The sequence below is a fragment of the Streptomyces sp. NPDC049837 genome, from assembly GCF_040674455.1.
GTDB lineage: Bacteria > Actinomycetota > Actinomycetes > Streptomycetales > Streptomycetaceae > Streptomyces.
In genome coordinates this window covers 339935-395346 of sequence record NZ_JBFAMP010000004.1, presented here as the reverse complement: position 1 = coordinate 395346, position 55412 = coordinate 339935, and the positions used below count along the sequence as shown (strand labels likewise).

The 55412-nt window shown below is 72.9% G+C and carries 54 protein-coding genes and 1 riboswitch (1 of these 55 cut by a window edge); of the genes, 23 read left to right on the top strand and 31 right to left on the bottom strand.

The window, feature by feature from the left end:
• Positions 1–142: 142 nt before the first annotated feature.
• Positions 143–424, top strand: a complete 282-nt coding sequence (locus tag AB0J57_RS13240; protein ID WP_366128171.1) for a hypothetical protein — start codon at positions 143–145, stop codon at positions 422–424.
• 178 nt (positions 425–602) lie between these two features.
• Here AB0J57_RS13240 and AB0J57_RS13235 read toward each other — a convergent pair whose 3' ends face one another.
• The gene (locus AB0J57_RS13235; protein WP_366128170.1) at positions 603–938 is read right to left on the bottom strand and encodes a YnfA family protein; all 336 of its coding nucleotides are present in this window, start codon (positions 936–938) and stop codon (positions 603–605) included.
• A 221-nt stretch (positions 939–1159) separates the two neighbouring features.
• Here AB0J57_RS13235 and AB0J57_RS13230 point away from each other — a divergent pair, with 221 nt between their 5' ends.
• Together AB0J57_RS13230 and AB0J57_RS13225 are read left to right on the top strand one after the other, a co-directional pair.
• Entirely contained in the window at positions 1160–3103 is a 1944-nt protein-coding gene (locus AB0J57_RS13230) for a protein-arginine deiminase domain-containing protein (RefSeq protein ID WP_366128169.1), read from the top strand.
• Positions 3104–3124: 21 nt separating this feature from the next.
• Positions 3125–3910, top strand: coding sequence for a DUF72 domain-containing protein (locus AB0J57_RS13225; protein WP_366128168.1), 786 nt, complete (start codon positions 3125–3127; stop codon positions 3908–3910).
• Here the strand turns inward: AB0J57_RS13225 and AB0J57_RS13220 are convergent.
• Positions 3888–4421 (bottom strand): flavoprotein, encoded by a 534-nt coding sequence (locus AB0J57_RS13220; protein WP_366128167.1) that lies wholly within the window; start codon positions 4419–4421, stop codon positions 3888–3890. The genes AB0J57_RS13225 and AB0J57_RS13220 overlap by 23 nt on opposite strands.
• Before the next feature lie 176 nt (positions 4422–4597).
• Between AB0J57_RS13220 and AB0J57_RS13215 the strand changes: the two genes are divergently transcribed.
• Entirely contained in the window at positions 4598–5839 is a 1242-nt protein-coding gene (locus AB0J57_RS13215) for a serine/threonine-protein kinase (RefSeq protein ID WP_366128166.1), read from the top strand.
• A gap of 4 nt (positions 5840–5843) precedes the next feature.
• Here the strand turns inward: AB0J57_RS13215 and AB0J57_RS13210 are convergent, their stop codons facing one another.
• Together AB0J57_RS13210 and AB0J57_RS13205 are read right to left on the bottom strand one after the other, a co-directional pair.
• Positions 5844–6581, bottom strand: a complete 738-nt coding sequence (locus tag AB0J57_RS13210) for a DUF899 family protein (protein WP_366128165.1) — start codon at positions 6579–6581, stop codon at positions 5844–5846.
• 10 nt (positions 6582–6591) lie between these two features.
• Positions 6592–7389: a VOC family protein gene (locus AB0J57_RS13205; RefSeq protein ID WP_366128164.1), complete on the bottom strand. Its 798-nt coding sequence runs from the start codon at positions 7387–7389 to the stop codon at positions 6592–6594.
• A gap of 407 nt (positions 7390–7796) precedes the next feature.
• Here AB0J57_RS13205 and AB0J57_RS13200 point away from each other — a divergent pair, with 407 nt between their 5' ends.
• From AB0J57_RS13200 to AB0J57_RS13185, 4 genes are read left to right on the top strand one after another with little or no spacing between them, the layout of a single operon-like run.
• Positions 7797–8285: a hypothetical protein gene (locus AB0J57_RS13200; protein WP_366128163.1), complete on the top strand. Its 489-nt coding sequence runs from the start codon at positions 7797–7799 to the stop codon at positions 8283–8285.
• Between the two features lie 34 nt (positions 8286–8319).
• A complete protein-coding gene (locus tag AB0J57_RS13195; protein WP_366128162.1) occupies positions 8320–8880 on the top strand; it encodes a toxin in 561 nt (186 codons plus the stop codon).
• Positions 8877–10103, top strand: a complete 1227-nt coding sequence (locus tag AB0J57_RS13190) for an MAB_1171c family putative transporter (protein WP_366128161.1) — start codon at positions 8877–8879, stop codon at positions 10101–10103. Before AB0J57_RS13195 ends, AB0J57_RS13190 begins: the two co-directional genes overlap by 4 nt.
• Positions 10100–10675: a hypothetical protein gene (locus tag AB0J57_RS13185; RefSeq protein ID WP_366128160.1), complete on the top strand. Its 576-nt coding sequence runs from the start codon at positions 10100–10102 to the stop codon at positions 10673–10675. The genes AB0J57_RS13190 and AB0J57_RS13185 overlap by 4 nt, the downstream gene beginning before the upstream one ends.
• A gap of 19 nt (positions 10676–10694) precedes the next feature.
• On the opposite strand, the gene AB0J57_RS13180 is transcribed toward AB0J57_RS13185, so the two are convergent.
• A complete protein-coding gene (locus tag AB0J57_RS13180; RefSeq protein WP_366128159.1) occupies positions 10695–11096 on the bottom strand; it encodes an SsgA family sporulation/cell division regulator in 402 nt (133 codons plus the stop codon).
• A 162-nt stretch (positions 11097–11258) separates the two neighbouring features.
• Between AB0J57_RS13180 and AB0J57_RS13175 the strand changes: the two genes are divergently transcribed.
• On the top strand, positions 11259–12449 hold the full coding sequence (locus AB0J57_RS13175) for a D-alanyl-D-alanine carboxypeptidase (protein ID WP_366128158.1): 1191 nt from the start codon (positions 11259–11261) through the stop codon (positions 12447–12449).
• Between the two features lie 23 nt (positions 12450–12472).
• A complete protein-coding gene (locus AB0J57_RS13170) occupies positions 12473–13411 on the top strand; it encodes a nucleoside hydrolase (RefSeq protein ID WP_366128157.1) in 939 nt (312 codons plus the stop codon).
• Here AB0J57_RS13170 and AB0J57_RS13165 read toward each other — a convergent pair whose 3' ends face one another.
• Positions 13412–14578 (bottom strand): DUF418 domain-containing protein, encoded by a 1167-nt coding sequence (locus AB0J57_RS13165; RefSeq protein ID WP_366128156.1) that lies wholly within the window; start codon positions 14576–14578, stop codon positions 13412–13414. It abuts the gene before it with no gap.
• A gap of 644 nt (positions 14579–15222) precedes the next feature.
• Between AB0J57_RS13165 and AB0J57_RS13160 the strand changes: the two genes are divergently transcribed.
• Positions 15223–16443 carry a pyridoxal-phosphate dependent enzyme gene (locus AB0J57_RS13160; protein ID WP_366128155.1) on the top strand — a complete coding sequence of 407 codons (1221 nt, stop codon included), beginning with the start codon at positions 15223–15225 and terminating at the stop codon, positions 16441–16443.
• 3 nt (positions 16444–16446) lie between these two features.
• Here AB0J57_RS13160 and AB0J57_RS13155 read toward each other — a convergent pair whose 3' ends face one another.
• From AB0J57_RS13155 to cobN, 3 genes are read right to left on the bottom strand one after another with little or no spacing between them, the layout of a single operon-like run.
• Positions 16447–17313 (bottom strand): SDR family oxidoreductase, encoded by an 867-nt coding sequence (locus AB0J57_RS13155; RefSeq protein ID WP_366128154.1) that lies wholly within the window; start codon positions 17311–17313, stop codon positions 16447–16449.
• A gap of 13 nt (positions 17314–17326) precedes the next feature.
• A complete protein-coding gene (locus AB0J57_RS13150; protein WP_366128152.1) occupies positions 17327–18019 on the bottom strand; it encodes a GNAT family N-acetyltransferase in 693 nt (230 codons plus the stop codon).
• Positions 18016–21663, bottom strand: coding sequence for a cobaltochelatase subunit CobN (gene cobN / locus AB0J57_RS13145; RefSeq protein WP_366128151.1), 3648 nt, complete (start codon positions 21661–21663; stop codon positions 18016–18018). The genes AB0J57_RS13150 and cobN overlap by 4 nt, the downstream gene beginning before the upstream one ends.
• Before the next feature lie 33 nt (positions 21664–21696).
• Positions 21697–21834: riboswitch (cobalamin riboswitch) on the bottom strand.
• 6 nt (positions 21835–21840) lie between these two features.
• Between cobN and AB0J57_RS13140 the strand changes: the two genes are divergently transcribed.
• From AB0J57_RS13140 to AB0J57_RS13130, 3 genes are read left to right on the top strand one after another with little or no spacing between them, the layout of a single operon-like run.
• The gene (locus AB0J57_RS13140) at positions 21841–23037 is read left to right on the top strand and encodes a cobalamin biosynthesis protein CobG (protein ID WP_366128150.1); all 1197 of its coding nucleotides are present in this window, start codon (positions 21841–21843) and stop codon (positions 23035–23037) included.
• Positions 23034–23681: a precorrin-8X methylmutase gene (locus AB0J57_RS13135; RefSeq protein ID WP_366128149.1), complete on the top strand. Its 648-nt coding sequence runs from the start codon at positions 23034–23036 to the stop codon at positions 23679–23681. Before AB0J57_RS13140 ends, AB0J57_RS13135 begins: the two co-directional genes overlap by 4 nt.
• A complete protein-coding gene (locus AB0J57_RS13130; protein WP_366128148.1) occupies positions 23678–25165 on the top strand; it encodes a precorrin-2 C(20)-methyltransferase in 1488 nt (495 codons plus the stop codon). The genes AB0J57_RS13135 and AB0J57_RS13130 overlap by 4 nt, the downstream gene beginning before the upstream one ends.
• A gap of 55 nt (positions 25166–25220) precedes the next feature.
• Here AB0J57_RS13130 and AB0J57_RS13125 read toward each other — a convergent pair whose 3' ends face one another.
• Positions 25221–25898, bottom strand: coding sequence for a hypothetical protein (locus AB0J57_RS13125; RefSeq protein WP_366128147.1), 678 nt, complete (start codon positions 25896–25898; stop codon positions 25221–25223).
• A 361-nt stretch (positions 25899–26259) separates the two neighbouring features.
• Here AB0J57_RS13125 and AB0J57_RS13120 point away from each other — a divergent pair, with 361 nt between their 5' ends.
• Complete coding sequence (locus AB0J57_RS13120) at positions 26260–28320, top strand: TerD family protein (RefSeq protein ID WP_366128145.1); 2061 nt, start codon at positions 26260–26262, stop codon at positions 28318–28320.
• 174 nt (positions 28321–28494) lie between these two features.
• Entirely contained in the window at positions 28495–29871 is a 1377-nt protein-coding gene (locus AB0J57_RS13115) for a D-glucuronyl C5-epimerase family protein (protein WP_366128144.1), read from the top strand.
• Here the strand turns inward: AB0J57_RS13115 and AB0J57_RS13110 are convergent.
• Positions 29853–30605, bottom strand: coding sequence for a cobalt-precorrin-6A reductase (locus AB0J57_RS13110; protein ID WP_366128143.1), 753 nt, complete (start codon positions 30603–30605; stop codon positions 29853–29855). The genes AB0J57_RS13115 and AB0J57_RS13110 overlap by 19 nt on opposite strands.
• 12 nt (positions 30606–30617) lie before the next feature.
• On the opposite strand from AB0J57_RS13110, the gene AB0J57_RS13105 reads away from it, so the two are divergent.
• A complete protein-coding gene (locus AB0J57_RS13105) occupies positions 30618–31751 on the top strand; it encodes a cobalt-precorrin-5B (C(1))-methyltransferase (protein ID WP_366128142.1) in 1134 nt (377 codons plus the stop codon).
• On the opposite strand, the gene cobM is transcribed toward AB0J57_RS13105, so the two are convergent.
• Positions 31739–32488, bottom strand: coding sequence for a precorrin-4 C(11)-methyltransferase (cobM, locus tag AB0J57_RS13100; RefSeq protein WP_366128140.1), 750 nt, complete (start codon positions 32486–32488; stop codon positions 31739–31741). The genes AB0J57_RS13105 and cobM overlap by 13 nt on opposite strands.
• Positions 32489–32490: 2 nt before the next feature.
• Entirely contained in the window at positions 32491–33744 is a 1254-nt protein-coding gene (gene cbiE / locus AB0J57_RS13095) for a precorrin-6y C5,15-methyltransferase (decarboxylating) subunit CbiE (RefSeq protein WP_366128139.1), read from the bottom strand.
• A gap of 46 nt (positions 33745–33790) precedes the next feature.
• Here cbiE and AB0J57_RS13090 point away from each other — a divergent pair, with 46 nt between their 5' ends.
• Positions 33791–34717: a LysR family transcriptional regulator gene (locus tag AB0J57_RS13090; RefSeq protein ID WP_366128138.1), complete on the top strand. Its 927-nt coding sequence runs from the start codon at positions 33791–33793 to the stop codon at positions 34715–34717.
• A gap of 22 nt (positions 34718–34739) precedes the next feature.
• Here the strand turns inward: AB0J57_RS13090 and AB0J57_RS13085 are convergent, their stop codons facing one another.
• The 5 genes from AB0J57_RS13085 to AB0J57_RS13065 form a co-directional block, all read right to left on the bottom strand.
• Entirely contained in the window at positions 34740–34868 is a 129-nt protein-coding gene (locus AB0J57_RS13085; protein ID WP_366128137.1) for a DUF6126 family protein, read from the bottom strand.
• Positions 34869–35564: 696 nt separating this feature from the next.
• Complete coding sequence (locus AB0J57_RS13080; RefSeq protein WP_366128136.1) at positions 35565–36812, bottom strand: hypothetical protein; 1248 nt, start codon at positions 36810–36812, stop codon at positions 35565–35567.
• Between the two features lie 3 nt (positions 36813–36815).
• On the bottom strand, positions 36816–37514 hold the full coding sequence (locus AB0J57_RS13075; protein WP_366128135.1) for an ATP-binding cassette domain-containing protein: 699 nt from the start codon (positions 37512–37514) through the stop codon (positions 36816–36818).
• A gap of 125 nt (positions 37515–37639) precedes the next feature.
• Positions 37640–38050 (bottom strand): hypothetical protein, encoded by a 411-nt coding sequence (locus AB0J57_RS13070; protein ID WP_366128134.1) that lies wholly within the window; start codon positions 38048–38050, stop codon positions 37640–37642.
• A gap of 447 nt (positions 38051–38497) precedes the next feature.
• Positions 38498–39682, bottom strand: a complete 1185-nt coding sequence (locus AB0J57_RS13065; RefSeq protein ID WP_366128133.1) for an MFS transporter — start codon at positions 39680–39682, stop codon at positions 38498–38500.
• Positions 39683–39884: 202 nt separating this feature from the next.
• On the opposite strand from AB0J57_RS13065, the gene AB0J57_RS13060 reads away from it, so the two are divergent.
• The gene (locus tag AB0J57_RS13060) at positions 39885–40727 is read left to right on the top strand and encodes a helix-turn-helix transcriptional regulator (protein ID WP_366128132.1); all 843 of its coding nucleotides are present in this window, start codon (positions 39885–39887) and stop codon (positions 40725–40727) included.
• A gap of 51 nt (positions 40728–40778) precedes the next feature.
• On the opposite strand, the gene AB0J57_RS13055 is transcribed toward AB0J57_RS13060, so the two are convergent.
• Genes AB0J57_RS13055 through AB0J57_RS13010 form a run of 10 tightly spaced genes read right to left on the bottom strand, consistent with a single transcriptional unit; the run spans position 40779 to position 49548 of the window.
• On the bottom strand, positions 40779–41891 hold the full coding sequence (locus AB0J57_RS13055) for an alcohol dehydrogenase catalytic domain-containing protein (RefSeq protein ID WP_366128131.1): 1113 nt from the start codon (positions 41889–41891) through the stop codon (positions 40779–40781).
• Positions 41888–42700 (bottom strand): phytanoyl-CoA dioxygenase family protein, encoded by an 813-nt coding sequence (locus AB0J57_RS13050; protein WP_366128130.1) that lies wholly within the window; start codon positions 42698–42700, stop codon positions 41888–41890. Before AB0J57_RS13050 ends, AB0J57_RS13055 begins: the two co-directional genes overlap by 4 nt.
• 46 nt (positions 42701–42746) lie before the next feature.
• Positions 42747–43502, bottom strand: a complete 756-nt coding sequence (locus AB0J57_RS13045; protein ID WP_366128129.1) for a glucose 1-dehydrogenase — start codon at positions 43500–43502, stop codon at positions 42747–42749.
• 5 nt (positions 43503–43507) lie between these two features.
• Positions 43508–43936, bottom strand: a complete 429-nt coding sequence (gene panD / locus AB0J57_RS13040; protein ID WP_366128128.1) for an aspartate 1-decarboxylase — start codon at positions 43934–43936, stop codon at positions 43508–43510.
• A gap of 27 nt (positions 43937–43963) precedes the next feature.
• On the bottom strand, positions 43964–44485 hold the full coding sequence (locus AB0J57_RS13035; RefSeq protein WP_366128127.1) for a flavin reductase family protein: 522 nt from the start codon (positions 44483–44485) through the stop codon (positions 43964–43966).
• Positions 44486–44490: 5 nt separating this feature from the next.
• Entirely contained in the window at positions 44491–45711 is a 1221-nt protein-coding gene (locus tag AB0J57_RS13030) for an acyl-CoA dehydrogenase family protein (RefSeq protein WP_366128126.1), read from the bottom strand.
• A 12-nt stretch (positions 45712–45723) separates the two neighbouring features.
• Positions 45724–46896 carry an acyl-CoA dehydrogenase gene (locus AB0J57_RS13025; RefSeq protein ID WP_366128125.1) on the bottom strand — a complete coding sequence of 391 codons (1173 nt, stop codon included), beginning with the start codon at positions 46894–46896 and terminating at the stop codon, positions 45724–45726.
• On the bottom strand, positions 46893–47156 hold the full coding sequence (locus AB0J57_RS13020) for an acyl carrier protein (RefSeq protein ID WP_366128124.1): 264 nt from the start codon (positions 47154–47156) through the stop codon (positions 46893–46895). Before AB0J57_RS13020 ends, AB0J57_RS13025 begins: the two co-directional genes overlap by 4 nt.
• On the bottom strand, positions 47153–48754 hold the full coding sequence (locus AB0J57_RS13015) for an amino acid adenylation domain-containing protein (protein WP_366128123.1): 1602 nt from the start codon (positions 48752–48754) through the stop codon (positions 47153–47155). Before AB0J57_RS13015 ends, AB0J57_RS13020 begins: the two co-directional genes overlap by 4 nt.
• Complete coding sequence (locus AB0J57_RS13010) at positions 48751–49548, bottom strand: alpha/beta hydrolase (RefSeq protein WP_366128122.1); 798 nt, start codon at positions 49546–49548, stop codon at positions 48751–48753. Before AB0J57_RS13010 ends, AB0J57_RS13015 begins: the two co-directional genes overlap by 4 nt.
• 463 nt (positions 49549–50011) lie before the next feature.
• Here AB0J57_RS13010 and AB0J57_RS13005 point away from each other — a divergent pair, with 463 nt between their 5' ends.
• A complete protein-coding gene (locus AB0J57_RS13005; protein ID WP_366128121.1) occupies positions 50012–50962 on the top strand; it encodes a LysR family transcriptional regulator in 951 nt (316 codons plus the stop codon).
• 15 nt (positions 50963–50977) lie between these two features.
• Here the strand turns inward: AB0J57_RS13005 and AB0J57_RS13000 are convergent, their stop codons facing one another.
• The 3 genes from AB0J57_RS13000 to AB0J57_RS12990 all read right to left on the bottom strand — a co-directional run bounded on the left by AB0J57_RS13000 (position 50978) and on the right by AB0J57_RS12990 (position 53375).
• A complete protein-coding gene (locus AB0J57_RS13000; protein ID WP_366128120.1) occupies positions 50978–51820 on the bottom strand; it encodes an ABC transporter permease in 843 nt (280 codons plus the stop codon).
• Positions 51817–52812 (bottom strand): ATP-binding cassette domain-containing protein, encoded by a 996-nt coding sequence (locus tag AB0J57_RS12995; protein WP_366128119.1) that lies wholly within the window; start codon positions 52810–52812, stop codon positions 51817–51819. The genes AB0J57_RS13000 and AB0J57_RS12995 overlap by 4 nt, the downstream gene beginning before the upstream one ends.
• A 152-nt stretch (positions 52813–52964) precedes the next feature.
• Positions 52965–53375, bottom strand: coding sequence for a hypothetical protein (locus AB0J57_RS12990; RefSeq protein ID WP_366128117.1), 411 nt, complete (start codon positions 53373–53375; stop codon positions 52965–52967).
• A gap of 112 nt (positions 53376–53487) precedes the next feature.
• Here AB0J57_RS12990 and AB0J57_RS12985 point away from each other — a divergent pair, with 112 nt between their 5' ends.
• The 3 genes in view from AB0J57_RS12985 to AB0J57_RS12975 are tightly spaced (at most 38 nt apart) and all read left to right on the top strand, a layout consistent with a single transcriptional unit that may run on beyond the window.
• On the top strand, positions 53488–54465 hold the full coding sequence (locus AB0J57_RS12985; RefSeq protein ID WP_366128116.1) for an endonuclease/exonuclease/phosphatase family protein: 978 nt from the start codon (positions 53488–53490) through the stop codon (positions 54463–54465).
• An 18-nt stretch (positions 54466–54483) separates the two neighbouring features.
• Positions 54484–54720, top strand: a complete 237-nt coding sequence (locus tag AB0J57_RS12980; protein WP_366128115.1) for a DUF2630 family protein — start codon at positions 54484–54486, stop codon at positions 54718–54720.
• Positions 54721–54758: 38 nt separating this feature from the next.
• On the top strand, positions 54759–55412 hold the 5' end (the start) of the coding sequence (locus tag AB0J57_RS12975) for an FUSC family protein (protein WP_366128114.1). It continues 1296 nt past the right edge of the window; 654 of the gene's 1950 nt are visible here — the first part of the coding sequence; it begins with the start codon at positions 54759–54761; its stop codon lies beyond the right edge, outside the window.

Genomic DNA, 55412 nt, shown 5'->3' with positions numbered 1-55412 from the left:
TTAGTGGTGCCTAGTTGGCACATCATGGCGCCATCGCGCCACCATTAGGTGCCACAGCGGGCCGGAGCCGTGCCTTAGGGGCGCGTGGCGGCGTTGTCCGGGTACGGCAAACCGACCCGGACAACCGATCGGAAAGAAGCTCATGACCAGGACCCGCCGCGTCACCGCCCGTATCGTCGCCACCACCGCCGCCACCGCCACCCTCGCCCTCGGCGGGGCCGCCACCGCCCAGGCGGCCGCCGCCGACCCCCTGAGCGGCCTCACCGGCAGCCTCGGCGGCGGCCTCCTCGACAGCGCGTCCGGCCCCCTCGGCAGCGTGACCGCCCCGCTCGGCAGCGCCACCCAGCTCGCCTCCGCCGGCGGCCTCTCCGGCGCCACCCAGCTCGCCCAGGGGCTGCTCGGCCCGCTCACCGCGCTGAAGTAGCTGACGTAGTTGACGTAGCCGAACGGCACCTCCGCACCAGCACACACAGCGCGGGGCCGCGACCGGGAAGGATCACCGGTCGCGGCCCCGCACGCATGCAGGGAACACACTCGCGGCCGTCCGTCCGTCCACAGGCTGTGGACGAGAAACGCCCCGGCGCCCAGCCCGCCCGGCGCGCTCAGCCGCCGCGCGGCGCGTACATGATGACCGCCATGCCGACCAGGCAGACGAGCGCGCCGATGACGTCGAACCGGTCGGGCCGGTAGCCGTCGGCGACCATGCCCCAGGCGATGGACCCGGCGACGAACACCCCGCCGTAGGCGGCCAGGACGCGCCCGAAGTTCTCGTCGCTCTGGAAGGTGGCCACCGCCCCGTACAGGCCCAGGGCGATCACCCCCGCCCCGATCCAGATCCAGCCCCGGTGTTCACGGATGCCCTGCCACACCAGCCAGGCCCCTCCGATCTCGAAGAGCGCGGCGACGGCGAACAGGGCGACGGAGCGGGCGACGAGCACGGCGGCGGGGTCCTTCCAGTGGGCTTGCGCATAGGTGTACGGCCATAGGTACGGGACGTTCGGACAGATGCCAGTCCAGCATCCCGTCGCCCGTCCGCCGACCGACGTCCTCCTCGCCGCGCCCACCACACCGAACCCGCCAATCTGGCGCGCCCCAGGCAACGCGCAGCGCTTCCACGCCCTCTTGCGACTCGGCAACCCAATCCCCCACGAAGGGACGCATGGTGGTTACGAGCAACGCGAGACGAGCGGGCCTGGCACTCACGGCGTCAGTCGCCGTACTGGTCCCGGCGGCACCCGCCCTAGCCGCCCCGGCCGCACCGCCCCCCGTCGACCTCCGGGCGGACGTGAACCGTGACGGGCGGGTCGACGTCACCGGTGCGACGGACACCGCCGGGGAGGACTCCTGGACCGCGGCCCGGGGCGCGGTGTTCCTGCCCAACATCGACGACGACACCAAGCGGTGCCCGACCGCCGGCCCCGGCGGCAAGCCGCTGTCCGACGCCAAACTCGCCGCCTGCAACGACGCATCCGACGCCGTCGTCAACGGCAGCGCCGACCTCGCCGACCTGGCCCGCGTCCGCGCCGTACCGATGACGAACCTCCCCGCCACGGCGACCGGCGCCGTGAGCGTCCCGGCCGGCGGCAAGCACACGCGCGTGTTCGTCAAGCGCGCCACCGGCTGGGCCCACGTCACGGGCAAGACCCGCCTGACCGCCGCCGAGCTGCGCGCCGGGGTCGAGTTCGGCGTCGAGAGCACCGACATCGTCCGCGACAGCAAGGTCTGGGACGGGCGCGGCGTCATCCGCCTCACCGTGACCACGCCCGGCAGGCCGGCCGTCACGGACGACATCACCCTCCGCGTCGCGCCGCTGCTGACCCACCACCACCTACAGAAGGCCCAGCAGGTGCTGGTCACCAAGGTGCCCGGCAAGGACGACTTCGCGCGCAGTCAGCAGGCGTTCGTGAACGGCCTGGCCAAGGAGGTGAAGTCGGCCGGCATCGACAAGCCGCTCATCACCTTCGACAAGTACCAGGACATATGGGCGCAGGACTTCGTCGAACCCGGATACGTGAGCATGACCGGCGCCGACGGGCGCCGCCAGGTCATCCGCGTGATGCTGCGCTCGGCGCAGCCCGACCGCGAGGCGGGCCGCGAGCTGTTCGAGAAGATACGCGGCAACGGCGTGGGCGTCGTCCAGGTCTCCGGGGTCCGCGACTCGGAGGAGTGGACCCTCAACTCGATGGGGAACCTGGAGACCATTCCCCCGTACGCGCACGGCGGCAGGTCCTTCCCGGCCGGGCGCATCATCATGGGCGAACGCAAGGACAACGGCTCCAAGCCCGCGCAAGTGATGCGCACGATGCTCGCGTCCCAGGGCTTCCAGGACCCGCTGTTCCTCGACACCTCCTGGCTGCACGTGGGCCATGTGGACGAGTTCGTCCAGTTCCTCCCGGCGCCGGGCACCCCGCGCGGCTGGAAGATCGGCATCGCCGACCCCGAGGCGGGGCTGAAGCTGCTGCGTGACGCGCAGAAGGCCGGGCACGGCAAGACGCGCATGTTCTCCGTGCCGGACACCCAGGAGCGGCTCGCCCCGAAGGAGACCATCGACCAGGCCCTCGCCTCCAAGGAGCTCGTCGCCGACAACACCCTGGCCGCCCAGCGGATCAGGGCCAACCTGGCGGTGCTCCAGCGCGAGACGGGCGTGACGGACGCCGAGGTCGTGCGCGTACCGGCGCTGTACACGCGCGGTACGGAGCAGGTGGGCGAGCGCGGCGACCGCATGCCGCGCCTGTCGCGGCTGGGCGCCGGTGAGGTGCCGAAGGCGGTCAGCGAGTACGGCCAGCAGAAGGAGCTGGCCCGGGACGAGGCCCGGCGCGACGGCCGGGCGGCGGGTCCCGGCACCGTCATGACCAGCGCGTACGTCCCCGGCGCCGTCAACGGCATCCTGCTGGGCGGCGACCGGTACCTGGCCCCGCGCCAGTGGGGGCCGGTGATCGGCGGCAAGGACATCTTCACCACCGCCGTGACCGCCGCCTACACGGGCGCCGGGCTGAAGGTGTCGTACATCGACGACTGGTACACCTACCACCTCGGCATGGGCGAGGTGCACTGCGGCACCAACACCCTGCGGGACGCCTCCGCCGCGTGGTGGAAGCGGTAGACAGCGGGGAGCATGGGTGATGTGCCCATGCATGTCGGAACCTCGGGGTGGCAGTACGCGGACTGGCGCGGCGTGCTCTATCCGGCCGGAGTCCCGCAACGGCTCTGGCTGGAGGAGTACGCCCGCCACTTCGCGACCGTGGAGAACAACAACGCCTTCTACCGGCTGCCCACCACGGAGGTCTTCACCGCCTGGCGCGAGCGGACCCCCGAGGGGTTCGTCATGGCGGTGAAGGCCAGCCGCTACCTGACCCACATCAAGCGGCTGCGCGACCCCGAGGAGCCCGTGGAGCGGCTGATGGGCCGTGCGGAGGGCCTCGGCGACCGGCTGGGGCCCGTCCTGGTCCAACTGCCGCCGAACCTCCGCGAGGACACCGCCCTGCTGGACGCCTGCCTGCGCCGCTTCCCCGGCACGGTCCGGGTGGCCGTCGAGCCGCGCCACCCGTCGTGGTGGGAGGCGGAGCGGGAGCTGCGGACGGTGCTGGAGCGGTACGGCGCCGCCCTGTGCTGGGCGGACCGGGGCTCACGGCCGGTGACCCCGCTGTGGCGCACGGCGCCCTGGGGGTACGTCCGCTTCCACGCCGGTGCCGCCCGGCCGTGGCCGCGCTACGGGCGCCAGGCCCTGGCGTCCTGGGCGGGGCGCATCGCCGCCGCCTGGGCGGACGAGGACGACGTCCACGTGTACTTCAACAACGACCCGGGCGGTGCCGCCGTCCGGGACGCCGCGCTGTTCGGACGGACGGCCGCCGCGCTGGGCAGGACGGTGACGCGTACGCCCGCCCGGCTCAACGGCCCGGCGCCGGAGTGACGTTCAGCAGATCCAGCGCCTGCTCCCAGGGGAAGCCGCCGGCTGCGAGGTGGTCCGGGTCGTGGGTGCCGACGCGGACGCCCATCTCGCGCAGCGCGTCCAGGCTGCGCCGGTAGGCGGGGTGGGCGGCCTGGGCGGTGCTCAGGCAGGGCAGGGCGGCGGTGGGTACGCCGTTGCCGTACGCCTCGCAGAGGATGCCCAGGGCGAGGGTGTCGGATATTCCGGCCGCCCATTTGTTGATCGTGTTGAAGGTGGCCGGGGCGACCGCGATGGCGTCCGGGTCGGGCAGCGGGCGCGGGTCGCCGGGGCGGCGCCAGGCCGAGCGGATGGGGTAGCCGGTCTGCGCTTCGACGGCCGGGGCGTCGATGAAGCCGAGGGCGTGCGGGGTGGCGACGACCCCGACGTCCCACTGACGTTCCTGGGCGGCGGTGATGAGCGTGCCGACGTCGCCTGCGACTCCGGCCGCGCAGACGACGACGTACAGGAAGGGCCTGGGCAGTTGGTGGGGCACGTACGGTCTCCGCTCGGTGAGGATGTGCGTGGTGTACGTCGATGGTGGCGCAGTGCGTTCGCCGCGCGGTAGGTACCCTGAGCCCGTCGCGGAGTCCCCCATCACCGCACCCGCGCGGTGCAGTTGTTCCGCCGGCGTCGGTTGACGGATCGATCGGAATCAGGCAGGTGCACAGGGTGCTGGTGGCGGATCGGTACCGGTTGGAGTCGCCCATCGGCCGCGGCGCGATGGGCGAGGTCTGGCGCGCCACGGACGAGGTGCTGGGCCGGCCGGTGGCCATGAAGCTGCTGCTCGGGGACGACTCGGACGCGCAAACGGCGGCCCGGTTCCGGCTGGAGGGGCAGACGGCGGCCCGGCTGAGCCACCCGCATGTGGTGGCGGTCTTCGACTTCGGGGCATGGGAGGGCCGTTTCTACCTGGTCATGGAGCTGGTGGAGGGCCGCAGCCTGGCGCAGGAGCTGGCGGCCGCCGGTTCGCTGACGGCGCCTCGGGTGGCCGCGGTCGCCACGCAGACGGCGGCGGGGCTGGCGTCGGCGCACCGGCAGGGCATCGTGCACCGGGACATCAAGCCCGGGAACCTGATGTCGGACGCGGACGGGACGGTGAAGCTCGGGGACTTCGGGATCGCCCGGTTCGTGGACGATCCGGCGGCCGCGCTCACCCAGGCCGGCCAGATCGTGGGCACCAGCCTGTACCTGGCGCCGGAGCGGGCGCTGGGGCAGCCGGCCGGTCCGGCGTCGGACGTGTACTCGCTCGGGTGCGTGCTGTACCAGCTCCTGACGGGGCGTCCGCCGTTCCACGCCGACACCGCGACGGCGATCCTGTACCAGCACATCGACACCGCGCCGGTGCCGCCGCAGCGGCTCGGGGTGGACGTGCCGCCCGCGTTCGAGAACTACCTGCTCGGGATGCTCGCCAAGCAACCGGAGGAGCGGCCCACCGCCCACGAGGTCGCCGACTGGTTCGCCTCGGGCGCCTGGCAGGGGCGTGCGCAGTCGCTCCCGGACCCGAACCCGAGCCCGAACCATGCGCGGGCCGCCGCGCCCGGGCCCGTACCACCCGTGGCGCCGGTACCTCCCGCGCCCGCGCCCGCGCCCGCCCGGCCCGGCGGACCGCTCCCGACGCCCGCTCCGGCGCCCTCGGAGGGCGGTACGGCGACCACGTACATGCTGCCGAACGCCCCGCGCCAGGGGCGGGGACGGCGTGCCGCGCCCGCTCAGCACGGCACCCTCAGCGACGCCCGGGCGTTCGTCAGGCGGCGGCCACGGGTGGCGAGCGTCATCGCCGGGACCGTGGCGTTCTTCGCCGCCGTGCTCATCGGCATGGCGGTGTTCTCGCCCGACACGACGTCGACGGAGACGCCCCAGGTGGAGATCGGGGCGACGCCGGACACGCTGAGCGGGGACAGCGGCAACTGAACGCTCAGGCCTCGCCGTAGGCGAGCTGTTCGTCCCGGTCGCCGCCCCGGCCCTCCGGGGTGAGGTCGAACATGTTCCAGACCGGCTCCAGCGTGCCCAGGTGGCGGGGGTCCTGTCCGGGGTCCATGGGCGCGTAGAGCAGCTCCGAGCCCCAGAAGTGGCGGATGCGGTTGCCCTCGCGGTGGAAGACGTTCAGCATCGGCTCCGCCGCGCCGTCCGCCGCCTCGGCGAGGTAGTCGCGGCTGTAGCGGTTCCCCGCCGTGGACAGCAGCCGCAACTGCCGCCAGCCGCGCTCCTCGGCGAAGGTGAGGAGGCGTTCCAGTGGCGCCCTGGCCACCACCGCGAAGTTGAGGTACGGGGCGAGGTGCCGGACGGCGCCGTCGAGCTGGTCGAGGAAGGCGGTGCACGACGGGCACGGCCCTTCCGCGAGCGGCAGTTCGGCGGTGCGGCCGGTCCTCGGGCCGGGCCGGTCGTCGTGCGGGTGGCGCGGGAACATGAAGCTGTAGAGCACCAGCGAGTCCCGGCCGGGCGCGAACAGCTCGGAGAGCCGTACGTCGGCCGGGGCGCCGTCGGGGCCCGCGCCCCGGAAGACGTAGTCCTCCGGCACCTCGCCGCCGGGCGGCAGGGCGCGCCGCGCGGCGGCCACCGCCTCCATGGCGCGGCGCAGCTCGATCTCCTGGGTCAGGAGCCGGTCGCGGGCTGCCCGGTACTCCGGGGTCTCGCCGGGGAAGCTGATCCGCACGGCAGGCCCCTCACACGTCGGTCATCTTCGGCATGTCCCCCACCGTCCTGCTCATGTCGATGACCGAGAACGTCGCTCCTTGCGGGTCGCGCAGCGACGCGAACCGGCCGTACGGGGTGTCCATCGGCCCCCACACCACCGCTCCGCCGCGCTCGGTCGCCTTCGCCACCGCCGCGTCGCAGTCGTCGACGCCGAAGTAGACGTTGATGTACGGCGGGACCTCCGGCGGGAACTCGGAGCCCATCTTCATCCGGCCCAGTACGGGGTCGTCGCCCACGTGGAAGACCCTGAAGTCCATGTCCTCGGGCGCCTCCATCTGCTTGGCGCCGTACGGGAAGACTGCGGGGAAGAAGGCGTCGGACTTGCCCGGCTCGCGGGTGAAGACCTCGGCCCAGCAGTACGCGCCGGGCTCGCCCATGGACTGGAAGCCCTGGTGGGTGCCCGACTGCCACACCCCGAAGACGACGCCGCCGGGGTCACGGGCCAGCACCATGGAGCCGAAGTCGCCGACCTGCATCGGCCCCATCAGGATCTCGCCACCGTTGTCGCCGATCTTGCGCGCCGTGGCCGCCGCGTCCGGGGAGGCGAAGTACAGGCACCAGGCCGACTGCCCCTCCGCCCCGGGCATCGGCGGCACGACGGCGGCCACGGCCTTGCCGCCGGAGTACGCCTCGGTGTAGTTGCCGAACTCCGACGACGCCTCGCCGAAGGTCCAGCCCAGCACATCGCCGTAGAAGCTCTTCGCGCCCTCGACGTCCGTGAACATCGCGTCCGCCCAGATCGGCGCGCCCTCGCGTTGTACCGCCATGGTTCCGTCCTTGTCCGCTCTTGCGTGCAGTCCGATTTGTCACGCTAGCGAGCGTTACGTCGGTACGCTCGCCGAAACGGGCGGCGACAAGATGGGAAAGTCGGCCGAAGGTGGACCCCGACAGCTTGACGAGGTGTCATAATGCGAATGTAGCCCATCGTGCATCCCCCGTCGCGATGGGCTACATCCCTGTCCGGGCGGGCATGCACGGGCAAGGGACTCCCCTCGTGGCCCCCTGCCCGTGTTTTTTCGAGTTAACAGTGACGTAGAGTACTTGCGCAAGTCTGCTTCTGATGCTGGAGTGGGATGCTCCACTTTGTCGCTGATGCAAAGACGCCAACGTTCTGTGTCGATTACAGTACGAGCCCGTTGACCGAACTCGAACATCGCGCAACGTGGGGACCCGGATGGACAACGCCGAACAGCGCAGCGGCGAGCAGCGCACGCCCGAACTGCGGACGTTGCAGCAGAAGGTCGAGTACATGGTCGAGAAGACCTTCCCGGGCCAGAAGATCTCCGGGCGGGTCTTCGCGGACCTGGTGAAGCAGCGCGGCGGCTCCCTCTCGCACAGCTATTTCTCCAACATCCTGGCCGGGAAGGTCACCCACCCCTCCGAGGACATCCTCAAGGCGCTGGGCCTCGGTTTCGGCGTCGACTGGCGCTTCTTCAAGGACGAATCGGAAGTCGTCGACGATGTCGTCGCAGGGCTGCAATTCCTGGCGAAACGGCGCACCGGGGAAATCAGCGGCGTGGCCGCGCGCGGCAACGACGAGGACGGGATTCCGGCGGAGCTGCTGGAGTTCGCCCTCTCGCTCCTGGAGGAGAGCAAGTCGGAGGGCAAGGGGGCCCGGGAAAGCCAGGACAAGGGCTCCGGCCAGCGGGCACCGGACCGGTAAACTCGCGGATCATCCCGAGGGCAAGAGGCACCCCATGTCCATGCGCGAGCTGCGGAAAGAGTGCGAAGCCGGACTCGCCGACCTTCCCATCCCGGCCCCCTTCACCATCGAAGGGCTGGTGGCCAACATGGAGGCCGCCCGGGGCCGCAGAATCATCCTGCGTGAACTGCCCGACCGCCTGGCGCGCGTCAACGCCGCCTGCGGGCTGCGCCTCACCTCCGGCAAGACGAGCTTCGTGCTCTACCGCCGGCGCCCCACCGCGTACCAGACGCAGCACGTCATCCTCCACGAGCTGTGCCACGAGTGGTTCGACCACGGCACGGCCCTGGACGCCGAGCAACTGCGCCGTCTGCTGCCCGTCTTCGACACCTCGCTGATCTCCCGGGTGCTCGACTCGGGCGCCACCGTCCAGGCCCGTGCCCAGTACGACACGCACGACGAGCGGGTGGCCGAGTTCGGCGCCTCGCTGATACCCCGGATGGCCCGGGACGTGACCAGTGATGACATGGTGGGACGGCTCGCCAACTCCCTGTCCCGGCCCGTCGCCCACCGGCGGCGCGGCTTCTTCCGACGTCATCCCAAGGATTCCTCGTGACCGCGCTCGACCTCGCCGGCTACCTCATAGCCGGCCTGATGACTGCTGTCGCCCTATGGCGTATGCCGGCCGCCCTGTGGGGCGACGAGGAGGACCGGCGCAGACGGGCCCTGTGGGGCTGTTACGCGGGGTTCGCCGCCGCCCTGTGGACCAAGACCGAAGCCGTACGCATCGGGCTCAACAACAGCCCCGTCGTCGACCTCGCCGTCCTCATCAAGCACTACACGGCGACCATCGCGATCCTCGCCATCCTCAGCTACATCGTCGCCATCTACGGCCACTACCCGGAGGGCGGCACCGTGCCCCGGCACGTGCGGTTCGCGCGGGTGGTCCAGCAGGTGGCGGCCAAGGCGTCGGTCGCCACGCTGATCCTGCTGACCGTGCTGTTCTTCACGGTGGTCGACCGGTCCGTCCCCTCCGACCGGTTCGTCTCCGACCACGCCGGCCAGTGGGGCGCCACGCTCTACATGAGCGTGTTCTACCTGTACTTGGGCGCCGCCTCCGCCGTCTGCGCGTACCAGTGGGCGCTGGCCACCGGCAACGCGCGGCTGCGGCACCTGCGGGTCGGGCTCGGCATGATGACCGCCGCCATGTTCATCGGCGTCGGCTACACCGTCAGCCGGACGCTGTTCATGTGGGTCAGCGTCGTCCACCACCCCAGCCACGGCTTCGCGCAGACCTTCGACAAGGTCACCGAGCTGGCCCAGATCGTACTGTTCGCGCTGTTCGCGGTGGGCGCGTCCATCCCCGCCTTCAGCAAGGGCTGGCGGCGGGTGAAGCTGTGGCGGGCGCAGGCGCGACTGCACCCGCTGTGGCGGGAGTTGATGACCGCCTTCCCCGACCAGCCCTTCGAGCCGCCCGCCTCGCTCGCGCGCGAGCTGACCCGGTTCGACACCCCCGCCGACCTGCGCGTCGACCGGTGGGCCGCCGACATCGCCGACGCCGTCGAGAAGCTGCGGCACTACGTACCGGACGGCCTGGTCGACGCGGCCACGGCCGCCGCGGGCGGGCCCGGCCCGCTCGCCGACGCCTACTGGATCAAGGCCGCCCTCGCCGCCAAGGCGGGCGGCGCGCCCGCCGGCAAGGCCGCCGCCATCGAGGCCAAGCACGCCACCGACCAGGACGACGAGGTGGCGTGGCTGGTGCGGGTGGCGGCCGCGTACCGGACCGCCGACGACGACCGGGCGCGGGGGCTGCTCGCGCCCCTGGAGCAGGACGCATGACCCCCGCAACCGGAACCGCCCGTACCGTCACCGATGTCTTCCAGCCCCGCAACGTCCTGCTGGTCGGCATGCTCGCCATCGGCTGGGCGGCGGCCGGTCACTGGAGCGGCCTGCTGTGGGGGTTCCTCGGCGCGCTGTGCGCGGGGCTGATCCCGGCCGGGTACATCGAGTGGGAGCGGGGGCGGGGCACGTGGGGCGACCGGCACGTGGTCGACCGCACGAAGCGGGCGCCGATCTTCTTCGTGATCCTCGGCTCCATCGGCACGGGTTCGGTGGTCATGGTCCTCGGGCACGCCCCGGTGGGCATCCTCGTGGCGATGCTCGCGCTGTGGGTGATGACGGTCGGGCTGCTGGTGGTGAACACCGTCTGGAAGATCTCGGTCGACTCGGCCGTCGCCTCGGCCGTCGTCGCCCTGCTCTCGGTGGTCCACTCGCCCTGGTGGCTGGCCGCGTACGCGATGACCGTCGCCGTGTGCTGGTCCCGGGTGGCGCTGCGGTACCACACGGTGGCGCAGACGGTGGCGGGCGCGTCGCTGGGCGCGGCGACCGCGGCGGCGGCCTGGCTGGTGTGAGCCGCCCGCGCCGCCCCGGTCAGCCCGCGGCCAGCAGCTCCGCCAGGAAGGCGTCCAGGTCCTCCAGGCATTCCTGGCCCGCCGGCACCCGCTCGTAGGTGCGGGCGAGGAAGCGCCACAGCGACGGCGCCCACACCGTGAACACGGCGGCGTGCAGCAGCTCGATGCGCAGCTCCTCGCGGGTGCCGTTGCGAACCGGCCACATCCGTACGTCGCCCTCGCCGACCTCGTGCGCCATGCCGTCCCGCAGCATGTCGCGGTCCAGGCGCCATTCGGCGTACACGAATCCGGCGTGGGTGAAGCCGACCGTGACCGCGTACGGGTCGCGTACGTCGTAGGTCAGGTGGGCGAGGACGGGAAGTTCGTGGCCGTCCGGCGAGAGAAGCCGCATGAAGACCTTGTCGCGCAGGACCGCGTTCATGTCGTTCCTCCAGAAGGATGCGTGACGGCAGGGCCCCCTCTCAGGTGCCCCGGGAAACCCGAGTAATGCGGGCGACTCATGCGGGCGACCGGGCGACCCGCGGTACTCCGGTCGGCGGCACATCACCCTGCGGGCGGTCCGCCCCGTTCATACCGTGGCTGAATGATCGTCAGTTCCTTGGCGGCCGCCGCCGCCCTGCTGCTGGTCCCGCCCGTGCCGGGCGCCCCCGCCGCCGCCCCGCGTCCCGTCGAACCCGTACCGCCGCCGGCCGCCGTGCCCGTCGACGCGGCGGTCCTGCACCGCCCCGGCACGCAGGTGCGGCTGCCCCCCGGGGTCAAGGCACCGCCCAGGCTCTCCGCCCGGTCCTGGCTGATCGCCGACGCCGGTACGGGCGAGGTGCTCGCCGCCCGCAACGCCCACCGGCGCCTGCCACCGGCCTCCACGCTCAAGGCGCTGTTCGCGCTCACCGCGCTGCCCGGCCTGCCGCCCGACCGGCAGCACACGGTCAGCGAGCACGAGCTGCGGGGCGTCGGGGACGGCAGCAGCCTGGTGGGCGTGCGCGAGGAGGTCACCTACCGGGTCGCCGACCTGTGGCGCGGGGTGTTCCTCAGCTCCGGCAACGACGCCGTCCGGGTCCTCGCGGGCCTCAACGGCGGCTGGACGGAAACGGCCCGGAAGATGCAGGCCACGGCCCGGTCCCTGGGCGCGTACGACACCCGGGTGGTGTCCCCCGACGGGTACGACGCGCCCGGCCAGGTCTCGTCCGCGTACGACCTGGCGGTCTTCGGCCGGGCGGGGCTGCGCAACCCCGACTTCGCCCGCTACGCCGGCACCGCGTACGCCAAGTTCCCGGCCGGGCGCTGGTCGTACGACATCCGCAACACCAACCGGCTGCTCACCGGCGCCGACGGTGTGCGGCGCTACCCCGGCATCCTCGGCGTCAAGAACGGCTACACCACCAACGCCGGCCACACCCTGATCGCCGCCGCCCGCAAGGGCCCCCGCACGCTGGTCGTCTCGGTGATGAACCCGCGCCGGGGCGGTGCGTACGCCGTGTACGAGGAGGCCCGCGACCTGCTCGACTGGGGCTTCGAAGCCGGGGCCAGGGCCCGCCCGGTCGGCTCCCTGCTGCCCCCGCGCGCCACCGCCCCGGTCCGCGCGGCCGCCCCGCCCGCGCCCGTCACCCCGGCCGCCCCGCGCGCCGTGCGGTCCGTCCCGCCGACGGCCGCCGTCTCGGTCGCCACGCTCCCCGACGACGACGGCCCGCACCTGTTCCTGCCGCTGACCTTCGTCGGCTCGGCCTGCCTGGCGGCGGCGACGCTGTGGCTGGTGCGGCGGCGTACGGAGCAGTAGTCCCGATCCGGAACACTGCCGCCATGACTCCCATCCCCGTGATCCTGGACTGCGACCCCGGCCACGACGACGCCTTCAACATCATGCTGGCCGCCGCCCATCCCGCCATCGAGCTGCTCGCGATCACCACCGTCGCCGGCAACGCGTCCGCCGAGAAGACCGCGCTCAACGCCCGCCGGGTGTGCACCGTCGCCGGGATCGGGGGCGTGCCGGTGGCCGCCGGGCTGGGGCGGCCGTTGCACGGGGTGGGGATGGTGGCCGGGAACATCCACGGCGAGTCCGGGCTGGACGGGCCCGGCTTCGGTGAGCCGACCGTGCCGCTCGACCCGCGGGACGCGATCACGCTGCTGCGGGAGACGCTGCTCGCCCACCCCGGGCCCGTGACGCTCGTCCCGACCGGGCCCCTGACCAACATCGCCGCGTTCCTGGTGGCCCACCCGGAGCTGGCCGCCGAGCGGGTGGGGCGGATCGTGCTGATGGGCGGGTCGACCGGGCGGGGCAACCGCACGCCGGCCGCCGAGTTCAACATCGCCGCCGACCCGGAGGCCGCCGACATCGTGTTCTCCAGCGGGCTGGACGTCACGATGATCGGCCTGAACGTCAGCCACCAGGTCCCGGCCGCCCCCGACGTCCTCACCCGCCTGGAGCAGCTCGGCACGCCCCTGTCGCGGCTGTGCGTGGAGCTGCTGACGTACTTCGGCACCACCTACCGCGAGGTCTTCGGCTTCGAGGCCCCGCCCCTGCACGACCCCCTCACCGTGGCCCACCTGATCGACCCGGACCTGATCACGACGGTCCGCGCCCCGGTCGCCGTCGAGCTGACGGGCACTCACACGCGGGGCGCCACCGTCGTCGACCTCGACGGCGTCATGGGCCGCCCCGCCAACGCCCGCGTCGGCACCGCCGTCGACGCCCCCGCCTTCTGGGACCTGATCATCGACGCCGTCCGCACCCTGGGGTGACTACCGTCGCAGCGCCCACTTCTGTACGGACTCCAGCGGGCCGGTCGGGAAGCGGCGCAGCCACAGCGTGGAGAACACCAGCAGCACCACCGACACCGCCGCCCACAGCCCCATCACCCACCACGGCCGCCACGACGCCCCCAGCTCGGACGCGAGGCCCAGGCCGATGCCGTACGAGACGAGCATGCAGAGCACGTTCTGGAGGACGTACCCGGACAGCGCCATCCGCCCCACGGATGTCAGCCCGTTCATGAACCGCCCCGGCCGCCGGACGCGGTCCACGAGCGCCCCGATCAGCCCGATGTACCCGACCGCCATCAGCGGCGCGGCCCCGTACCGCCCGAGCAGGAAGAAGTCCGGACCGGCCACGGCCACCGCCACGTTCAGCGGCACGCCCAGCCCCAGACCCCACGTCAGCATCCGCGCCCGGATGCGCCGCGCCGCCTCGTCCGCCCCGAAGGCGCCCGCCCGGAAGAGCCGTACGCCCAGCAGGAACAGGAACAGCAGCAGGAAGAACGTCAGGACCGGCTCCAGGCGCAGCGCTATCGCGTTCTCGAGCCGGAAGGCGATCTGGTCCGCCCAACTCCCGTGCGCGTACAGGTCGACGACCTCCCGCGAGACGCCGCCGCCCGCCGAAGGGGCCGACGCCAGGGCCGCCGTCAGCAGCCCCATCACCGTCAGGTGCAGCCCGGCCGCCCACCACATCACGCGCCGCCACGCCCGCTGCGACCGGGTCAGCAGCCAGGCGACGAGCAGCGCCGTCACGGCGTACCCCATCAGCACGTCCCACGCGAAGACCAGTACGAAGTGGACGGTGCCCTCGCCGAACAGGAACAGCGCCCGCCACCGGTACCGGCCCGGCCACGGCTGCCCGCGCCGGGCCGCCGAGCCGTACTGGATCGCCAGCCCGGCACCGAACAGGATCGTCAGCATCGACAGGAACTTCCCGTCCGCCACCAGCCGGAACGCGCTCTCGGCGGCGTCCGGGAACGACCCGAACGACATCTCACCGAGGGTGCCCTCCAGGACGCCCCACTCGGCTCCGGGCCCGGTGAACACCCACACGTTCGTCATGAGCGTCCCGAGGATCGCCACCCCTCGCAGGACGTCGAGGAGGGCGAGGCGTTTCGTCGCGGTCTGCACGGGAGCACGAAGGGTCTCGGTCATGCGTCCAGCGTCCCGGCGGCCGGCCCCGGAAACGTCATGAGCGCAGACGAACCCGCGCTACATCGAAGGATGTACCTCCAGGAAAACGCGGTGGACGGGGGAAGCACGCGCGCCGGAGAGTGCGCCCCATGGCTTCCCTCGTGCGCCTCCGGGAGTTGTGGGCGGTAAGGGACACCCTCTTGCCTCTCGGAGCTGGCATGCGGATGTCCCTTACCGCCCACAAGTCCTCCCATCCAGCACCGGGAAAGCCCGGTCAGCCTCGCTCTGGCCAGTCCCGCGCACCCACCACCCGCCGGAGCGAGGTCTTGTGCCCCAGCGGGAAGACGACCGCCCGCCGCCGAACCCGGCAGCACCGCGCCACTCCACTGCCGCGCCCCTCCGCCACCCGTCTCTTGGCCAGAACCCAAGGGGACAATGGGCGCCGCTCCTGGACCCGTTCCCCCGGGCCGCCCTCCGAGTGTGAAAAGGCGGGTGGAGGCGGCAGGTCAAGGGTGGCCGAAGGCCATCGCGAAGCGACGCGACCGGAGGGAGCGCCCTTGAGGGGGCGCCGGAGCCCGCCACACTCGGAGAGAGGGCGGCCCACATCCCCACCATGAGGGGAACATCGTCCGGAGCGAGGACTGAACCGCACGTAAGCTCGCCGCATGACGGTTTCCGCCGCCTCGGCAGTGTCCCTCGCCCGGTCGCAGCGTTCGTTGGGCGACCCGAGCCTGCGTTATCCCCTCCACCCGCCGCTCCTGCGCGGCTGTCCCCGTACGGCGACGCCCGACATGGTCTTCCCGGTGGAGGTGGACTACGCCTACGAGGACACCCCGAAGGACCTGTTCGCACGCGACGGCGCCCCCGCCGGTGGCGGGCTGGAGCGGTGGGCGCCGCTGCTGCCGCCGCTGGACGCGCCCGGTCTGGGCGAGGGCGGGACGGCGATGGTGGAGCTCGGCGACGGGGTGTGGGTCAAGGACGAGTCGCGCAACCCGACCTGGAGCCACAAGGACCGGCTCAACCGGGTGGCGGTCAGCGCGGCCGTCCATGTGGGCGCCGAGGGCATCGCGGTGGCGTCGTCCGGCAATCACGGTGCCTCCGCCGCCGCCTACGCGGCACGGGCGGGGCTGCGCTGTGTCGTCCTGGCCTCGGCGGGCGCGCCGCCGGCGGTGGCGTCCTTCCTCCGGGCGTACGGGGCGGAGGTGCTCGCCGTTCCGCAGGAGGCCCGCTGGCCGCTGCTCGCCGAGATCAGCGACCGCCTCGGCTACCACACCGTCAGCAATCTGACCCGTACGCACACCGGTCACCCCTTCGGCCCGGAGGGCTACAAGACCATCGCGTACGAGATCCACGGCGACCTCGGGGTTCCCTCGGCGGTCTTCGTGCCCACGGGCTACGGCGAGTTGCTGTTCGGCGTCTGGAAGGGCTTCCGCGAACTGCGCGACCTGGGGGTGACGGACCGGGTCCCCAGGGTGTTCGGATGCGAGCCGGCGGCCGGCGGCCCGCTGGCGGCGGCCGTGCGGACCGGGGTGCCGGCCGCCGTGGTGGAGGTCGGGGCCACGGACGCGTACGCGATCGACTGCTCGGCCGGCGGGCACCGGGCCGTGCGCGCGGTCCTCGACAGCGGGGGCGACGCGCTGCTGGTGACGGACGAGGAACTGGTGCGGGCACGCGCCGAGCTGGCCGGGCAGGGCGTGTGGGCGGAGTTGTCGGCGGCGGCCGGGCTGGCCGGGTTCCGGCAGTGGGCTGCCCGCGAGGGTGACGTCGACGGTCCGGTGGTGTGCGTGTCGACGTCCAGCGGCTTCAAGGACCTCGGGGTGGGCGCCGAGCCCCTGGAGCCGGTCGAGCCGACGTGGGAGGCCGTGGCCCGGGCGCTGCGCCGGTAGCCGTCACACCAGGTGCGCGTACGAGCGCGGGTGGGCCGCGAGGTATTCGCGCAGGGTCATCGGGGCGTGGCCGGTCAGGCGCCGGACCGTGTCGGCGACCGTGCCCAGCTCGCCGGTGGCCATCGCCTCGTAGGAGGTGACCCAGCCGGTGACCTCCCAGTGCTCGGCGCCGTACCGGGCGCGGGAGGCGTAGGCCTCGGCGCGGGTCTCGGGGACGTAGGTCACCGTGCGGCCCGCCGCCCGCGACAGCTCCTCCGCCACCTCCGCGAGGGTGAGGGCCTCCTCGCCGGTGACGTCGTAGGTGACGCCGTCGTGTTCGCCGTCGCCCAGCAGGACGGCCGCCGCGACGTCCGCGATGTCCTCGTGGGCGACCGCCGCGACCCGGCCGTCGCCCGCCGGGCCCCGGATGACGCCGTCCTCGCCGGCCATCGCGGGGAACGCGGCCAGGTACCAGCCGTCGCGCAGGAACGTGTGCGGCACGCCCCGCGCCTCGATGTACCGCTCGGTGTGCCAGTGGTCGCGGGCGAAGGTGAACGTCGCCTGGGGCGCGGCGCCCAGGAACGACACGTACACGATCCGCCCGACGCCCGCCGCGAGCGCCGCGTCCACCGCCGTGCGGTGGTCCTGGATCCGGTCGGGGTTCTCGTGCGCGGACACCAGGAACAGCGTGTCGGCGCCGTCCAGGGCGCGGCGCATCGCCTCACCGTCCCCGTACGGCGCGGGCGCGGCCTTCACCGCGCCCGGCAGGTCCGGCAGCCGGGCCGGGTCACGGCCGAGCAGCCGGGTCTTCAGGCCCCGGCCGGCGAGGCGGCGGGCGACACGGCCGCCGACGCGGCCGCTCGCTCCGGTCACAGCGATCACGGATGACATGCGGCCGAGTCTGTCAGCCGTGGACCTCCGTGACCTCCAGCACGCGCGCGGTGATGCGCCCGTCCGGCGTACGCTCCGGGTCGGCCAGGTAGGCGCGGTAGGCGTCCTCGGACGGGAACCTCAGCAGGTGGACCTCCGACAGGCCGTCGGCCGTGCGCAGCCGCCGCTCCAGCCGGCCGCCGTGGCGCGGGAGCAGGGCGAGCGCCTTCTCCTCGTACGCCAGGGCGTCCTCCGCGGCGCCGGCCGGGTAGTCGAGCACGACCGCGAGCTGGAAGGCCGGGGCGGCCACCGGGCCGAGCGGCTTGTAGAAGTGGACGTCCACGTTCCCGCCGGGGATGCCCTCGGAGCGGCCCGTCTCGACGTACCCGAGGCGGCGGTAGAAGGGCGGTGCCTGGAACGAGAACGACGACACGATCATGCGGTCGCAGCCACGCCGCCGCGCCTCCTCCTCCGCGGCGCGCATCAGCTTCGTACCGAGCCCCGTGCCGCGCTGGTCGTCGCGGACCCAGAGCATGCTGACGCCGCCGAGGCCGCCCCACGTCCAGCCGGTGAGCCCGCCGATGATCTCGCCCGACTCGTCGTCGGTCGCCCGGACGGACAGCTCGGCTTCGTCGGACGCGCCGGTGGCGGCCTGGTTGAACGCCGTGAGCTCCTCGTCGAGGCGCGCGGACAGTTCCTTGTCCTCGGCGCCGACCGTGATGGTCACTTGTCCTCCAGCTCGCCCTCGGTCTCCAGGTACACCTGCCGCAGCTCCTCCAGCACGCGCGGGTCGGGCTTGGCCCACATGCCGCGCGACTCGGCCTCCAGCAGCCGCTCGGCGATGCCGTGCAGGGCCCAGGGGTTGGCCTCCTGGAGGAAGGCCTTGTTCTCCGGGTCCAGGACGTACGTCTCGGTGAGCTTGTCGTACATCCAGTCGGCGACGACACCGGTCGTGGCGTCGTAGCCGAAGAGGTAGTCCACGGTCGCGGCCAGCTCGAACGCGCCCTTGTAGCCGTGGCGGCGCATCGCCTCGATCCAGCGGGGGTTGACCACGCGGGCGCGGAAGACGCGGGAGGTCTCCTCGACGAGGGTGCGGGTGCGGACCGTCTCGGGGCGGGTCGAGTCGCCGATGTACGCCTCGGGGGCCGTGCCCTTCAGCGCGCGGACGGTGGCGACCATGCCGCCGTGGTACTGGAAGTAGTCGTCCGAGTCCGCGATGTCGTGCTCGCGGGTGTCGGTGTTCTTGGCCGCCACCGCGATGCGCTTGTACGCGGTCTCCATCTCGGTGCGGGCGGGCTTGCCTTCGAGGCCGCGCCCGTACGCGTAGCCGCCCCACACCGTGTACACCTCGGCGAGGTCGGCGTCGGTGCGCCAGTCGCGCGAGTCGATGAGCTGGAGGATGCCCGCGCCGTACGTCCCCGGCCGGGAGCCGAAGATACGGGTGGTGGCGCGGCGTTCGTCGCCGTGCTCGGCGAGGTCGGCCTGCGCGTGGGCGCGCACGAAGTTGTCGCCGTCCGGCTCGTCGAGGGAGGCGGCCAGGCGCACGGCGTCGTCCAGGAGGCCGATGGTGTGCGGGAAGGCGTCGCGGAAGAAGCCCGAGATGCGCAGCGTGACGTCGATGCGCGGGCGGCCCAGCTCGGCGAGCGGGATGGGCTCCAGGCCGGTGACGCGGCGTGAGGCGTCGTCCCAGACGGGGCGGATGCCGAGGAGGGCGAGGGCCTCGGCGACGTCGTCACCGGCGGTGCGCATCGCGCTCGTGCCCCACAGGGACAGGCCGACGGAGGTGGGCCACTCGCCGTTGTCGGTGCGGTAGCGGGTGAGCAGCGAGTCGGCGAGGGCCTGGCCGGTCTCCCAGGCGAGCCGGGAGGGGACGGCCTTGGGGTCGACGGAGTAGAAGTTGCGGCCGGTCGGCAGGACGTTGACCAGGCCCCGCAGCGGGGAGCCCGAGGGCCCCGCCGGGACGAAGCCGCCGTTCAGGGCGTGGACGGCGTGGTCCAGCTCGTCGGTGGTTGCGGCGAGGCGCGGGATCACCTGGCGGGCGGCGAAGTCGAGGATCGCGGCCACCTGCTCGCCGTGGCCCTCGGCGACGGTGGGCACGGCGGCCGGGTTCCAGTCGGCGGCCTCCATCGCCTCGACCAGGGCACGGGCCTTGGCCTCCGCCTCGTCGGCGGTGGTGCGGGTCGCGGCGGACTCGTCCAGGCCGAGGGCTTCGCGGAGGCCGGGCAGGGACTGCGTACCGCCCCAGATCTGGCGGGCGCGGAGGATGGACAGGACCAGGTTGACGCGCTCGGGGCCGGTGGGGGCGCCGCCGAGGACGTGCAGGCCGTCGCGGATCTGGGCGTCCTTGACCTCACAGAGCCAGCCGTCGACGTGCAGCAGGAAGTCGTCGAAGCCGTCGTCGTCCGGGCGGTCCTCCAGCCCCAGGTCGTGGTCGAGCTTGGCGGCCTGGATGAGCGTCCAGATCTGGGCGCGGATGGCCGGCAGCTTGGACGGGTCCATGGACGAGATCTGCGCGTACTCGTCCAGCAACTGCTCCAGGCGCGTGATGTCGCCGTACGACTCGGCGCGCGCCATCGGCGGGACGAGGTGGTCGACGAGCGTGGCGTGGACGCGGCGCTTGGCCTGGGTGCCCTCGCCGGGGTCGTTGACCAGGAACGGGTAGATCAGCGGGATGTCGCCGAGGGCCGCGTCGGGGCCGCAGGCGGCGGACAGGCCCGCGTTCTTGCCGGGCAGCCACTCCAGGTTGCCGTGCTTGCCGAGGTGGACCATGGCGTCCGCCCCGAAGCCGCCGTCGGAGGCCGGGGTGGCGATCCAGCGGTAGGCGGCCAGGTAGTGGTGCGAGGGCGGCAGGTCGGGGTCGTGGTAGATCGCGATCGGGTTCTCGCCGAAGCCGCGCGGCGGCTGGATGAGGATGAGCAGGTTCCCACGGCGCAGCGCGGCGAGGACGATGTCGCCCTCGGGGTTGCGGGAGCGGTCCAGGAACATCTCGCCGGGCGCCGGGCCCCAGTGCTCCTCCACCTGCTCGCGCAGCTCCTGCGGCAGGGTGGCGTACCAGCGCTTGTAGTCGGCGGCCGGGATGCGGACCGGGTTCTTGGCGAGCTGCTCCTCGGTGAGCCAGTCCTGGTCGTGGCCGCCCGCCTCGATGAGGGCGTAGATCAGCTCGTCGCCGTCACCGGACGCGAGGCCCGGGACCTCCTCGGTGCCGAAGTCGTACCCCTCCTCGCGCAGTCGGCGCAGCAGCGCGACGGCGGAGGCGGGGGTGTCGAGGCCGACGGCGTTGCCGATGCGGGAGTGCTTGGTCGGGTACGCGGACAGGACCAGCGCCAGGCGCTTGTCGGCGTTGGGGATGTGGCGCAGTTGGGCGTGGCGGACGGCGATCCCGGCGACGCGGGCGGCGCGCTCGGTGTCGGCGACGTACGCGGGAAGCCCGTCGGCGTCGATCTCCTTGAAGGAGAACGGGACGGTGATGAGCCGGCCGTCGAACTCGGGGACGGCGACCTGGCTGGCGGCGTCGAGCGGCGAGAGGCCCTCGTCGTTCTCCTCCCAGGCGGCGCGCGAGCCGGTCAGGCACAGCGCCTGGAGGATCGGGACGTCCAGGGCGGCGAGCGCGCCCGCGTCCCACGACTCGTCGTCGCCGCCCGCCTGGGCCTCGGCCGGCTTGGTGCCGCCGGCGGCGAGGACGGTGGTGATGACGGCGTCGGCCATCCCCAGGCTCTCCAGGAGCTCCGGCTCGGGGGCGCGGAGGGAGGCCACGTACAGGGGCAGCGCCTGGCCGCCGGCGTCCTCGATGGCGTCGCACAGGGTGTGGACGAAGGCGGTGTTCCCGCTCATGTGGTGGGCGCGGTAGTAGAGCACGGCGACCGTGGGGCCGGTGGTGTTGCGCGCGGTCCGCTCCAGGGGGCCCCAGGTGGGGGCGGCGGCCGGGGGCTCGAAGCCGTGGCCGGTCAGCAGGACGGTGTCGGAGAGGAAACGGGCGAGTTGCTCCAGGTTGTCCGGTCCGCCGTGGGCGAGGTAGGCGTGCGCCTCGGCCGCGATGCCGATCGGGACGGTGGAGGTCTCCATGAGCTGGGCGTCGGGGGCCTGTTCGCCGGTCAGGACGACGAGCGGCTTGCCGCTCGCGCGGAGGGCCTCCAGGCCCTCCTCCCAGGCGCGGATGCCGCCGAGGAGGCGTACGACGACGAGGTCGGCGCCGTCGAGGAGGCCGGGCAGGTCGTCCATCGGGAGCCGGGCGGGGTTGGCGAACCGGTACGCGACGGGTCCGCCGGAGGCGCGCGCGCTGAGCAGGTCGGTGTCGGAGTGCGACAGCAGCAGGATCGTCGTCGCCTCGGGCGTCGCCTCGGGACTGGTGGCGGGCGTCGTCGCGTGCGTCATGGCGTGCGCAGGCCTTCCTCGGGGTGTCCGCGCCCCGGGTGGTCGTAGGACGGCGGGAGTTCCTGACTCGTCCGGTTTCCGCCGGACTCACAGTGGCGGGACCGCGCCGGATTCTCACCGGGCTTCCTCCCTAGGGCCCTGGGACCCTGTGCCGTCTGCATAGTAGAGGCTGCGCGTATGCTCGCCGCCATGCCGCCCAGCTCACCAAACCCCCAGGACCGGGGTGAAGCGCACATACGGGACCGTGTCCGGGACCGCGGTGACGCCTGCCCGGGTGCGCTGCGGCTGCACCGTGCCGATGACGGCGCGCTCGCCCGACTCCGCGTACCCACAGGTGTATTGACGTCACGTCAGGTCGACGTGCTGGCCGACGCCGCCGACCGGCTCGGCGACGGGCACCTCTCCCTCACCTCGCGAGGCAACATCGAGCTGCGGGGGCTGGGCGAGGGCTGCGGGCTGGGCCTCGCGGACGCGCTGCGGGACGCCGGGCTGCTGCCCGCCTCCGAACGGCACGAGCGCGTACGGAACATGGTCGTCTCACCGCTCGCCGGGGCGGACGTCATGGCCTGGGCGGTGGAGCTGGACGAGCTGGTGTGCGGCGAGGACTGGACGGCGGAGCTGTCGGGCCGCTTCCTGTTCGCCGTGGACGACGGGCGGGGCGACGTCGCGGCCCTGGCCGCCGATGTGACGTTGCTCGCAGCGCCGGACGGCGCCGCCCTGCTCCGGGTCGCGGACCGGACATACCGGGTGGCCGGCGCCGACGCGCCCCGCGCCGCGCTCGCGGCGGCCGAGGCGTTCCTGGCGGCCGCACGCGAGGCGGGCACCGGGGCGTGGCGGGTGCGGGAGCTGCCGGCGGGGCAGGACGTGGACGTGACACGGCACCTGGGGCGGGCGGGCATCACGGCGGAGCCCGTATCGGACTTCGTACGGGTGACGGGCGCACCGGTGGCGCCGGGCGTACTCGGCGACGGCACGGTCTCCGTCCTGGCCCGGCTCGGCCGGGTGACGTCGGCGCAGTTCCGCGCGCTGCTGCCCGCCCGGGAGGTACGGGTCACCCCCTGGCGGGGTTTCGTGCTGCCCGGGTTCGCCGGCCGGGCGGCGGCCGAGGAGCGGCTGCGCGCCCTGGAGGAGGCCGGGTTCATCACCCGTACCGACTCGCCCTGGATCGGCGTCAGCGCGTGCACCGGGCGCCCCGGCTGCGGCAAGTCCCTGTCCGACGTGCGGGCGGACGCGCGGCCCCGCGAGGGCGCTCTGCCCGTCCACTGGTCGGGGTGCGCCCGCCGCTGCGGCCATCCGCAGGGCGTCACGTGGACCGACATGGTGGCGACGGGCGAGGGCGCGTACCAGATGACCGTACAAGGATCGACGAAATGAGCGAGAGCAGAGTGTTCGACTACGAGAAGGACGGGGCGGAGATCTACCGCCAGTCCTTTGCCACGATCCGCGCCGAGGCGGATCTCGCGGACCTGCCGCCCGACGTCAGCCAGGTCGCCGTGCGGATGATCCACGCCTGCGGCATGGTCGACCTCGTCCGCGACCTGGCGTACACGCCGGGCGTGGTGGCCCGGGCCCGCGAGGCGCTGCGCGCCGGGGCGCCGATCCTGTGCGACGCGCAGATGGTCGCGAGCGGCGTCACGCGCAAGCGGCTGCCCGCCGACAACGACGTGATCTGCACGCTCTCCGACCCGTCCGTCCCGGCGCTCGCCGCCGAGCTGGGCACCACGCGCAGCGCGGCCGCGCTGGAGCTGTGGCGGGACCGGCTCGAAGGCTCGGTCGTCGCGGTGGGCAACGCGCCGACCGCGCTCTTCCGGCTCCTGGAGATGATCGAGGCGGGCGCGCCGCGCCCGGCGGCGGTGATCGGCATACCGGTGGGGTTCATCGGGGCGGCCGAGTCCAAGGACGCGCTGGCGGCGTTCCCGGGCCTGGAGCACCTGGTGGTGCGGGGCCGGCGGGGCGGCAGCGCGATGGCGGCGGCGGCGGTCAACGCGATCGCCCACGAGGCGGAGATCCAGGCATGAGCGGCAAGCTGTACGGCGTCGGGCTCGGCCCCGGCGACCCGAACCTGATGACGGTGGCGGCGGTGAAGGCCATCGCGGCCGCCGACGTCATCGCGTACCACTCGGCCCGGCACGGCCGCTCGATCGCGCGCTCGATCGCGGCCGAGCACATCCGCGAGGACCACATCGAAGAGCGCCTGATGTACCCGCTGACCGTCGAGACGACGGATCACCCCGGCGGGTACCGGGGCGCGCTCAACGACTTCTACGAGGAGGCGTCCGCGCGCCTGGCCGCGCACCTGGACGCGGGCCGCACGGTGGCCGTCCTGGCGGAGGGCGACCCGCTCTTCTACGGCTCCTACCAGCACATGCACAAGCGGCTGGCCCACCGCTACGACACGGAGGTCATCCCCGGCGTCACGTCGGTGAGCGCGTCGGCCGCCCGGCTGGGCAAGCCGCTGTGCGAGGCGGAGGAGATCCTCACGATCATCCCCGGCACGCTGCCGGAGGAGGAGCTGACCGCCCGCCTGGCGGCCACGGACTCCGCAGTCGTCATGAAGCTGGGCCGCACCTTCCCGGCGGTGCGGCGCGCCCTGGAGCGGGCCGGCCGGCTGGACGACGCCCACTACGTGGAGCGGGCCACCATGGCCGGCGAACGCACGGGCGCCCTGGCGGACGTGGACCCCGACTCGGTCCCGTACTTCTCGGTGGCGGTGCTCCCGTCGCGCGTCGACTCCGGGCCGGCCGAGCCCGAGCGGGGCGAGGTCGTGGTCGTCGGTACGGGCCCCGCCGGGCCCCTGTGGCTGACGCCCGAGACGCGCGGCGCCCTCGCCTCGGCGACGGACCTGGTGGGCTACACGACCTACCTGGACCGGGTCCCTTCCCGACCCGGCCAGCAGCGCCACGGCTCGGACAACAAGGTCGAGTCGGAGCGCGCCGAGTTCGCCCTGGACCTGGCACGGCGCGGGCGGCGGGTGGCCGTGGTGTCGGGTGGCGACCCGGGCGTGTTCGCCATGGCGACCGCGGTCCTGGAGGTCGCCTCCCAGGACCCGTACCTGGACGTCCCGGTCCGCGTCCTGCCGGGCGTGACCGCCGCGAACGCCGCCGCCGCGAAGGCGGGCGCCCCGCTGGGCCACGACTACGCGACGATCTCCCTGTCGGACCGCCTCAAGCCCTGGGAGGTGATCGCCGAACGCCTCCGCGCGGCCGCCGCGGCCGACCTGGTCCTCGCCCTCTACAACCCCGGCTCCCGCTCCCGCACCTGGCAGGTCGCCAAGGCCCGCGAACTCCTCCTGGAACACCGCGCCCCGGACACCCCGGTGGTCGTCGCCCGCGACGTCGGCGGCCCGGAGGAGTCCGTCCGCGTCCTGCCCCTCGCGGACCTGGACCCGTCCGAGGTCGACATGCGCACCCTCCTCCTCATCGGCTCCTCCCAGACCCAGGCCGTCCGGAGGACCGACGGCGACACGGTGGCCTGGACGCCCCGGAGGTACCCGGAGGGGTGATCCCGCACCCGGGGCCGGCGTCCCGCCCGACGCCGGCCCCGGGTCCGCCCTGCGGTCAGCGCTGCTGCACGAACGCCCTGCCCTGGTGATCCGCGTCGGCGGAGCACGACCGCTTCTCCGCGTCGGTCATCTTGCGGGTCTTCACGACCACCGCGTTGCTCTTGCCGTCCGTGCCGTTCTTGGCGGGCCCGGTGATGGTGTCCGGGACGAACCAGTAGTAGTGCCCCCACTTGGGGCTGTCGTAGTGGGTCTGCCAGGTGCCGGAGACCTTCTGCATGACCTGCGCGCGGGAGATCCAGCCCACTTCGCCGGGCTTGACCGTCATGTTCAGGGAGCTGCTCTCCGAGTGGGTGCTCGACCAACTGTGGCTGTAACTCGCCGTCACGCTCAGGTCCACTATGCCCGCGATCTTGCCGCCCGCGGTGACGGAGACCCCGAGGGAGTCGGTGGAGCCGACGGTGTCGTCCCACGTCATGCTCTGCGTGGCGTCCGAGCTGGAGCAGTTGTACAGCGAGTCCGACACCTGCCGGAACGCGCCGAGGTACGCCTCCCCGAGCTTCGGCTCGTTGAATGTGCATTTGCCCACGCCCGAGGCGCAGTCCGCCATGAGCTCCCGCTTCGTCGGCTGCTCCCCGGCGGACGCGGGAAGCGCCCCGGCCACCGTCATCCCGCAGGCCACGGCCGTCACGGCCAGCATGCGTCCGCCGTACCGCCTGGCGCGGTTCATCGTCATCTTCTCGTACCTCTCACACGTGCATGGGGGGCCGGCGAACGGACGTACTGACGTACGCGTCGTACGCCGCCTGATGTGCGTGTGATGGTGGCAGTGGTCCACCGAACAGGCTGTGTTTCCCAGCCGAATTGATACGGCGGGGAACCGACGTCCCCTCACCGCCCTCCGCGTGACCCCGTCCATGGCCTCACCTGCCGCGCTTACCAGGCGTCATGTCACGGCCACCCATTTTTCACAGTTCCGCACGAGCCCCCCGCCCTGGACGCTAAGGTTCCGGAACGGTACATGTGTGACGCACCACACACTGTTTCCACCGGCTGCCGGGGTGCGTCCCGAGGCGGCTGTGCATATGGGGGGCCGCATGCACACGATGGTCAAGGGTGCCAACATCGGCCTGTCGTCGCTGAGTTCGGACGTCGGTTCCGTGACGGTGGGGCTGAGCTGGAGCAGCAGCACCGGTGAGGGCGACGCGGACGTGTCCGTGCTCCTGCTCAACGGCACCGGAAAGGTGCGCAGCGACGCCGACTTCTACTTCTACAACAACCCGGTCGCCGACGACGGCAGCGTGCAGCTCCTGGGCAAGACGCCCACCCCCGACGGCAGCGAGGACCGGATCAGCTTCGATCTGGAGGCCGTACCGTCCGACGTCGAGCGGATCGTCGTGGCTGCCAGCCGGTACGACGGAGCGCATTTCGGGGAGCTCGACGACGTCTGCCTGTCGCTCGTCGACGGTTCGGGGGAGGGGCTGGTCCGGTTTCCCGTCGAGGACGCCGGTGTGGTGAGCGCTTTCATCTTCGGGGAGTTCTACCGACGGGCCGGCGATTGGAAGTTCCGCGCCGTGGGCCAGGGATACCACTCCGGACTGGTCGGCCTGGCGACGGACTTCGGTGTCGACATCGAGGACGACACGGAGGAGGCCGGCACGGATACCGGGCCGGAGCCCGGGCCGGAGCAGGAGGCGGCGAGCGGCCCGGTGCCGCCCGTGGCCATGGGACCGGCGCACGTCCCCCCGCCCAGGGCCGCCGGGGCCGCTCCGGCGGGGACGGGCGAGCTTCCGGCGGGAACCGACGGGCCGAGGAAGCCCGCACGGCCGCGTACCGCGAAGAAGAAGGTGACCCTCCCGAAGACCACCAAGAAGTCCCTCGCCGAGAACGAGTCCTGGAGGACCGCCCGGCTCTTCCCCGTCACCGCGCTCAAGAGCGACCGGGAACGCGAGACCCGGGCCACGTCGGTCCTGCTGTCGGTGATGGCTCAGGTCCCGGAGTTCGGCCGGCGTCTCACCGCCGGCTTCGGGGCACCGGCCGGGCGCATGGAGACATTCACGGAAGTGTCCCTGCCGCACGGTGACTCCCCGAGGCGCCCCGACGGCGTCGTCCGCGTCGAACGCGCCGGGAAGCTGTGGACCGCTCTCATCGAGACGAAGACGAACGGCAACCCGCTCAAGTCCGAGCAGGTGCAGGCCTACGTCGACATCGCCGCCCGACGCGGTTACGAGGCAGTGATCACACTGTCCAACGATGTCGCCCTGGAGGGCAGCCCGCTGGTCGACATCAAGATCGACGGGCGGCGCAAGCACAAGGTCGCCCTCTGGCACCTTTCCTGGGCCGAAGTCGCCCACCAGGCCCAGATGCTGATCCGGCATGAAGGTGTGGGCAACGCCGCGCACGCATGGCTGCTGCACGAGCTGCTGCACTACCTCCAGCACGACAACTCGGGGTGCCACGGGTTCCAGAACATGGGATCGGCATGGGTACCGGTGCGGAACGGGATCGACAACGAGACCCTGTGCCAGGGTGACGCACGGGCCACGGAGGTCACCGAGAGCTGGGAACGGCTGATCAGGCAGGTGTGTTTACGGCTCGGCGGTGAACTGGGCCGGAAGGTGCTGCCCGTTCAGCGCGCCAAGCGCGGTACGGATCCCCGTACCCGCCGTGCCGAAATGGCGGACCGGCTCTGCCTGGAGGGACGGTTGCACGCCGAGCTTCGTATGGAGGACACGCAGGGGATCCTCGCCATCACGGCGGATCTGCGCACGGGCAAGCTGCGTACATCGATCGAGCTGCCGGCGGCCGAGCAGGGCTACCCGCTCACCAGAGCCAAACGCCTGATTCGCCAGTTGGCGGCCGCTCCGGCGGACTTGCACATCGAGACACTGGTCGCGGGCCCGGGAGCGGGCCCGAGGGGCACCTTGGAACGGCTGCGTCCCGAACCGGCGGACATCCTGCCTAAGGACGGCGCGGAAATCGTCGGTTTCCGGCTCTCCCTCTTCAAGGGCATGGGAACAGGTCGCGGCTCTGCCGAGAGCGGGTTCATCCGCAGCGTGGACGAGGCCGTGGACCGCTTTCACGCCCAGGTCATCACCCACCTGGACCGACGCGGCGCGCACCGCGTTCAGGCCGAGGAGCCGGTGGCCGACCGCTGACGGCAGTGAGCCGGCCACGGCGGCTCGCCGGGTGGGAACCAAGATCCCTCCTTCGGGGAACGGCAGGTGACTGCCGGACCTGATGGGGGGATTCGTGGTGGAGAGCCGCAGGCGGTCCATGGAGGTTGTGGGGGCGGCGGCGCGGCCGTGGCGTTGGCTGGAGGTGGGTTACCGGTGGGACTGCGGGCTTCCGGGGAGGTGGCCGTGGCGGGCGGGTTGCCGTTCGCGTTCGGGGTGCGGGGGTTCCGGTGTGTGCTGGATGTGCCCGAGGGGATGCGGCCGTGGCGGGACCGGGTGGCCGGGCGGGAGGACGGAGGGGTGCGGGACGGGGACGGGGTGCGGATGTTCCGGTGGAAGGGGCGGCTGTACGACCATCCCGTCGGGCAGATCCAGTACGGGCTGGAGAACCTCGCCGCCTACCGGCGCACCGGGGACACGTTCTTCCTGGCGCGGGCGCGGGCGCAGGCCGAGCGGGTGGTGGCGCGGCGGCACGAGCGGCGGGGGGCGTGGTTCTTCCCGTATCCGTTCGACTTCGCGCACGAGGTGCACACCGGTATCGCCTACGAGGCGCCCTGGTACTCGGGCATGGCCCAGGGCGAGGCACTGAGCCTGTTCGCCCAACTGGCCCAGGTACCGGCCGTTCCGGCGGCGGACCGTGGGCGGTACCGGGCGGCGGCGGACGGGGCGTTCCGGTCGCTGCTGGCGGGGGACGGCGAGGCGCCCTGGGTGGTGGCGCGGGACACGGCTGGGCACCTGTGGATCCACGAGTACCCGATGGACGCGCCGGGCACCTCCGACTACACGTACAACGGCTTCATGTTCGCCGCGCTCGGGCTGTGGGACTACTACGCGCTGACCCGCGACCCGCTCGCCGACGACCTCTTCGACGGCTCCCTGACGACGCTGGCCGCGAACTTCGCGGAGATGCGCAACCCCGGCTGGCTGTCGCACTACTGCCGTACGCACGCCGTGCCGACGGCGTCGTACCACCCCCTGCACGTCGCGCTGCTGCGCCAACTGTCCTGGCTGTCCGGCAGCGAGCTGCTCGCCGCGCAGTCGGACCTGCTGATGGACGACTACCCGGAGCCGTCGCTCGGCGGGGACGGCGGCCGGGTCCACCTCGCGGCGGGCAGGCACACGCTGCGGCGGTACGACGACGACGGCACCCTCACCGGCTCGCGCACCCTGGAGGCGGCCCGCCCCGCCGAGGTCGCGGCCTCGCACCGGGTGCGCGTCAAGGGGAGGGACGTGCACTACCTGCTGACGGAGGGTCCGGGCAGCGGGTGGTACGTGGCCGAGCGGCACCCGGCCGCGTACCTGCGGGGCGAGTGGTGCGCGTCCGACTACCGGCCGGCGCGGCGCGCGCGGTTCCCTGCCGGGGTGAGCGTGGTGTGCCGCAGGGGCAGCGAGGAGCGGACGGTGACGTACCCGCAGGACACGCCCGTGCGCTACGACCGCCGCGCGCTGGTGGACGGCCGCATGATGCTGCGCGCGGTCGACGGGGACGCCGAGGGGTGGTGGGTGCCGAGCGCTCAGCTCGCGTCGGGCTGAACCCGCCGGAGCACCCAGGAGGCCGCCTCCTCGGGCGTCGCGGCCACCGGGACGCCGTCCGGGGCGGGCGGGCGGCGGACGATCACGACGGGGAGGGCGGCCTCGCGGGCGGCCCGGAGCTTCGGGGCCGTCGCCGCGCCGCCGCTGTCCTTGGTGACCAGCACGTCGACGGCGTACCGGCGCAGCACCTCCCGCTCGCCGTCCAGGGTGAAGGGGCCCCGGTCGAGCAGGACCTCCATGCGCGGCGGGTACGGCGGCTCCGGGGCGTCCACCGAGCGGACCAGGAACCAGGCGTCCGTGACGTGGGCGAAGGACGCGAGACCCATCCGGCCCGTGGTGAGGAAGACACGGCGGCCCAGGGCGCGGGCGGTGTCCGCCGCCTCCGTCAGGGTGTCCACCATGTGCCAGTCGTCCCCCTCGACCGGGGCCCACCCGGGACGGCGGAGGGCGAGCAGGGGAACATGGGCGTCGGCGGCCGCACCGGCCGCGTTGCAACTGATCGTGTCCGCGAAAGGATGGGTGGCGTCGATGACCGCGTCCACCTGGTGCTCGCGCAGCCAGCGCGCCAGGCCCTCGGCGCCGCCGAACCCGCCGACGCGCACCTCGCCCGGGGGCAGCCGGGGCGCGGTGACGCGGCCCGCGAGGGAGGACGTGATCCGGGCGGTCCCGTCCTCGTGGAGGGTTTCCGCCAGGCGGCGGGCCTCGGTCGTTCCGCCGAGGATCAGTACGTGCATCGGGGACCGTCCATGACTACGAGTGCGAGCGGGGGGCGCAGCGCCCAACTCAAGCACACCGGCCTCCGGCCCGGCTGGACGACCGGGGCGTGCGCGACGGCGGCGACGACCGCCGCGTACACCGCCCTGCTGACCGGGGACTTCCCCGACCCGGTGACGATCACGCTGCCGAAGGGGCAGACCCCGGCGTTCGCCCTGGCGGCGGAGTCCCTCTCCGGGACGGCGGCCATGGCGGGGATCGTGAAGGACGCCGGGGACGATCCGGACGTGACCCATGGCGCCCTGGTCAGGGCCACGGTGCGCGTCCTGCCCGCCGGCTCCGGTGTGGTCTTCCGGGCGGGTACGGGAGTGGGGACCGTCACCCGGCCCGGGCTGCCGCTGGAGGTGGGCGAGCCCGCGATCAACCCGGTGCCGCGCCAGATGATGCGCGAGCACGTCGCGCGGGTGGCGGCCGCGCACGGCGCCGGCGGGGACGTCGAGATCACCGTGTCCGTGGACCACGGCGAGGAGATCGCCCGCTCGACGTGGAACCCGCGCCTGGGCATCCTCGGCGGGCTGTCGATCCTGGGGACGACCGGGATCGTCGTGCCGTACTCGTGCTCGGCCTGGATCGACTCCATCCGGCGCGGCGTGGACGTCGCGCGGGCGGCGGGCCGCCGCCATGTCGCCGGGTGCACGGGCTCGACGTCGGAGCGGACGGTGACGTCCCTGTACGGGCTGCCCGAGGACGCCCTGCTGGACATGGGCGACTTCGCGGGCGCGGTGCTCAAGTACGTCCGCAGGCACCCCGTCGAACGGCTCACCATCTGCGGCGGGTTCGCCAAGCTGTCCAAGCTCGCGGCGGGGCACCTGGACCTGCATTCGGCCCGGTCCCAGGTCGACAAGGGCTTCCTGGCGGAGCTGGCGCGCGCGGGCGGAGCCGACGAGGAGCTGGCGGCGGAGGTGGCCGGGGCCAACACGGGGCTGGCCGCGCTCCAGTCGTGCGCGGCGGCCGGTGTCCCGCTGGGCGACCTGGTGGCCGAGGTCGCCCGCGACCAGGCGCTCGCGGTGCTGCGGGGCGCCCCCGTCACGGTCGACGTGGTGTGCATCGACCGCGCGGGCGCGGTGGTGGGGCGCAGCGAGCCCAGGGGCCCTCAGCAGATGTGACGGTCGCGCTCCGGCGAGTACAGGTGGCTGTCGCGGAACTGGGTGGCCGCCAGGGTGCGGCCCACGAGGATGACCGCCGTGCGGGTGATGCCCGCCTCCTTGGTGGCCGCCGCGATGTCGGCCAGCGTGCCGCGCAGGATGACCTCGTCGGGGCGGCTGGCCATCGCGACGACGGCGGCCGGGCAGTCGGCGCCGTAGTGCGGGGTCAGCTCCGCGACGACCCGGTCGACGTACCGCGCCGCCAGGTGCAGCACCAGAAGGGCGCCGCTGCGGCCCAGGGTGGCCAGGTCCTCGCCCTCCGGCATGGCCGTGGCCTGCTCGGCGATCCGGGTCAGGATCACCGTCTGGCCCACGGTCGGGACGGTCAGCTCCCGCTTGAGCGCGGCGGCAGCGGCGGCGAACGCCGGGACGCCCGGCACGACCTCGTACGGGATGCCCGCCGCGTCCAGCCGCCGCATCTGCTCGGCGACGGCGCTGAAGACGGACGGGTCGCCCGAGTGGAGGCGGGCCACGTCGTGGCCCTCCTCGTGGGCGCGGACCAGCTCGGCGGTGATGGCGTCCAGGTCGAGGCGGGCGGTGTCGACGAGCCGGGCGTCCGGCGGGCACTCGGCGAGCAGCTCGCGCGGTACGAGGGACCCGGCGTACAGGCACACCCGGCAGGAGGCGAGGGTGCGGGCGCCGCGCACGGTGATCAGGTCGGCGGCGCCGGGGCCCGCACCGATGAAGTAGACGGTCATTCTCAGCCTGCCTGGGGTTTCGTTACGGACCATTGCGTGACCGGCATGGCCTGGCGCCAGCCGGTGAAGCCGCCCACCGGGACGGCGTGCGCGACCGCGAGCCGGACCAGTTCGCCGCCGTGGCGCCGGTACCGGTCGGCGAGCAGCGCCTCGGATTCGAGGGTCACCGTGTTGGCGACCAGCCGCCCGCCCGGCCGCAGCGCCGCCCAGCAGGCGTCCAGCAGTCCGGGCGCGGTCAGTCCGCCGCCGATGAACACCGCGTCGGGGGCGTCCAGTTCCGCGAGCCCGGCGGGGGCGGCGGCGGTGACGACCTTCAGGCCGGGTACGCCGAGGGCGGCGGCGTTGCGGGCGATACGGGCCGCCCGCTCGGGCGAGCGCTCGACGGTGACGGCCCGGCAGGTGCGGTGCGTACGCATCCACTCGATGCCGATCGAGCCGGAGCCGCCGCCGATGTCCCACAGCAACTCGCCGGGCGCGGGCGCCAGCGCGGCGAGCGTCACGGCGCGCACGTGCCGCTTGGTGAGCTGGCCGTCGTTCTCGTACGCCGCGTCCGGGAGCCCCGGCACGGCACCGAGGCGCAGGGCGCCCGGCGCTCGTACGCATGTGACGGCGATGACGTTCAGCGGGTCGCCGGGCGGGTGGGGCCAGTCGTCGGCGGTGCCGTCCAGCCGGTGTTCGTGTGAGGACCCGAGCTGTTCCAGGACGGTCAGGGCGCTCGGTGCGAACCCGCTCTCGCGCAGCAGCGCGGCGACCTCGCCGGGGGTGGCCGCGCCCGCGCTCAGCACCAGCAGCCGCCGCCCGTCGTGCAGGGCGGCCGCGAGGGAGGCGAGGGGGCGCCCGACGAGCGTGACCGTCTCGGTGTCCTCCAGCGGCCAGCCGAGGCGGGCGCACGCGTACGAGACGGAGGACGGGTGCGGCAGGACGTGCAGCCGCTCGGGGCCGACCGTCTCGGCGAGGGCGCGCCCGATCCCGTAGAACATGGGGTCGCCACTGGCGAGCACGGCGACCCGGCGGCCGTCACGGGTGTGCTCAGCGAGCAGCCGGGGGACGGCGGGGCGCAGCGGGGACGGCCAGGCGACACGCTCGGCGGCGCATTCGGCGGGCAGGAGGGCGAGCTGCCGGTCGCCGCCGATGACGACGTCGGCGGCGCGCAGGGCCGCGCGGGAGGCGTCGGCGAGCCCGGCCCAGCCGTCCGCGCCGACGCCGACGACGGTCACGGGCGGTCGGGTGTCGGATACGGGGCCGGGGCTGCTCACGGGCTGGAACCCTACCCGCCGGTCATGGAGCCCTAGGGTCGGGGTCATGACCGACAGGGCACCCGATACGGCGAGCGGGCCGCTCGACCTGACGCTGCTGCGCACGTTCCTGGCCGTGCACCGCTCCGGCTCGTTCACGGCGGCCGCGCGGCTGGTGGGCCTGTCGCAGCCGACGGTCACCGCGCAGATCAGGGCGCTGGAGCGGCAGCTCGGCCGGGAGCTGTTCGCCCGCCTCCCGCGCGGGGTCGCCCCGACGGCCGTCGCGGACGACCTCGCGGCACAGGTCGCCGAGCCGCTGGACGCGCTGGAGGCGGTGACGGGCCGGCCGCCGGGCGAGCGGCCCGCCGAGCCGGTGCGGCTCGCCGGACCGGCCGAGCTGCTGTGCGTACGGGTGCTGCCGGCCCTGGCGCCGCTGACCGGGCGGGGCGTGCGGCTGCGCGTCGGCACCGGTCTGACCGATGAGCTGCTGGACGCGCTGCGGGCCGGCCACCACGACCTGGTGATCGCGACGTACCGGCCGCGCGGCCGGGCGCTGGTGGCGACGCCGCTGATGGACGAGGAGTTCGTACTGGTCGCCGCGCCCGCGTGGGCGGACCGGATCGGGCCCGGACGGGTGGCGGCCGAGGGCGCGGCGGCGCTGCGGGGCGTGCCGCTGGTGGCGTACGCGGAGGACCTGCCGATCACCCGCCGCTACTGGCGGCACGTCTTCGGCACCCGGCTGACCGCCCGGGCCACGGTGACGGTGCCCGACCTACGGGGCGTGCTGGCGGCGGTGGCGGCGGGCGGCGGGATCTCCGTGCTGCCGCGCTACCTGTGCGCGGACGAGCTGGCGGACGGGACGCTCGTGGCACTGCTGGCGCCCGAGGACCCGCCGATCAACACGGCCTACCTGGTCCGACGGCCGGGCGCGGTGGACAACCCGCACCTGGCCCTGGTGCGCGACCTGCTGGTGCGGGAGGCGCGCGGGTGGTGAAGCGTTCCCCGGGGCGCCCGGGCTACTTGGCGGCGTGCTCACCGACGTAGAAGAGCAGCCAGACGAACCCGGCGAAGAGGTGCGTGACGAAGACGTAGACGAAGACGCGTAGTGCCACGCCGCGCTCCTTCCAGCGCTCGGTCTCCGTCACGTTCGTCTCCAGAGGTCCGTCGTGGCCCCCAGCGTACGAGGCGCGAAACGGGCACGGCTGCGAGAGCACGTCAAGACATCAACGCCGCTACCCGGAGTCTTCACCTTCGGTACAGGTCCGATGCCTTCGTTTGCCTTATCAGCAGGGCGGAGCCGATGACGAAGAGCGCGATTGCGGCTAGGCCTGCTGGTGGCGATGCGCTCTCGTGCAGGGGCCACGCCCATGGGTAAGGCCGCCGTCCCGGGCCCATTCCGATCAGCGCGCACCCTACGGGGACCATGGCCGCTGCCAGGGGGCCGTACCTTGCGCCGACGACGTTCTGCACCACGAGCCCCACACCGACGTACCCGATCAGGTTACGTGCGACTCCGATCCCCAGGTCGAAGTCGAACCACTGCATCTCGACAAATCCCAATGCCAGAGCGGCCAGGACTGTTCCCGCTGCCAACGTGACCCGGTAGTGAGCCACTGGGCGTACCGCAGCAGCATCCGTCTCCCATGGCGCTCTGTTCACGACGTAGAGAAGTATGCAGGCGGGTACCACGGGCATGACCAGAGGCAAGGGGATTCCGCTGCCCAATCCGCCTAGCAGGGAGGGGATGGGAAGGGCCGAGCCGGCGACCAGCGGGGCGACGATGAAGCAGATCAGCAGAGCGGCAGCGCAGGCGCATACGGCGTGGACACGCATCCACCAGCTCACTCCTTCACTCCTTGAAAGGAGGAAGGTGCGAGGTCCGGCTTGACCGAGCAGTCGAGGATGGACCGCATGTTGCGCTCGAACCAGGCACGCTGCTGAGGCAGTGTCAAGTCCCGGACATTTTCGGCAAGCCGGACAGCGTCGGGATCCCAGTGTTGGAGCAGCTCGTCCTTGGGCTCACCTGCCGTCAGGGAGACCCAGGCATAGATGGCGCTGTGAGCGGCATCACCGGGGTATACCGCCCCAGGTTTCATCGCACAGGCGGGCGGCTCGGACGGGAGTCCGCTCGTGGCCGTGACGGCGCGGACACTGGTCTCGCTGGGATCGGCTTCGCCGAACTCGAGGCGCGAAGCAGGAGTGACGCCTACCGCACGTACACGCTGGTCGGCGTCTTGTGCCCAGCGGACGATGGAGTCCTGCTTGTCATACTGCTCCGGCCAGACACACACCTGGGGAGCTTTACCCGTGCACTTCAGGAGGCTTGGATCCCGCGCCTGAGCCCCCTGGAAACCCAGCGGAACGGCCAGGAGGACCGACCCGGCGGTGCCCAAGGCGACGGCAGAGAAGGCACCCAGCGTAGCCTTCCGCTGTCGAGCGCGAAGAACCGTGGCGAGCACGGCCGCTGCGACTAGGCCGGCCGAGAAGACCACGGTGGCGGCCATGCTGCGGACAGAAGCCGTCTGATCAAGGCCGCAGCATTCGACGATTCCTTGCCCGTTGAGGTGCCGCAGCCACGGCGCCTCGCCCAACGCAGCCGGCCAAAAACCCCAAACATAACCAAAAATGATCATAGCGGCGGCCCCGAGCAGTCGGGGTAGCAGAGGCCCCAGCAGCCAGCCAAGTGCGATGTGGCCTACGACAACGGCGTAGGCAGTGGCCAGAACGGAGAGGCTGGGCAAGCCGGGCGCATCCAGCGCGATGGGTGCATAAGCGGTGAAGGAGGCGAGCAGGCCGAACAGACCGAGCCCCGCTACGGGAGCAAGGTGCATCCCCGCGATGAGCAGCGGATTACGGGCCGGTGCCCAGCTATCTATCCCCGCGCGGAAAATCCTCGATGATTCCCAGGCGGCACAACCACCGCACGCCGAACTGATGAAACCAAGGACGATCAGAGACTGGGTGGTCGCCGACTCCCAGTAGGCGATCGTTGAGTGGGTGTTCTGCATACCGAACCAGAACAGCAACGGAATCAGCACTATCGCGGCCCAAGCGGCTGGACCGGAGCGCAGCAACGTGGCAAGACGCATGGCTCAGACCTCTCCGCGTACGAGGCTGCGATACGCGCTCTCAGCACGTCGCTCGACCGGCACGCCTTCAGGAGCGCGAGCGAAGAACTCCCCTACCGGCCCCTGAAACGTGGCTTGGCCCCGATCGAAAACAATGACCGCATTGTAGATGTCAGCCAGGTCCTCAGTCTGATGGGTGGACACCACAAAACTGACCGAATCTGATAGCTCGGCCAACAGGTCTCGAAAAACTCCACGCTGCACGGGATCGAGTCCAGCCGTCGGCTCGTCCAGCAGAACGACGTCCGCCTCGTGAATGAGTGACTGCGCGATTCCGAGTCGTCGCATCTGTCCGCCGGACAATTCATGGCTGCGACGACCGGCCAGCTCAGCAAGACGTACCTGTTCGAGGGCGCGCGCGGAGCGCTTCCACGCTTCGGCCTTCGACAGCCCCTTCAACCAGCCGGCGTACGCCGCCTGCTCACGTACCGTCAATGACGGTACGGGCTTGATCTGCTGCGGAAGCCAGCCCACCTTCTGCCGGTAGGCCCGACGATGACGCTTGTTCGTCGTGGTCAGCCCCTCCAGCTCAACAGTACCGGTGGACGGGGTCAGCACCGAAGAGCCCAGGGACAACAAGGTGGACTTACCTGCCCCGTTGGGCCCCAGCAGCACTGTGCATCCCACGGGGAACTCCAGCGTCAGCCCATCCAGAACAGACACTCCGGCACGGTAAGCGAATGAGCAATCAATGAATCGCAGCGGCACAACACGTCCAGAAGATCAGCGCGAAAGGCGACGAGCGGGAAACAGGGCGCCCGGCCCGTTCCTGACCGAGCGCCTTGCCATCAGTATTTGACAACTACACTGGACACGGTGAGCGCAGCGAAAGGCTGGTCATAGCCGTTCATGTTCGAGTAATTGAAGTAGTACTTCCCGGCCGAGACGTCACCGAAGCTGGATGTGTCGCAATAGTTGTTGTCCCGGGCGACCACGGGGTCCGGCAGATTCGCGCGCTCCTTCTTCAACTGGAGGCCCGCATACCGGAAGGTGCCGTGACTCGCCGAGCAACCAGAGAACTTGACAGTCGTTGCTACATTGTCGCGGTTGCTGTCTGACCAGTGACGCGACTCCTTGCCCGTCAGCCATCCCCCAATTGAGCTGCTCCAGCTACCCTCGGCGAAAGCGGGGCCGATACCCAGACTGACCGTGATCACAACCCCCGCAGCAACAGTCGCCGCTCTACCCGTCTTGCGCATGTTCCCCCTCCGAGTTCCGCCCACCCAGCCGGTCGCGCCGGGTGGATGATCAGTGGCAGATGCCGTGTTGCGCGATGATCATACGACCACCCAGGTCCATCAGCACAGAGTTTTCGTTCGATTTAAGAGGGGTCAGAGATTCCGTTTAATCCCGCATCGATCGGTCGGCATTCTTCCGGATCCCGGAGAAACCACTCCAAGCTTCGACAGGCATTGAATGTGCGCCACTCTTTTCAAATTCAACAAGCGAGAGTCCGCACCCTGCTCCACCAAGTGAGACCGGTCCCCCGACGCCACCCAGACGGCGATGGAAGCGAGCCGGCCCGGCCGGTCCTCGTCAAGCTGAAGGACGATGGTTTGGCGCGTGAGCCTCCGTCACCCGGCGGGCCCCATGCTCGGTTGTAGTGGTGTGCGACGACGATAGACGGCCGACACCCCTCGGAGGGATCAGCGGTAGCGTGCCCGGCCGATGGCCGCGGCGGCCGTGAGGGGGACGGTCAGCAGGGCGGCGAGCCAGAACAGGGGCCGGTAGGCGTGCGCCTGGGCGGTGTGGGCGGCGAGGCCGCTGGCCAGGGCGCTGCCCACGTAGAGGGCGACGCCGAACATGGCGACGCCGGTGGCGCGGGCGGTCGGCGACAGGGACGTGGCCCAGGACTGGATCGTGGAGTGCATGAACGACCAGCCGCCGCCGAGCAGCAGGGCCACCACGACGAGCGCCGCCGTGGCCTGGCTGTACCCGGCGACCAGGTAGGCGACGGCCATCTGGACGCCGCCGGCCACGATGAGGCCCACCGGGGTCCACTTGCCGACCAGGCGCTTGACCACCTGGGCCGCCGCCATCGAGCCGACCCCGTACAGCGCGGCGACCGCGCCGGCCAGCGTGGTCGGCACCCCCCGGGCCTCCAGGGCTGGCGCCAGGTAGGTCAGGAAGCCCAGCAGCACGGCCCCCTCCAGCAGGGCGACCGCCATGACGAACCACTGCCACCCCGAGCCGAGGACGGTCCGGAAGGGGGCCAGCAGGGAGCCGGGGCGCTCGCGCTCGGGCTCCGGCAGGCGGCGCAGCGCCACCGCGAGGTACGCGGCGAGCAGGCCGGGCAGCGCGAACACCAGCCGCCAGCTCAGGTAGTGCGCCAGGACCCCGGCGACCAGCGTGGCCACGGCGGTGCCCAGCGCGAAGGCGGTCATCAGCTCGCTGAGCGGGCGCTGCCGGACGGCGGCGGGCACCGTGTCGCCGACGTACGTCAGGGAGGCGGCGATCGACGCGGCGAAGAAGGCACCGGCGACGGCCCGGGCCGCGATCAGCACCGGGGCACTGGGGGCGAGGGCCGAGCAGAGGGCGGCCACGGCCGCGCCGGTCAGCGACACCCGCATCACCCACACCCGCCCCAGCCGGTCGCTGGCCAGGCCCCACACCGGCTGCATCAGGCCGTAGGTGAGGTAGTAGCCGCTGGCCGCGAGCACCACCGTCGGCAGTGGCGCGCCGAGCTGGGGGCCGATGAGCACGAGCATCGGAGCGATGCAGAAGCGGTCGAAGTTGCTGACGAATCCGGCGGTACGCAGCAGCCGCAGGGCGGACCGGGGCAGTGCCGCTACGGCCGGCGGTGAGGCGGTGGTGCCGGTGGTGGTGGTCACGCGGGACGCTCCTTTCGAACGGGGGTCACACCTCCCCACCGGGTGTGGGGAGTTGACTCCAGCTCAGCACCGGGCGCCCCGCGCCGGGCGGCGCAGACTATTACCATCGCTCACAGCCAGCGGGGCCGGTGCGCCGCACGGCACCGGCAGCATGTGGAGGGAGCCCGTGGGGGCGCCCGCGACCCGGAGGACGACAGGCACCATGGCACCCGGCAGGCCGCCGGCCGGCTCCCCGCGCCGCGAGCTGGGGGCGTTCCTGCGCTCCCGCCGGGACCGGCTCGCACCGGGTGACGTGGGGCTGGCGGACGGGCCGGGCCGCCGCACGCCGGGGCTGCGCCGCGCCGAGGTGGCCGAGCTCGCCGGCATCAGCACGTCCTGGTACACGTGGCTGGAGCAGGGCCGGGTCCGCACCTCCGAGCAGGTGCTGCGCGCGGTGGCGAGGGCGCTGCGGCTGGACGCGGCGGAGACCGCCCACGTGCTGTCGTTCGTGGAGGAGAGCCCCCCGCCGGCCGACGCCCCCACCTGGGTGTCGCGCAACCTGCTCAGCCTGGTGCGGGCCATGACCCCGCATCCGGCGGTCGTCCTCGACCCGCACTGGGACCTGCTGGCGTGGAACGCCGGGTACGCCGCACTGCTCACCGACCCGGCGCGGCTCCGGCCCGACCAGCGCAACCTGCTGTGGCTGGTGTTCCACTGGCCGCCCGCCCGGGCCCTGCTCGTGGACTGGGAGCAGGAGGCCCGCACGCTGCTGGGCCAGTTCCGGTCCCGGGCGGCGCGCCGCCCGCAGGACCCCCGGTTCGCGGAGCTGGTGAGCGTGCTGCTGTCCGACCCGGACGCGGCCCGCTGGTACGAGCGGCGGGAGACGGCGGGTTTCCAGCCCTCGGTACGCCACTTCCGGCACCCGGTCGCGGGCGACCTGCGCCTGCGGTACGTGAAGCTGGCGGCGGTGGACGAGCCGGGCCACCACTTCCTGGCGTACCTGCCCGACGACCGGGCCTCCGAGGACGCGCTGCGCAGGCTCCAGGCGCCGCCGGAACGCGCCTGAGCCCCGCCGGCCGTGGGGGCGCCGGCGGGGCCAGGGGACTCAGAACCGAACTCAGCTCGCCAGTACGGCCTTCATGACGGTGCCGGCCGAGACCTCGGCCAGGGCGTCCGCGTGCCGCTCCAGCGGGTAGGTGGTGACCAGGCTCGCCAGGTCGAACCGCGCGGCGAGGGCCGGGAGGAGCCGTACGTACTCGACGAGGTGGGCCCCGGTGAAGGCCCAGGAGCCGATCACGTCGAGCTGCCGGTGCACGATCTGGTGCGGGTTGACCAGGGTGTCCCCGGCGTCGGTGTACTGGCCGACGACCAGGTAGGAGCCGCCCCGCCGGGCCAGTGTCAGGCCCTGGGCGACGGCGGCCGGCACCCCGGCGCACTCGACGACCAGGTCGGCCCCGTCGGGCCCGGCGGCCGCCCGCGCCTCCCGCAGCACCGCCTCCGGGTCGGGGGCACCGACGATGTCCAGGTGCACGTCGCCGATGCCGGCGGCCGCCGCTGCCGCGAGCCGGTTCGCCGGACCGCCGACGATCACCACCCGCGCCGCCCCGGCGAGCTGCGCGAAGGCCGCCGCGGCCAGCCCGACCGGGCCGCTGCCCTGGACGATGACGGTCTCCCCCAGCCGCACCGGGCGCCGCTCGTACAGGGCGTGCACCACGGTGGGGCCCGCGCAGGCCAGGGCCATCGCGGCCGTGGCGGACACCCCGGGCGCCGCCTTCACCACGGTGGTTCCCGGGCGCAGCACGATGTGGTCGGCCCAGGAGCCCGACAGGGCGGTTCCGCCGTCGTCGGTGACCGCCCGGTTCACGCCGTAGGTGCGCCGGTTCTCGCACAGGGTCGGCTCACGGTGCAGCCGGCACGGCGGGCACGTCCCGCAGGCGATGGACGAGGCCCACATCACCGCGTCGCCCACCGCGAGGGGGGCGCCCAGGGCGTCGCGGTCCGCGCCCGCGCCGAGTTCGAGGACGGTGCCGTACCCCTCGTGGCCGAGCACCAGCGGTACCGGAATGGGCAGGTGGCCCTGCTGGAGGTGCAGGTCGGTGCCGCAGACGCCGCCGTGCAGACCGCCGACGACCATGCCGCCCGCCGGCGCCGGGGGCACCGGGAACTCCCGCAGCACGAGCGGTGCGCCGAACTCCTCCAGGACCACGGCCCGGCCGGTGCGCCCCGTCATGCGTCCACCGTCCGCAGCTCCTCGGAGAAGCGGCGCTCCAGGGGCCGCAGCGGGGCGCTGTCGCGGCAGACGACGTAGTCGGGCCGCGGCTCGCCCTGCGGGCGGGGGAGGTTGGCGCAGGAGTTGTACGTGGCGATCAGCAGGCGCCGGGCGAACGGCGACATGTTGGGCGCCGAGCCGTGCACGATCTCAGGGGAGAAGAACACCACGGAACCGGCCGGGCCCTTGGGGCTGGTCATCCCGTACCGGTCGACGTACGCCGCGAGCTGATCGGCTGTCAGGGATATGTCGTCCGGGTCGAGGTGCTGCGCGGACTTCGCGTCCGCCTTGCGCTCGCGGTGCACCAGCCCCTCCCGGTGGGAGCCGGGCAGGAAGATGACCGGGCCGTTGAACTCGTTGACGTCGTCGAGGAAGACGCCGATGTTCACCTGGAGCGGCGCGGGCAGTCCGTCGGCGATCCGCCAGGCGAGGTAGTCCTGGTGCCAGGCCCACTTGTCACCGCCGAACGGCGGCTTGGCGTTGATCTTGAACTGGTAGACGTAGACGTCCTCCGGGAGGAGCTGCCGCACGGGCGGCAGGATGCGCGGGTCGCGGATCAGGCCCGCGTACTCGGGCTGCCGGCGGTGCGAGGCGTACACGGCGCGCACCTGCGTGCCGCCCTCCTCGGTGACGCGGTGCGGCCCGGGGACCTCGCAGTCGCGCGCGAAGGCCTCGCCGAGCTGCCGTACCTCGGCGGGGTCGAGGAGGGATTCGACGAGCAGGAATCCCTTGTCGTGGTATTCGTCCACCTGCTGCTGGGTGAGCTGCATCTGTGCTGTTCCTTCGTTCCGTGGGGGTGGGGGAAGGCGGGGGGCGTCAGCCCATGAAGTGACCGCCGTCGACGATCAGTTGCTGGCCGGTGACGTACCCGCTGCGCGGGCCCACCAGGTACTCCAGGGCGTCGGCGATCTCCTCCGGGCTGCCCGTGCGGCCCTGCGGGATGGTGGCGAGGACCTCCCGGAGCCGCTCGGGGTCGTCCAGGCGGTAGCGCTCGACGACCTCGCGGGTGTCGGTGAAGCCGGGCAGCAGGGCGTTGACCCGGACGTGCGGGGCCAGCTCCAGGGCCAGGCACTTGGTGAGCTGGAGCAGCCCGGCCTTGGCCGCGCAGTAGTTGGCGCCTCCGGGGCGCGGCCGGATCGCGGTGGTGGCGCCGATGTTGACGATGCTGCCCCGCCCGGCCTCCACCATCGCCGGGGCCAGCGCCCGGGTGAGGTGGTAGGGGCCGGACAGGTTGGTGGCGAGGACCTCGTCCCAGTCCTGGTCGGTCATGGCCAGGAAGGGCCGGTCACGGTTGATCCCGGCGTTGTTGACCAGCACGGCGGGCGGCCCGAACCTCTCCAGCACCCGGGCGGCGGCCGCACGGACCTCGGCGGGCCGGGCCAGGTCGGCGCGGAGGGCCACGAGGTGGCCCCCGCCCTCGCGTTCGGCCTCGGCGGCCGCCTTGGCGTCGCCGCGGTAGAGGGCCGCCACCCGGTACCCGAGGGCGATCAGCCGCCGGCTCAGGGCCGCGCCGATGCCCCGGGTGCCCCCGCTGACCACGGCGGTGGGCCGGGTGCCGGGGTCATCGTGCACCGCGCTCACCCCGCGGCCCGGGCGGCCACCACGTCGCCGCGCAGCAGCCCCGAGCCGGCGGGGACGTCGGCCGGGTCGCCGCCGCACTGCACGATCCGGTTGTCGGCGTCGACGAAGACGACGCTGGGCTCGTAGGCGCGCGACTCGGCGTCGCTCATCTCCGCGTACGAGATGATGATCACCCGGTCGCCGGGGCTGATGAGCCGGGCGGCGGCCCCGTTGATGCCGATGACGCCGGAGCCGGCGGGGCCCTCGATGACGTACGTGGACAGGCGGTTGCCGTTCTCGATGTCGACGATGTCGACCTTCTCGCCCGGCAGCAGGTCGGCGGCGTCCATCAGGTCCCTGGCGATGGTCAGGGAGCCCACGTAGTGCAGGTCGGCCTGGGTGACGGTGGCCCGGTGGATCTTCGACTTCATCATGGTGCGCTGCATGTGTGTCGCCTTTTCACGTAGAGGTGTTCAGGGAGTGGGGGGAAGGCCGGCCGGGGACCAGGCGGCGTACTGCCGGCGGCCGTAGAGCAGGGGCGCCGGGGCCCCGGAACGCACCTCGCTGCGCAGCACGTCACCGACGACGATGGTGTGGTCGCCGGACGGGTGCAGGGCGGCGACGCGGCATTCGGCGACCGCGTGCGCGTCCTTGGAGAGCACCGGCAGGCCGGTCGCCGCACCGGGCCGCCAGTCGGTCTGCGCGAACCGGTCGGCGGCGCGCCCGGCGAACGCCTCGGCGGCCCGGCGCCCGGCCGTGTGCAGCAGGTTCACCACGAACGCGCCGCGCGCGGCGAGCACCGGCAGGGTGCGCCCGGTGTGGGCGGCGCACACCAGCAGGCGCGGCGGGTCCAGCGACACGGAGCACAGCGCGGTGCAGGTGAAGCCGTACGGGCGTCCGTCCCCGTCGGCGGTGGTGACCACGGCCACCCCGCCCGGGTGGGAGGCCATCAGCGCCCGGAAGGTGTGCTCGTCGACGGCGGTCCCGTCCGCCACCTGCGTCACCATGCGAAGGCCCGGGCGTCGTGGAGGTTCACGCCGACCGCCGCCTTGCCCAGGTACTCCAGGCACTCGTGCGGCTTGGCGGGCATCACGGAGGCGAACGACGCCTCGCGGACCAGCCGCTCCAGCGGCCGGCCCCGGCTGACCGCGGCGGAACCGCACAGCCGTACCGCGTCCTGGGCCAGCGCCGGGCCGACCTCGCCGACCACGTACTTGGCGGCGTGCACCATGGCGTTGGCCTCCTGGCTGCCGCGCTCCCGGTCGACCAGGTCGCCCGCCTCGTGCACCAGGGCGCGGGCCGCCCGCAGCCTGGCCGACATGCGGCCGAGTTCGTGCTGGACGACCGGGGAGGCGGCGCGGCCCGGGGCCGCCGTCGCCCACCGCACGGTGTGCTCGTGGATCGCCTCGGCGATGCCCAGGTAGGCACCGGTGTATCCGGCCACCATCCAGTGCGGTTCCCGCACCACCTTGAACAGGGACATGCCCTCCACGCCCAGGTACAGCCGGGAGCGCGGGACGGTCACGTCGGTGAGCGTCATCGGGGCCGTGCTGGTGCCGTGCATCGCCGACATGGCGTGCACCTCGCCGAAGGAGACGCCCTCGTCGTCGGCCGCGACGACGAAGTGCGAGACCTCCGCGGTGTCGTCCGCCGCGTCCGCGGGACCTTCCGCGGCGGCGGCGACCACGTAGTAGTCGGCGACCCCGGCGAGCGAGACGAACGACTTCACGCCGTTGAGGACGTAGTGCTCGCCGTCGTCCGCGAGGCGGTAACGGGTCGTCAGGCCGCGCAGCTTGGCGCCGCGCCCGGCCTCCGAGGTGGCGGAGGCGAACAGCTTGCGCCCGTGCACCACCTCGTCCTGCATCCAGGTGCGGAACCGGTCGGCGGCGGGCGGCAGCGGGGTGCCGGCGGAGTCGGCCAGCGCGCCGAGCACCACGTGGTGCATGTTGAACCCGAGCGCGGCGGCGCCGTTGTGGGCGCCCAGCGCGGCCAGCACCCTCCAGTAGGCCCCGAAGCCCAGCCCCAGGCCGCCCGCCTCGCGCGGCACCAGCGCGCCGAGCAGGCCGGAGTCGCGCAGGACGGCGTACGTGGCGCGGCTGTCGGTGCGCCCGGCGTCGACGTCGGCGGCGAGGGCGGCGAGGGCCTCGCCGGTCCCGGCGACCAGTTTGAGGGCGCCGTCGAGTCCATCGTCCGGACGGTCGTCCACAGGGGGATACGTCATCGTTCTCCTCGGTCAGTTCTCGACGGGCAGGCCGAGCCGGCGGGCCACGCCCACCCTCAGCAGGTCGTTGGGTCCGGCGTAGGTCAGGGCCGCCAGGGCGCTGTGCGGGTCGGCGCCGAGACCCGACTCCGGGAGGAAGGCCCGTACGCCGGACAGCGCGGTGGCGTGTTCGGTCATGCGTACGTAGTCCTCGGCGACCGAGATCTTGGTGAGGGCCGACTCGGCGGCGAGCCGCCGCGCCGGGGTGCCGGCGTCCAGGGCGGCCGCGAGCGCGTGGATCTGGGTGCGCGAGCGGTGCAGGGCCATGGCCATGTCGCTCACCCGGGCGGCGACCTGGTGGCTGGCGCCCATCCGGCGGCCGAAGTGCTCGCGGTTCGCGGCCCACTGAGCCGTGCGCTCCAGCAGCAGCCGCATCGGGCCGAGGGCGTAGCCCATGATCAGGGCCCGTTCCCAGGCGGTGGTGGAGGACATCACGGCCAGGCCCGAGCCCTCCCGCCCGATCAGGGCCGAGGCCGGCAGCCGTGCCCCGTCGAAGAGCAGCTCCCCCATGGGCGCGGTCCGCAGTGCGGTCTTGTCGAAGGTCTCGCCCCGGCAGACGCCCGGGGTGTCCAGCGGGACCAGGAAGGCGGACAGCGCGAAGGGGGTGCGGCCCGGTCCGGTACGGGCGAAGACGACGGCCAGGTCGGCCACCGGAGCGGCCGTGACGAACGTCTTGGCGCCGTGGAGGACGTACTCGTCGCCGTCCCGCTCGGCGCGGGTCGTCATGGAGAACGGGTCGCTGCCGCCGGCGCGTTCGGTCAGCGCATGGCAGAGCAGGGTACGGCCGCTCCGGAGGGCCTCCCCGAGGTCCCGGCCGGGCTCGGAGAGGGCGTCCCACAGGGGGTGTTGCATGCCGAAGAGCTGCGACGTCAGCGCGTAGCACAGCCCCGGGTCGATGCCCGCCAGCCCGATGCCCTCGATGGCCGCGAGGCCACGGGTGACCGGGCCGGGCGCGTCCGGGCCGTCCTCCGGGCCTTCGCCGGTCATCCGCAGTACCCCGAGGCCGGCCAGGGTGCGCCACTGCTCCCGGAAGCTGGCACCGGCCGTCTTGCCGGCCACCTCGGCGGCCCGTTCCCGGTACGCGTCGACGACGCGCTCGACGGGGGCCGGGGCACAGCGCAGCAGCAGGTCCGGGTCGTCGCTCATGCGTCGGCTCCGCGCGGCGCGGCGTCGACCACCGACCAGAGGGCCGCGGGCGTACGGAAGTTGGCGGCGACGATCTCGGTCTCGGGGAGCGTGACGCCGGCCTGCTTCTCCAGCGCGGCGACGATCTCCATGATGGCCAGCGAGTCCAGCAGCCCCATTTCGAGCAGCGGGGTGTCGGGGGCCAGGGTCTGCGGCTCCTCGCCGCGCGCCCAGGTGATCCGGCTGTGGATGAGGGCGCAGAGGTCTTCGACGCTGTTCATGAACGGCTCTCCTGAGGGGTGGGGTGGGTGTCCGGCTGGTCGGCGGCGAGGGCCCGGCGGTCGACCTTGCCGCTGGTGGTGGTGGGCAGGGACGGCACGGGAACGATCCGGTCGGGCAGCATCCGCCGGGGCAGCGCGGCCCGCAGGTCCGCGAGCAGTTCCCGCTCGGTGGCGGTGCTCTGGGCGTAGACCCAGATCTCCCCGGCGTACGGGGCCTCCTTCGCCACCGCGGCCGCCGTGGTGACCCGCGGCAGCTCCAGGGCGGCGCTCTCGACGTCGAGCAGGTCGATGCGGTGGCCCCGGCGCTTGACCTGGTGGTCGCGCCGCCCGCGCAGGAACACCCGGCCGTCGCCGGTGATGCGGCCGATGTCGCCGCTGGCGTAGGCGCGGCGTACGACACCGTCGCGGAAGGCCACGCGGACCGTCGGGTCGGTCAGCCGGCCGTCGCGCAGGTAGCCCTGGAAGACGGTGGGCCCGGCGATGTGGATCTCGCCCTCGCCGTCGGTGGGGCGGCCGTCGTCGTCCAGGACCTCGATGCGCACCCCGCCGATGCCGCGCCCGATGGTCAGCTCCTCGTCGGCCGTCCAGTCGGCGGGCATCCGGTGATAGGTGCAAGCGTTGGTCTCGGTGGGGCCGTACAGGTTGTAGAAGGGCCGGTCGCCGAGGAGCTTCAGGTACTCCTGGAGGAGCTGGGGGGCGAAGGGCTCTCCGCCGAAGGCCGCGATCCGCAGGGACGGGGGCACCGCGCCGGCGAAGCCGCCCTGCTCGAGCATGGCGTGGTAGAGCGAGGGCACCGCCATGAAGGCGGTGATCCGCTGCTCGTTCAGCCAGGTGACCACGTCCCGGGGGAAGGAGCGCAGCATGTCCGGCATCAGCACCGCGCAGGCTCCGGCCGCCGCCGCGCCGTACAGGTCGAAGGTGGTGAGGTCGAAGGTCAGCGCGGCCTGCGAGCCGATGCGGTCCTCGGGGGTGAGCCCGAACTCGGCGGCGGCCCACAGCGCGTAGTGCAGGACGTTCTCGTGCGACAGCAGGACGCCCTTGGGCCAGCCCGTGCTGCCGGAGGTGAACAGCAGGTATCCGCCGCGGTCGGTGGGGGCGGGCAGTGGCGCGGGGCGCTCGCCGGGCGGCAGGACCTCGACGCCGGTCAGCCCGTGGCCGAACCGCGTCTCGTGGGGCGTACGCGCATCGGTGTGGGGCGTACGCGCATCGGTGGTGCGCGCCTCGGTGGCGGCGCGGCACGCCCCGGCGCGGGCGCGGTCGGTGGTGAGCAGCAGGGAGACGCCCGCGTTGCGGAGCATCCGTGCGGTGCGCAGCGGCGGGTCGGCCACGTCCAGCGGGGCGACCACCGCGCCGGCCCGGAGCGCGGCGTACAGCGCCACGACGGTCTCGGGGGTCTTGGGCGCGTAGACGCCGACGCGCTGGCCCGGTTCGACGCCGGCGGCGGTGAGGTCGGCGGCCAGGGCGGAGACGGCGGCGTCGAGTTCGGCGTACGTCCAGGTGGACCCTTGTCCGGCGAGGGCGGGACGGTCGGGGTGCAGGCGGGCGGCGTCGGAGAGCAGCCCGTCCAGCCGCCGGGTGGTGGGGGCGGTCGCGGTCACCGGGCGCCTCCGGCGGAGGACGGGCCGGGCGCCGTGTGCTCGGTCTCGGTCTCGGTGAGGAAGGCGGTGACGGCGTCGATGACGAGGTCGGGGCACACGAGGTGCGGGTAATGGTCGGCCCCTTCGGGCACGAGGCGCCGGGCGGGGCCGCGCACGGCCCGCTCCAGGGCGTCGAGCTGGCCGAGGGTGCCGTACTCGTCGCGGTCGCCCTGGATCATCAGGACGGGCGCGGTGACGTCCAGGTCGTCCTCGATCGACCAGGTGCGGAAGGCGTCGGACAGCCACACCTCGCTCCAGCTTGTGAACACGGTGTGCGGGTCGTCGTGGACCAGGGCGAGCTTCCTGGCCAGGGGGCCGCCGGCGTAGGCGGCGCGGGCCGCCTCGATCCCGGTCCGGTTGGCCTCCTCGAAGTACAGGTGCGGGCCCATGGCGACGACCGCCTCGGCGGGGCGCACCGACGCGTACAGCAGCGCCATGGAGGCGCCGTCGCTGTGGCCGACGAGGACCGGGGCGTGGATGCCGAGCAGGTCGAGGAGTTCGGGCAGTTCCTGTTGCCCCTGTTCGTGCATGTAGCGCGGGGTGCGCGGCAGTACGGCCGGGCCGGAGCCGCCGCTGCCGTGCCGCGAGTACACCAGGGCGCGGCGGCCGGTCGCGGCGGCGAGGGCGGCGGGGAAGCGGCCCCAGGAGGCGACGCAGCCCAGGCCTCCGTGCAGGAAAACCAGGGGGGAGCGGTGCGGGTCACCGTCGATGAGGACGTGTTCGATCGGGCCATGCCGGGTCTCGACTACGGGCACATCAATTCCTTAACGTTTTTTTGGGCAGGTGGTGCCGACCGGCGGGCATTCCCTTGTGGGTGGCGCGCCGGATGGCTGCGAAAGGAAGGACCTAATAACGAGTCGTTAAGATTCAGCCTTCAACAAAAGTGAGGGAAGGGGTCCGCCACTGCGGAAATGTGAAGCCGCTGTGAGGACGGCCGGGGTGCGCTCTACGGGCGCCCTGTCACCGCGTTCACCTGCACCGATCACCGGCAAACAGTTGCCGCCATGGCGCGGTAAGGAATAGGCAAGGAAAAGACAAAATATGTGACCCCCGTCTCGGTCTTCCAATGCCGGACCGGAGTACGGCAACCAAGGGGATCTCCTGCGGATTCAGCCTCCGCAGCCCCCGTCGGCCGCCCTGTCCGGCGCCGTGGAAAACATTAGGCAGGGCCGGCCGGATAGAGAAATAGCTATGACAGATCACCTATGCTCTGGCCGCATGGATGTGGATCTTCGTCATCTGCGGTACTTCCTCGCCGTGGCCGAGGAGGGCGGGTTCACCGCCGCCGGCCGCAAACTTCACGTGGCCCAGCCGACCCTGACCCGCTGCATCCGCGGCCTGGAGGAGGCGCTGGGCGTCCGGCTCTTCGACCGCACCACACGGAGGATCCAGCTCACCGCCAAGGGGCGGCGGCTCCACGAGGAACTCGTACCGGTCCTCCGGCAGTTGCAGGCCTCCCTGGACGGCATACGGGCCGGGGAACGGCTCAGACTGGGCTTCAGTTGGGGGCTGCCCGAGGCCCTGTCCATGACGGCCGCCCGGTTCGGCGGCGAGGAGGGCGTCCAGGTGGAGTTCGTCCGCTGCGACACGCCGCTGGCCGGGCTGGACACGGGCGCGGCCGACCTGGCGTTACTGCGCGGGGACACCCTCCCGAAGCACCTGCGGGGCGTCTTCCTCTACGAGGACGTCCGCGTCGCGGCCGTTCCCGCGCAGTGGGAGCTGTCCGAACGCGCCGAGCTGACCTGGGCCGAACTGGCCGACTGGCCCCTCGTCGTCAACACCGTCAGCGGCGTCACGTTCCCCGGCATGTGGCCCGCCGGGCACCGCCCGGAGGTCGGCGCGGAGTGCGCCAACTACGACGAGTGGCTGGAGAAGGTGGCCGCGGGCCTCGGCGTGGGCACGGCACCCGCGGACACCACCCGCCGCTACCACCACCCCGGCGTCCGCTTCGTACCCCTCCGCGACGCCCCGCTGGTCCGCGCCCACCTCGCCTACCCCTCGCACGGCACCCACCCGCAGGCCACCCGGTTCGCCGAGACGGCCTGGCGGGACGTCAGCACCGACCAGCCGGGACACGCCCGCCGCCGGGTCACCGCCACCCGGTCCACCGCCACCCGGTCCACCGCCACCCGCTCCGCCGAGTCCCTGCCGCCCTGGGAGCGCGCTTGAGCTCACGCGCGGGTGCTACTTCCGGTTGTACAGCCGCATCGTCACCGCGCCGAAGACGACGACGAACAGCGCCGACCACCCCAGCGACCAGCCGATGTCCGCCGCGGGCCAGTCGCCGGCCATCAACCCCCGTACCGCGCTCGCCAGGTGGGTGACCGGGCTGTTGTTGACGAACGCCTGGAGCCAGCCCGGCATGGTCCTCGGGTCGACGAAGATATTGCTGAGGAACGTCAGCGGGAAGATCACCATCATGCTGACGCCCATCACGGACTTCTCACCGCGCAGCAGCAGACCGAACATCGTCCAGATCCAGGAGAACGCGAACGAGAAGACCAGCAGCAGCAGCACACCCGCCGCCACACCGGCCACACCGCCGTGCGGGCGGTAGCCGATGACCAGGCCGACCGTGAGCATCACGACGGACGCGATCAGGTAGCGCAGCGCGTCGCCCAGGAGGTAGCCGACCATCGGGGCGGGGCGCCAGATCGGCAGCGTACGGAAGCGGTCGAAGACGCCCTTGGCGATGTCCGTGTTGACCGAGACGCCCGTGTACATCGTGATCATCACGACGCTCAGGGTGAGGATGCCGGGCAGCAGGTACTGGATGTACGCCGAGACCGAACCGGCCAGCGCGCCCCCGAAGAGGTACGTGTACATCAGCACCATCATGACCGGGAACGCCGTGACGTCGAAGAGCTGCTCCGGCACGTGCTTGATCTTCAGCATGGCCCGCCACCCGAAGGTCAGGGAGGCGGACAGGGCGCTCGGGCGGGGCGGCCGCTCGCCGGCGAGCAGCAGGGCCGCGAGGTCCTCGGTGCGGGGGCCGCCGAAGGTGGCGTCGTCGGTGACGGTACTCATGCCCTGGTCTCCTCCGCGTCGTCCCCGCGGTCCGTGAGCGCCAGGAACACCTCGTCCAGACTCGGCTGGCCCAGCGCGAAGTTGTCCACCGTCACGCCCGCCCGGGCCAGCTCCGTCAGCGCCCGCGCCGCCTGCTCGGCCGCGCCCAGCTCCGTACCGTGCCCGTCGACCGTCGCGGTCAGGGCCACCGGGTCGTGGTCGAGCTGCACGGTCGCGTTGAGCGCGGCCCTCAGCACCCGCTCCGCCTCCGGCCGCTGCCCCGGCTCACGAAGCCGTACGTGCACGGAGCCGGAGCCCACCGACGCCTTCAGCTCGCCCTTCGTGCCCTCGGCGATGACCCTGCCGCGGTCGATCACCGCGATCCGGGACGCGAGCCGGTCGGCCTCGTCCAGGTACTGCGTGGTCAGCAGCACGGTGGTGCCCCGGGCGACGACCGCGCGGACGATCTCCCACACCTGGTTGCGGCTGCGCGGGTCCAGGCCGGTCGTCGGCTCGTCGAGGAAGAGCAGGTCCGGCGTGTTGAGGATGGACGCGGCGATGTCGATACGGCGCCGCATGCCGCCCGAGTAGTTCTTGACCTGCCGGCCGGCCGCCTCCGACAGCCCGAACGCCTCCAGCAACTGCGCGCACCGCTCCCGCGCGGCCCGCTTCCCGTGCCCGAGGAGCCGCCCCAGCAGGACCAGGTTCTCCGTACCCGTCAGGTCCTCGTCCACGGACGCGTACTGCCCGGTCAGACTCACCCGCCCGCGCACCGCGTCCGCGTCCCGCACCACGTCCTTGCCGAACACCCGCGCCTCGCCCCCGTCCGGCCGCAACAGCGTCGCCAGCACCTTCACGGCGGTCGTCTTACCGGCCCCGTTCGGCCCCAGCACCCCGTACACGGTCCCCGCGGGCACCCGGAGGTCGATCCCGTCCACGGCCCTGTTGTCGCCGAACACCTTCACCAGACCGCTCGTCTCGACGGCCAGGCCCGCCGGGTCCGTGATCGTCATCGTCACCGTCCTTGGGCCGCGGATGCAGGGGCGTACGGGATTACGGCACGGTCCCTCCCAGTCTCGGCCCCCGCCCCGCCCCCCGCCACCCGTTCACACCTCTCCGGCCCGCAAGGCCCGGAGACGGGCACGACCGCCCCGCCCCCGCGCGGCTATTCGTGCGTGTAGAACACGTAGAACGCCATCAGCCCCGCAGACACCGCCAGGATCAGCGAGACCACCGCCACCGTGAGGACGCTGTTGCCCGACAGGCCGTAGAGGAAGCCGATGCTGATGCCGAACAGGATGCCGAACGCGGCTGCCCGTGTTTCACGCGGCAGCGCGCGGCGGACACGGAGGTAGCCGTACCAGAGGACGCCGAAGCCCACCATGCTCACCACGGCGAGCACGGCCTGCCCGCCGGTGAACGGACCGTCACCGTGGCGGACGATGACCTCGGCGTAGAGGCCGTAAAGAACGGCGCACACCGCGAGCACCATCAAGGTGGACCGGTGTACGTGAGGACGGGTCTCCCGTTCCCCGGTGCGGCGGTGTCGTCCCGGCAGCGTCACGTGTGCGGCCATGGCGCGCTCCTTCCACTGACCTCCCTCCAGGGCACACCCGCCGCCCCCGGCCGGCAAGTGGATCAGCGCCGGACCGGGGACGCGGGCGGGAGAGCCGTGAGAAGGTGACGGCTTGGCCGATCCGTACACCTCGCACCTGCTCCGCCGGGCCGCCGCCTGGGCCGCCGGGCTGCTGCTCGTCGTGCCCACCGTCGTCACCGGCTGCCGGCTCTTCGGCACCGACGCCGTCACCCCCGTACCGCAGCTCCTCGCGCTCCTGCCGTGGCTCGCCGTCCCCGCCGGGCTCGCCCTGCTGCTGGCCCTGCCCGCCCGCCGGCCGTTCCTGACCGCCTGGGCGGGCGGCGCGCTGGCCGTGACCCTGTGGTTCACCCAGCCGTACGGGCCCGCCGGCACCCCCGCCCACGGGCCGGTCACCGCGCGGCTGCGGGTGCTCGCCGCCAACGTGGAGTTTGGCAACGCGACCGGCGAGCTGGTCACCGCCGTCCGGCGCGAGCGCCCCGACCTGGTCTTCGTCTCCGAGTGCGACCCCGCCTGCGCGCGGGCCCTCGCGGCCGGCCTGGGCGCCCACTACCCGTACGGCGCCCAGGTCGCCGCCGCCGGGGCCGCCGGCTCGGTGATCCTCGGCTCGCGGCCCCTGACCCCCGAACCCGCCCTGCCCGGCACCACCATGGGCATGCCCGGCGCCACGGCCCGCCTCGGCGACGAGGACGTGACGGTCCGGCTCGCCCACCCGATGCCACCGCTGCCCGGCCACATCGGCCTGTGGAGGCACGAGCTGGGCCTCCTCCGCGACTTCGCCGCCGCACACCGGGGCCGCCCCGTCATCCTCGCCGGCGACTTCAACGCCACCCAGGACCACGCCGCCTTCCGCTCCGTCCTCGACTCCGGCGCCCTCCACGACGCCGCCCGCCTCGCCGGCGCCGCCCGCACCGGCTCCTGGCCGCAGGGCCGGACCGTGCCGCCGTACGCGCAGATCGACCACGTCCTGGTCAGCGCCGACTTCTCGGTACGCGACGCCCGCTTCCTCGACCTGCCCCGCACCGACCACCGCGCGCTGCTCGTCGACCTCGAACTGCGTGCCCGCCCCTGATCCGGGAAGGTGGGGGACATGGACAACGAGCAGATCCTCGACCACATCGGCGCGCTCGTCCGCGAAGAACGCGCCCTGCGCGACCGCGAGGGCGGCCTCTCCGACGACGAACGCGTACGGCTGCGGTCCCTGGAGGTCCAGCTCGACCAGTGCTGGGACCTGCTGCGGCAGCGGCGCGCCAAGTCCGAGTTCGGCGACAACCCGGACAACGCGCGCACCCGGGCGCCCGGCGAGGTGGAGGGCTACCTGAGCTGACCCCCACGACCGTACGGCTCGCACCGCCCGAGTGGCTGATGCGCGGACTGCGCCCGCAGCCCGCGCCCGTCCCCCGGGCCGCCGTCGCACGCGCCGCCGTCGCCCTGGCCGCGCCGCTCGCCGTGGGCCTCGCGGCCGACCGGCCGCTGTACGGCGCGCTGGTCTCCATGGGCGCCCTGTCCGGCGTCATCGGCGACACCGCCGACGCGTACCGGATGCGCATCCTCAACATCGCCGTACCGCAGCTCTTCGGCGCACTCGGCGTCACCCTCGGCACGCTGGTGTACGGGGAGGGCTGGGCGGCCGTCGGCGTGCTGACGCTCGTCGCCCTGGTGTCCGGGATGATCTCGTCGATCGGCGCCGTCGCCTCCGCCTCCGGGCTGCTGCTCCTGCTCAACGCCGTCGTCGGCGCCGGCCTGCCGATGCCCGCCCCCTGGTGGAAGGCGCCGCTGCTGCTGACGCTCGGCGGCGCGGTCGTGCTCGTCCTCACCCTGCTGGGCTGGCCGCTGCGCGGCGGCGTACCGGAACGGGCCGCCGTCGCCGCCGCCTACCGGGCGGTCGCCGACCTCCTGGCGGTGGCGGGCACGCCCGCGTACGACGAGAAGCGGCAGGCCGCCACCCAGGCGCTCAACACCGCCTACGACCTCGTCCTCGCCCGCCGCGCCCGCGACCGGGGCCGCACCCCCACCCTG

Bases quoted from the DNA above. Each gene is read 5' to 3' on its own strand.
- AB0J57_RS12995 (WP_366128119.1), bottom strand. From the start codon at position 52,812: ATGACGATCACGGACCCGGCGGGCCTGGCCGTCGAGACGAGCGGTCTG.
- AB0J57_RS13175 (WP_366128158.1), top strand. From the start codon at position 11,259: ATGATCGTCAGTTCCTTGGCGGCCGCCGCCGCCCTGCTGCTGGTCCCG.
- AB0J57_RS13240 (WP_366128171.1), top strand. From the start codon at position 143: ATGACCAGGACCCGCCGCGTCACCGCCCGTATCGTCGCCACCACCGCC.
- AB0J57_RS13155 (WP_366128154.1), bottom strand. From the start codon at position 17,313: ATGTCATCCGTGATCGCTGTGACCGGAGCGAGCGGCCGCGTCGGCGGC.
- AB0J57_RS13205 (WP_366128164.1), bottom strand. From the start codon at position 7,389: ATGGCGGTACAACGCGAGGGCGCGCCGATCTGGGCGGACGCGATGTTC.
- panD (WP_366128128.1), bottom strand. From the start codon at position 43,936: ATGCAGCGCACCATGATGAAGTCGAAGATCCACCGGGCCACCGTCACC.
- AB0J57_RS12980 (WP_366128115.1), top strand. From the start codon at position 54,484: ATGGACAACGAGCAGATCCTCGACCACATCGGCGCGCTCGTCCGCGAA.
- AB0J57_RS13110 (WP_366128143.1), bottom strand. From the start codon at position 30,605: ATGCACGTACTGATCCTCGGCGGAACGACCGAGGCCCGCCGCCTGGCG.
- AB0J57_RS13195 (WP_366128162.1), top strand. From the start codon at position 8,320: ATGTCCATGCGCGAGCTGCGGAAAGAGTGCGAAGCCGGACTCGCCGAC.
- AB0J57_RS13105 (WP_366128142.1), top strand. From the start codon at position 30,618: ATGACTACGAGTGCGAGCGGGGGGCGCAGCGCCCAACTCAAGCACACC.
- AB0J57_RS13140 (WP_366128150.1), top strand. From the start codon at position 21,841: ATGCTCGCCGCCATGCCGCCCAGCTCACCAAACCCCCAGGACCGGGGT.
- AB0J57_RS13025 (WP_366128125.1), bottom strand. From the start codon at position 46,896: ATGAGCGACGACCCGGACCTGCTGCTGCGCTGTGCCCCGGCCCCCGTC.
- AB0J57_RS13125 (WP_366128147.1), bottom strand. From the start codon at position 25,898: ATGACGATGAACCGCGCCAGGCGGTACGGCGGACGCATGCTGGCCGTG.
- AB0J57_RS13030 (WP_366128126.1), bottom strand. From the start codon at position 45,711: ATGACGTATCCCCCTGTGGACGACCGTCCGGACGATGGACTCGACGGC.
- cobN (WP_366128151.1), bottom strand. From the start codon at position 21,663: ATGACGCACGCGACGACGCCCGCCACCAGTCCCGAGGCGACGCCCGAG.
- AB0J57_RS13050 (WP_366128130.1), bottom strand. From the start codon at position 42,700: ATGCAGCTCACCCAGCAGCAGGTGGACGAATACCACGACAAGGGATTC.
- AB0J57_RS13185 (WP_366128160.1), top strand. From the start codon at position 10,100: ATGACCCCCGCAACCGGAACCGCCCGTACCGTCACCGATGTCTTCCAG.
- AB0J57_RS12990 (WP_366128117.1), bottom strand. From the start codon at position 53,375: ATGGCCGCACACGTGACGCTGCCGGGACGACACCGCCGCACCGGGGAA.
- AB0J57_RS13090 (WP_366128138.1), top strand. From the start codon at position 33,791: ATGACCGACAGGGCACCCGATACGGCGAGCGGGCCGCTCGACCTGACG.
- cobM (WP_366128140.1), bottom strand. From the start codon at position 32,488: ATGACCGTCTACTTCATCGGTGCGGGCCCCGGCGCCGCCGACCTGATC.
- AB0J57_RS13160 (WP_366128155.1), top strand. From the start codon at position 15,223: ATGACGGTTTCCGCCGCCTCGGCAGTGTCCCTCGCCCGGTCGCAGCGT.
- AB0J57_RS13020 (WP_366128124.1), bottom strand. From the start codon at position 47,156: ATGAACAGCGTCGAAGACCTCTGCGCCCTCATCCACAGCCGGATCACC.
- AB0J57_RS13005 (WP_366128121.1), top strand. From the start codon at position 50,012: ATGGATGTGGATCTTCGTCATCTGCGGTACTTCCTCGCCGTGGCCGAG.
- AB0J57_RS13230 (WP_366128169.1), top strand. From the start codon at position 1,160: ATGGTGGTTACGAGCAACGCGAGACGAGCGGGCCTGGCACTCACGGCG.
- AB0J57_RS13180 (WP_366128159.1), bottom strand. From the start codon at position 11,096: ATGAACGCGGTCCTGCGCGACAAGGTCTTCATGCGGCTTCTCTCGCCG.
- AB0J57_RS13135 (WP_366128149.1), top strand. From the start codon at position 23,034: ATGAGCGAGAGCAGAGTGTTCGACTACGAGAAGGACGGGGCGGAGATC.
- AB0J57_RS13055 (WP_366128131.1), bottom strand. From the start codon at position 41,891: ATGACGGGGCGCACCGGCCGGGCCGTGGTCCTGGAGGAGTTCGGCGCA.
- AB0J57_RS13165 (WP_366128156.1), bottom strand. From the start codon at position 14,578: ATGACCGAGACCCTTCGTGCTCCCGTGCAGACCGCGACGAAACGCCTC.
- AB0J57_RS13080 (WP_366128136.1), bottom strand. From the start codon at position 36,812: ATGCGTCTTGCCACGTTGCTGCGCTCCGGTCCAGCCGCTTGGGCCGCG.
- AB0J57_RS13060 (WP_366128132.1), top strand. From the start codon at position 39,885: ATGGCACCCGGCAGGCCGCCGGCCGGCTCCCCGCGCCGCGAGCTGGGG.
- AB0J57_RS13200 (WP_366128163.1), top strand. From the start codon at position 7,797: ATGGACAACGCCGAACAGCGCAGCGGCGAGCAGCGCACGCCCGAACTG.
- AB0J57_RS13070 (WP_366128134.1), bottom strand. From the start codon at position 38,050: ATGCGCAAGACGGGTAGAGCGGCGACTGTTGCTGCGGGGGTTGTGATC.
- AB0J57_RS13130 (WP_366128148.1), top strand. From the start codon at position 23,678: ATGAGCGGCAAGCTGTACGGCGTCGGGCTCGGCCCCGGCGACCCGAAC.
- AB0J57_RS13170 (WP_366128157.1), top strand. From the start codon at position 12,473: ATGACTCCCATCCCCGTGATCCTGGACTGCGACCCCGGCCACGACGAC.
- AB0J57_RS13120 (WP_366128145.1), top strand. From the start codon at position 26,260: ATGCACACGATGGTCAAGGGTGCCAACATCGGCCTGTCGTCGCTGAGT.
- AB0J57_RS13000 (WP_366128120.1), bottom strand. From the start codon at position 51,820: ATGAGTACCGTCACCGACGACGCCACCTTCGGCGGCCCCCGCACCGAG.